This is a genomic window from Curtobacterium sp. MCPF17_021 (assembly GCF_003234605.2).
Lineage (GTDB): Bacteria > Actinomycetota > Actinomycetes > Actinomycetales > Microbacteriaceae > Curtobacterium > Curtobacterium flaccumfaciens.
This window is the reverse complement of record NZ_CP126252.1, coordinates 281,190-337,396: the sequence shown is the minus strand read 5'-3', so window position 1 is coordinate 337,396 and position 56,207 is coordinate 281,190. Positions and strand designations below refer to the sequence as shown.

The window sequence follows — 56,207 nt, the reverse complement described above, 5'->3', positions numbered from 1 at the left end:
GCGCCGCCGCCGAGGACGGCTCCCCGATGGCGTACGTCACCATCGGGGCCGGCGTCGTCACCTCGCTGCTCACCCTGTACGCGCTCATGCGGGTCTGGGACGCCGCCTTCTGGCGGCCGAAGCCGGCGGCCGAGGCCGCCGCCCCGCACGCGACGAGTGCCGAACCGCACGCCCACCTGCGGTCGCCGGAACCGGCGCCGCTCACCGTCTCCGAGGAGACGGGTGAGGCGTACCACCCGGGAGGCTCGGTGACGGTCACCGACGCACCGCACGCGACCCGTGCCTCTCCCATCCGGCACGGCCGGTCCGCCGCTGGCGCGTCGGACAGGAACCGGCGGACGGGGCCCAGTCCGACCACCGGCGCGACCGAGGCGGTCGGCGAGGCTCCCGAGAAGGTGCGCCTGCCGCGCATGCTCGTCGGCGTGACGACCGTCGCGGTGCTCGGGTCCGTCGCGCTGACCGTCGTCGCCGGCCCGCTCTACGGCTACGCGACCCGCGCAGCGGAGTCGCTGGAGTCGCCCGACCGGTACGTGCAGGCCGTGCTCGGAGGTGAGCGATGACCGACGTCCGCCGCATCTCCAACGCCAGGCGGATCGCACTGGCGTGGCGCTACGACGTGCCCCTCGTCGCGGGACTCACCGTGCTCTGGGCGCTGCTCTGGGGGTCGTGGACCCCGCTGACGCTGCTGTGCGGCATCGTCGTGGCGCTCATCGTCACCCAGGCGCTGCCGCTCCCGCCGGTCCCCCTGTCCGCACGGTTCTCGATCGTGCACGTGCTGCGGTTCCTGGCGGTCTGGTCCGGGCTCGTCGTCGTGGCGTCCTTCCGGGTCGCCTGGGTCGCGTTCCGTCCCCGCGGTGTGCGGCGGAGCTCGATCACGCTCGTGCAGCTGCACTCCACGTCAGAGATGACCTTCACCCTGGCCACCCTCGCGATCTCGCTCGTGCCCGGCTCGTACGTCGCCGACGTGGACCTGCGGCGCCGTCGCCTGCTGCTCCACGTGCTCGACACCGAGCGCCTCGAGCAGGTCGAGGACGAACGCCGCGTCGCACTCCGGATCGAGGCCATGGTCATCCGCGCACTGGGATCCAAGCAGGACGTCTCCGAGCTGTCCGAGCCCCTGCCGGAGGTGACCCGATGAGCCCCGTCGTCGTCGTGATGGGCATCGCCGTCGCGCTCGTGCTCGCGCTCCTCGGGGCGACGTTCGCCCTCGCGGTGTTCCGCATCGTGCGCGGTCCGACCATCCTCGACCGCATGATCGGCTCCGACATGGTGCTGACCACCGTGCTCGTGGTGATCGCCGCCGCGATGGTCATCCGCCAGGACCTGACCGGCATCCCCGTGCTCGTGGTGATCTCGGCGACGAGTGTGTTCGCCACGGTCGCCGTCGCCCGGGCCGTCACGCCCTCGGCCGACCCGTCCGACGAGGGACTGACCGTCACCACCCCCGAGCGCGCCGAGGAGGACCAGTCGTGATCGAGATCATCGAGTCGTTCGTCGACGACGCCGGCATCCGGGCCTGGATCGCCATCGGGCTGCTGCTCGTCGGGTCGCTGCTGTCGCTCGGCGCCGGGGTCGGCATCGTCCGGTTCCCGGACCCGCTCGTCCGTCTGCACGCCATGGCGAAGCCGCAGGTGCTCGGGCTCGCACTCGCGCTGGCCGCCATCGTGGTCGCGGTGTGGACGTGGACGGCGTTCTGGGTCGTGCTGCCGATCATGGTGTTCCAGCTGTTCCTGGTGCCGGTGTCGACGCACATGATCGCCCGCGCCGGCCTGCGTGCCGACGACTACCGGCACGAGGACCTGCTCGTCGACGACACGGAGTCCTGACGCACCGACCTGACGGACTGGAGGCCCGTGGCGGCGTCGCCACGGGCCTCCGGTCCGTCAGGTGGTCACGTTCGCGGTCAGGCGGTCACGACCCGGCGCGGGAGCAGCAGGTTGCCGACCGCGGCGACCACGACGATCGCGGCGGAGACCGCCGGCAGCAGCATCGCTGCGGCGGTGCCGTGGTGCTCGGCGACGTCACCGGTGATCGCGGAGGCGATCGACTGGCCGACGATGACGGCGGACCCGAGGATCGTCATGGTGGTGGCGGACCGGCCGACCGGTGAGCGGTCGGAACCGAGGCTGTACTGGGCGACCAGGGTCGGCCCGATCCCGATGCCCATGATCGCGAGGATGACGCCCGCGGCGACGACGGAGCCGGCGCTGGCGAACGCGATCGCACCGGCGAGGAGCACGACGCCGAACACGAGCCAGCGCCAGCCGAGGCCGAAGGCCCGCGGGAACGCTGCCGACCCGAGCGCCAACCCGGCGGAACCGATGCCCATCAGGCCGTAGAGCAGGCCGGCCTGCGAGGCTTCGCCGTGGGTCTCCATGAAGGCCGTCAGCGAGGTGAGCGTCGAGCCGAAGAACAGGCCGATGCCGAGGATGCCGACGACCACGACGACGAGCCGCGGACGCAGGAGCTGCCGCGCGGGTGCCTGCGTCGACTCCGCGTGCTGGCCGACCACGAGCTTGCCGGTCGGGTGCAGCGCGAACGCCGTGACGAACACGAACGTCAGGACCGAGGCGCCGGCGACGGCCACCCACGGGGCGATCGCGCTGGCGAGGATGCCGACCAGGAACGGGCCGATGATGAAGACGGTCTCGTCGGCGGCGGACTCGTAGGCCATGGTGCCGCTGAGGGTCTTCTCGCGCCGCGCCGGGGCCATCCGCTGCCGGATGATCGCGACGAGCCGGGTGCGGGACATCGGGGCGACCTGCGGGGCAGAGGCGCCGATGCAGAACGCGACCGCGAGGACGGCGAGGTCGGGCGCGGTACCGCTGACGACGAATGGGAAGAACCCGAGCAGCGCCGCGTTCACCAGGCCGACGGGGACGAGCACCGCCCGCTGGCCGTAACGGTCCGCCGCGGCACCGACCATCGGGCCGAAGATCGCGGAGCCGATGCCGACGGCGGCGGAGTTGATGCCGCCGAGGGCGACGGAGTCACGGGCGGCGACGACGAGGGTCAGGACGCCGACCACCATCATCGCGAACGGGAGCCGGGCGATGAACGCCACGGGGAAGTACCAGCGGCCGGCGAGGGAGACGAGTGAGCGGTCCGGAGCGGGCGGGGCGTCGGTTGAGCGGGTCTGGAGCATCGGGGTTGTGCCTTCTCGGCCCGCCCGGTTCGGTGGCGGCGGACCCATCGGGTGCCGCCGTTGTCCGCCGGGATGCCGGCGGCCGGTAGATACACACTGCGTGTTGTCGAACGCTGTCGATGGTACCAACCGGCCGCCGCGCCCCGGAGGAGTTCGCTCCGGGCGCCGTCCCGGCGGTCAGCCGCGGCGCGGTCGCAGACCGTCGCCTGCGGCGCCGCCAGTCCACAGTTCGTGACCAGTCGGCGGGCGGCCCGCGTCGGGTCGTGACCGGCCCCCGCGGGCCGGCCACGCGACGCAACGCGACCGGACGACGGACGGGAGGCGCGTGGCGGCGTGCCCCGCGCCTCCCGTCCGCCGCGCCGCGCGCCCAGGGCACCGCAGCGGTCACGACACCCCGTCGGCCGTGCGCCGTGCGGTCGCAGACCGTCGCCTGCGGCGCGGCCAGCCGACAGTTCGTGACCGCTCGGCGGCGACCCGCGACGTGTCGTGACCAGCCGGCGGGATCCGCCGAGCAACGAGATGCGACCGGCCGAGGGACTGGTGCGGCGTGGGGCTCGGGTCAGGAGACCTCGCCCGCGCGGGCTCCCGCCCACAGGTCGACGTCGGTGATGCCGACCGAGTGCTCGTCGATGACGCGGAGCTCCTCGTCGGTGAACGAGGTGTTCGACAGCGCGGCGACGTTGTCCTCGAGCTGCGACACCCGCGAGGCGCCGATCACGAGTGAGGTCACCCGCTCGTCACGGAGCGCCCAGGCGAGGGCGAGCTGCGCGAGGGACTGTCCGCGCGCGGCCGCGACGTCGTTCAGGGCACGGAGGTGCTCGACGACCTCGGGCGTGATGCTCGACGCGTCGAGGGACTTGCCCGCTGCCGCGCGGGAGTCCTCGGGCACACCGTTCAGGTACTTGCCGGTCAGCAGCCCCTGCGCCAGCGCGGTGAAGCCGATGACGCCGAAGCCGAGCTCGCCGGCGGCGTCGAGCAGCCCCTCGGTCTCGATCCAGCGGTTGAGCATCGAGTACGAGGGCTGGTGGATCAGGAGCGGGGTGCCGAGGTCGCGGAGGATCTCGGCTGCCTGCCGACTGCGCTCGGCGTCGTACGACGAGATGCCGACGTACAGCGCCTTGCCCTGCTGGACCGCGGTGTGCAGGGCGCCCATCGTCTCCTCGAGCGGGGTCGAGGCGTCGAGGCGGTGCGAGTAGAAGACGTCGACGTAGTCCAGGCCCGTGCGCTGCAGCGACTGGTCGAGCGACGCGAGCACGTACTTGCGCGAGCCACCGCCCTGCCCGTACGGGCCCGGCCACATGTCCCAGCCGGCCTTCGTCGAGACGACCATCTCGTCGCGGTAGGGCCGGAAGTCCTCACGCATCAGGCGGCCGAAGTTCACCTCGGCGGCACCGTACGGCGGGCCGTAGTTGTTCGCGAGGTCGTGGTGGGTGATCCCGAGGTCGAACGCCCGGCGGCTGATGGCACGCTGGTTCTCGAAGGGCATGTCGTCCCCGAAGTTGTGCCAGTACCCCAGGGAGAGCAGCGGCAGGTCGAGGCCCGAGCGGCCGGTCCGGCGGTACGTCATCGAGTCGTAGCGGTCGTCACTGGCGATGTAGGTCATGGGACGAGCCTGGCACTCGATCGGACCCGGGCCTCGCATGCTTCGCTTCGCGGACCCATGATGGGTGCACGAGACCACGAGGAGACGACGATGGCACGGACGACGAAGACCGAGACCACCTTCACCGACGAGGAGCGTGCGGCGATGCAGGAGCACGCCGCGGAGGTCAAGCGTGCTCGCGGCACGAAGGGCACCAGGGCCGAGAAGGCCGCAGCCGACGCCGCTGCGGTCGAGGCAAAGATCGCCGAGATGCCCCAGCCGGACCGCGGGCTGGCGGAGCGCATCCACCGCATCGCGCTCGAGGTCGCGCCCGAGCTCGCGCCGAAGCTCTGGTACGGCATGCCCGCCTACGCCCGGGACGGCAAGGCGGTGTTCTTCTTCCAGGACGCCGCGAAGTTCAAGGCCCGCTACGCGACGCTCGGGTTCCAGGACTCGGCCGCGCTCGACGACGGCACGTTCTGGCCGACGTCGTGGGCGATCAGCCCCGAGTTCTCCGAGGCCGACGAGGCACGGGTGGCCGACCTGATCCGTCGCGCGGTCGGCTGACGGTGCTCGGGCTGGGCGCCGCTCCCGTCTTCGCCCTGCTGTTCCTGGTGCTGTACGTCCTGGGGCGGCGACGGGACCCGCGGATGCTCCGCAACGGGGTGTTCCTGACCGCGGCCGTGCTGTTCGGGCTCGCGACGGTCGTGGCCGTGCTGACCAGGGTGGTCCCCGGGTTCAGCCTGCTCGTCGCCGTGGTGCTGCTGCTCGTGCCGCTCGCCGTGGTGGTGCTCGGCGTCGCCCTGGTCGCGAACGGTCTGCAGATGCTCCGCGCCGAGGGACGCAGCGTCGGCAACCTGCTGTCGCTCGCCGCCGGGGTGGCGGTGTTCGTGCTGCCGGCCATCGCCATCGCCCTGCTCGTCTCGGGCAGCGGCGAGGGCTTCACACTGTGGGACGGCACGAGGATCGCGGTCGCCGTCCTGATGGTGTTCGTCTGCGGGTACTTCGCGCTGTCGCTGGTCGCGTTCGCCCTGTACTCCGTGGTCTACGGGCGGACGCGGCACGGCATCGTCCCCGACACGATCGTGGTCCTCGGCTCCGGGCTGGTGCACGGCGAGGTCCCGCCCCTGCTGCAGAGCCGGCTCGACCGGGCGCTCGGCGTCTACCGGGCCGAACGAGCCGCCGGACGCCATCCGCTCCTCGTGCCGTCCGGCGGACAGGGCGACGACGAACCCCGCCCCGAGGGCACCGCGATGGCCGAGTACCTGGTGGCGCACGGTGCCGACGCGGGCGACGTCGTCGCGGAGACCGCGTCGCGGAACACCCGCGAGAACCTGCGGTTCTCGCGGGACGTGCAGACGGCCGCCGGCCGGGACGGCCAGATGGTCGTGGTCACGAACAACTACCACGTGCTGCGGGCGGCGACCCTGGCCCGTCGCCTCGATCTGCCCGCCCAGGTCGTCGGCGCCCGCACGGCGGCCTACTACGTGCCGAGTGCGTTCCTGCGGGAGTTCGCCGCGGTGATCGTCGAGCACCGCTGGCTCAACGTGGTCGCCTGCACGCCGTTCGTGCTGTTCACGGGGTTCCTGCTCTGGGAGTCCTTCCAGCAGTAGGATCTCCACCATGGTCGAGATCCAGGCACCCCGGCCGACCGACCTGCTGCCCATCGGCGAGATCGTCCGCCGCACGGGCGTCGCCGCCTCGGCCCTGCACTTCTACGAGCGCAAGGGCCTGATCCGCCCGGAACGCACCGACGGCGGCACGCGGATGTACCCGCGGCACGTCGAACGGCGGATCGCGATCATCCAGGTGGCCAAACGCCTCGGTATCCCGCTCAGCGAGGTCGCCGAGCAGTTCGAGGCCCTGCCCGCCGACCGCATGCCCTCGCTGCGCGACTGGAACCGGTTGAACGAGCGGTGGCGCGCACGACTGCGGGCCCGCCAGCTCGAGCTCGAGCGCCTGCAGCAGGAGATGACGCAGTGCATCGGCTGCGGGTGCGTCTCGCTCGGGGCCTGCTCGGTCGTGAACCCCGGTGATGCCCTGGGCGACGAGGGGCACGGCGCGCGTCGCCTGCTGCCGATCCAGGACGAGGCGGCCGACGATGCCGACACCGCTGCCGACGACGCCGCTGCCGCCGCCGAGGACGCCGTCGCCTAGCCCGCGCGCAGTCCGTCGTCGATCCGCTGCAGCAGCTCCAGCGCCTCGACCGCACCCCGCTCGTCGCCACCGAGGGCCGTGCGGAGCTTGTCCGACCAGTGCCGGTAGAGCCGGTCGACGCTCTCCTGGGCCAGGGCGGTCGAGTGCAGCTGCACGGTCCGGGCGTCCGCCGGGTCCTGGCGCCGCTCGACCATGCCCTTCGCCACGAGCGACCGGAGCGCGACGCTGAGGTTGCTGCGCTGCAGGGCGGTCGCCTCGGCGGTGGCACTGGGCGAGGTGCCGGGGTTGCGGTTGATCCAGCGCATCACGAGCGCCTCGGTGCCGGTCAGCGGCACGATGTCGAGGGTCTCCGAGCCGTGCGGGTCGATGTCACGCGCGATCCGGAGCAGGACGTCCGCGAACTCGGCGAGGACGTGGTCGGACACGGCGGAGTGCATGACCGTACTGTACCGATCTCGGGCAATGAGTTATGCTTTCATAACAATGACCACGGACACCGGAACCATCCGCGCGACGATCGCGACACCCACGACCAAGCAGCAGGGCATCACGACCGCGCTGCTCCTGGTGCTCGGCCTGCTCAGTGCCGTCGCCCCCTTCGCCACCGACCTGTACCTGCCGGCGTTCCCGCAGATGACCACCGAGCTCGGGGCGAGCGCCACCGCCGTCCAGCTCACCCTGACCGCGTTCCTGGTGGGCGTGACCGCGGGCCAGCTCGTGTTCGGCCCGCTGTCCGACCGGTTCGGCCGCGTGCCGCCGCTCATCGCCGGCGCCGCGGTGTGCGTGCTCGCCAGCATCGCCGCGGTGCTCGCGCCGAACATCGGCGTGCTCATCGCTGCCCGCCTGCTGCAGGGCCTCGGCGGTGCGGCCGGCATGGTGATCAGCCGTGCGGTCATCTCCGACCTGGCGACCGGCAAGTCCGCCGCCCGCGCGTTCTCCCTCATGATGATCGTCGGCGGGGTCGCCCCGGTCGTCGCACCGCTGCTCGGCGGCCTGCTCACCGGTCCGATCGGCTGGCGCGGCCTGCTCTCGATCGTGCTCGGCCTGTCGGTCGTCATGCTCATCGCGGTCCTCGCCGTGATCCGCGAGACCCACCTGAAGGAACACCGCGACGCCCTGCGCGAGGAACGCCGTGGCTCGGGCTCGGCCCTGCGTGCCCTACGCTCCCGCACGTTCCTCGGCTACACCGCGGTGTTCGGCTTCGCGTTCGCCGTGATGATGGCCTACATCTCCGCGTCGCCGTTCCTGTACCAGGACATGATCGGCTTCGGCACGGTCGGCTACGGCCTGGCCTTCGGGCTGAACGCCCTGGCGCTGATGGGCGTCAGCATCCTGTCCGCCAAGCTCACCGCGACCCGTTCGGTCACGGGCGTGCTGTCGCTCGGCATCGTGCTGGTGCTCGCGTCGACCGTGGCGTTCGCGCTGCTCGTCGTGTCCGGGGCGCCGGTCATCTGGCTCGCCGTGCCGCTGTTCACCGCGGTGGGCTCGCTCGGCCTGGTGCTCGGCAACGCCACGGCACTCGCCCTCGGTGCCGTGCCCTCGGCCGCCGGCAGCGCCTCGGCCGTGCTCGGTGCCCTGCAGTTCGGGCTCGCGGCGCTCGTGTCCCCGCTCGTCAGCATCGGCGGCTCGGACACCGCGGCGCCGCTGGCGATCGTGATGCTCGCCGCCGCCGTGGTGGCCGTCGTGGCGCTGCTCGCGGCGCGGGGCCGGACCAGCACCCTCCGCTGACCCGGAACGACACTGTCGACGTCGTACGACATCGACAGTGTCGTTCCGCGTCGACCAGACCACCCGCAACCGCCCCAGCCCAAGCCGCCCGGCGTCAGCCCCGCCCCGGCCGCAGGAACGGCACCCGCGGCATGAGCCAGTCGACCCACACCACCCGCACCCCCGGCGCCACGGCGAGCGCCCACAGGATCGAGGCAGCGGCGTCGGTCGGGTAGTGCACCGCATCGATCGACACCGCGAAGAACACGATCACGATGGCCACGACCCCGAGCGTCAGGGCAAGCCGGTGCCACCGGGTCTCGCGGAGCAGCCAGATCAGCGCGATGACGAACGCCGTGATGTAGACCGTGTGCCCGCTCGGGTACCCGGGGTCGGGCTGCACGGGGAACGGGTGCGGCAGCACGGCGACGTCGGGCCGGGCGCGGTGCACGATCTCCTTCACGATCGCGGACGGCACCCACGTGATCGCGATGGTGCCGCCGAACGCCAGGGCCGGTCGCAGGTCGCGCGTGCGCCACCAGATCACGGCGACGACGACGACCGTGATCCCGATCGCCGGTGCCGGACTGATCACGTGGTAGACCGCCGTGCTGAACGCCCCGATGAACCCGGTGTGCAGCGCGTTGAGGGCTTTGGACAGCCCGAGGTCCACGGTGCCGAGGGTGAACCCGACGATGGTGATGACGACGACCGCGATGACGGCGATCGCCACCGAGACGAGCGGGTACGGCGAGCGCTCGAGGATCCCGTACGCGGCGCGCTCCCGTCGGCGGGGACGGAGGAGCGGCGCGTCGTCGGTCATCCCGCCATCGTCGCAGCACGACCCCGGCATCCCAGGGCGAGTGAGCCTCACAAAACTCCGAAAGCGTTCAGCGCAGCGGTCGCGAGTAGACAGGACGCATGCCAACCGTTGCCGAGAACATCGTCGCCACCCTCCGCGCCAACGACATCCACCGGGTCTACGGCCTGCCCGGGGACTCCCTGAACGGCTTCACCGACGCCTTGCGCAAGGACGGCACGATGCGGTGGGAGCACGTCCGTCACGAGGAGGCGGCCGCGTTCGCCGCCTCTGCCGAGGCCGCCCTGACCGGTGACCTGACCGTCTGCGCCGGCAGCTGCGGGCCCGGCAACCTGCACCTGATCAACGGCCTGTACGACGCGAACCGTTCGCGGGTGCCGGTGCTGGCGATCGCCGCGCACATCCCCACGGCGGAGATCGGCTCCGGCTACTTCCAGGAGACGCACCCGCAGGAGCTGTTCCGCGAGTGCTCCGTCTACGTCGAGTACGTCGCCGACCCCGTCCAGATGCCCCGCCTGCTCGAGATCGCGATGCGCGAGGCGATCGAGAAGCGCGGCGTCGCCGTGCTCGTGATCCCGGGCGACGTGCTGCTCGCCGAGGCGAAGGACGACCGCACCACCCGCATCGAGCGGGCCACCCCGCGCATCGTGCCGAGCGAGGCCGAGCTACAGCGCACCGCCGACCTGCTGAACGGTGCCGACCGGATCACGATCCTGGCCGGAGCCGGCGTCGCGGACGCCCACGACGAGGTCGTCGCCCTGGCCGAGCGGCTGCAGGCCCCGATCGTGCACGCGCTGCGTGGCAAGGAGTACATCGAGTACGACAACCCGTACGACGTCGGCATGACGGGGCTGCTCGGCTTCGCGTCCGGGTACCGCGCGATGGAGGACGCCGACGTCGTGCTCATGCTCGGCACGGACTTCCCGTACCAGCAGTTCTTCCCGGCCAAGGCGAAGCACGTGCAGGTCGACATCCGCGGCTCGCAGCTCGGCCGACGGCACCCCGTCGACATCGGGCTGGTCGGCACCGTCAAGGACACCGCCCTCGCCCTCATCCCGCTGCTGACCGGCTCGCACCCGACGAAGCACCTGGAGGACTCGCTGCGGCACTACCGGAAGACCCGCGAGAAGCTCGACGACCTGGCGGTGCCGGCCGGCAGGAAGAAGCCGCTGCACCCGCAGTACGTCGCCCGGGTGCTCGACCGGCTCGCCGCCGAGGACGCCGTCTTCATCCCCGACGTCGGCTCCCCCGTCGTCTGGGCCTCGCGCTACCTCACCATGAACGGGAAGCGCCGGCTGATCGGCTCGTTCGTGCACGGCACGATGGCGAACGCCGTCCCGCAGGCGATCGGTGCGCAGACGGCGTTCCCGGACCGGCAGGTGATCGCCCTGGCCGGTGACGGCGGGCTGACGATGCTCCTCGGTGAGCTCATCACGATCGTGCAGAACAAGCTGCCGGTGAAGATCGTCGTGTTCGACAACTCGTCGCTCAACTTCGTCGAGCTCGAGATGAAGGCCGCCGGCTTCGTGAACTACGGCACCGAGCTGCAGAACCCGGACTTCGCCGCCGTCGCCGAGGCGATCGGCATCAAGGGGTTCCACGTCGACGTGTCCGACGACTTCGAGGACGCCATGGCCGCCGCGCTCGCGCACGACGGCCCGGCGCTCGTGTCGGTCCGCGCGAACCGCCAGGAACTCTCCATGCCCCCGGCGGTCACGCTCGAGCAGGCGAAGGGCTTCACGCTCTACGCCATCCGCACGGTGCTGTCGGGTCGCGGCGACGAGCTGCTGGACCTCGCGTCCACCAACGCGCGCCAGCTGCTGTAGACGCGACCGGACGACGGCCTGGAGGCCCGTGGCGGCGCCGCCACGGGCCTCCAGGCCGTCACGACGTCACCACCCGAGCGTCTGGCCGTCCTCCAGGAACACGCCGGTGGGGCCCTCCGGGCCCGCGCTCGCGGCGGCCGCGATCGTCGCCGCGCTGACCTCGACGGGGCGACCGTGCGGGTTCGGCATGCCACCGAACTCGGTGGCCGTGTAGCCGGGCTCGATCGCGACGAAGTGCACCTCGGGCACGACGCGTGCGTACTGCACCGTCAGCATCGAGACGGCGGCCTTGGACGCGCCGTAGACCACGGCCGGCACGCTGAACGCCGGCTTCGACGGGTCGTGGGTGGCGGTGAAGGAGCCGAGCGCGCTCGAGAGGTTCACGACGATCGGGTTCGCGGAGCGACGCAGGAGCGGCAGCGCGGCCTCGGTCGCGCGGATCGTGCCGACGGCGTTCGTGTCGAAGACGGCGAGCGCCTCGGGCCCGCTCTGCCCCCAGACGGCGATGCCGGCGTTGTTGACCAGCACGTCGAGTCCGCCGTTCGCGTCGACGTGGGCGAAGGCCGCGGCGACCGAGTCGTCGTCGCGGACGTCGAGCTGGACGGAGCGGGCGCCGATCTCGGCGGCGACCGCGGCGCCCTGGTCGGCGTCACGGGCGCCGATCCAGACGGTGTGGCCCGCCTTGACGAGCTGGCGGGCGGTTTCCTTGCCGAGGCCGCGGGTGGCCCCGGTGATGAGTGTCGTTGTCATGGGTCCAGCGTCACGCTCGGCGACGACCGCAGGGAGTCGCCCGGTTGTCGTGGGACCAGCAGGGCCAGGACCCGGGCGCCCCTCGACGCGCAGACTGGGGACATGGCGGACACGGACTTCGGGCACACCCTGCGGCGACTGCGCGACCACGTCTCCCCCGAGGCGGCGGGAGTGGTCGTCGGGCCGCGTCGGCGTGCGACCGGTCTGCGGCGCGAGGAGCTGGCCGGGCTGGCGGGGATCTCCGCCGACTACCTGACCCGGCTCGAGCAGGGGCGGGCGACCTCGCCGTCCGCCCAGGTCGTCGAGGCGCTCGCGCGGGCGCTGCGGGTCGCCGATGCCGACCGCGAGCTGCTCTACCGGCTCGCCGGGCACGCGGTCCCCGGCGCCGACGTGGTGCCGTCGAGGATCCCACCGAGCGTGCAGCGACTGCTCGACCGCCTGGCGGACACCCCGGTCGCGGTGCTCGACGCCGCGGGGAACCTGCTCGTCGCCAACGCCCCGTACGACGCCCTGATGGGGCCGATCGGGGCGCTGCGCGGGAACGACCGGAACACCGCGTGGCGGCACCTGCTGGGGTCCGGCAGCCGCGCCGTGCACACGCCCGAGGAGCAGGCGGCGTTCGAGGCGAACCTGGTGGCGGGGCTCCGGATGACCGCGGCCCGCTACCCGCTCGACCGCCAGCTGCAGCAGCTCGTGCGGGACCTTCGGGCGGCGAGCCCGCGGTTCGTCGAGCTGTGGGACTCCGGCGCGACCGCGCTCGGCGAGACCGCCCGCCGGAAGGTGATCGACCACCCGGACGTCGGGCTGATCACGCTCGACTGCGACACCCTGGTCGTCGGGCCGGAGGACCTGCGGATCCTGGCGTACACGGCCGAGCCCGGATCGGTGGACGCGGAGCGGCTGGCCCTGGCGATCGTGGTGGGGACGCAGTCGTTGGTGGAGTGAGGCGGGGTTCGATTTCGGTGTGCCCCGACTCCGACGCGGCCGGACTAGCGAGCGGGCCGCACAGGTCTCCGCGGTGGGAGCGCAAGGGAACCACGACTGTGGAGGACGAGCAGGACCAGCCCGAGGGCCACCGGGAGTGCCACCAACTCGACGGACCCGCTCCCGACGTCCATCGCGCGGACTTCGTTCACCGCGAGCGCCCCGACGTACGGGACGAGACTCAGGACGATCGTGAACGCTGTCCGCCACCACCGCATGATCGCGAGAACGACGGCGCTGATCTCGAGCACTGCCGTCCCGTACCAGGCGTAGAGGTTCCCATCCCACAGGGACCGGCTGTACTGCCACTGTCCGGGATCGCTGACGCTGCAGTAGCTGAGGGCGCCGAGCAGGAACCATCCGACGGCTGCTGCCGCGGTGTGCTGGGAGCGGTGCGGGCGTCCGAGGACCGCGACGACCGCGCACGCGCTGAGCAGGAGCAAGGTCGCCCGGTCGACACTCCAGACGCCCGGGTAGCGGTTCAGGAGGTACGGCGACACGGTCCCGAGCAGCACGGACACCAGCAGGACGACGCGCCCGACGTTCCACCGGCCGGAGAGCGCAGTGACGAGGGCGATCACCCAGAGCGCCGCGAACACGAAGCCCGTGTCGCGGAAGGGTCCGACCTGCACCATCGATCCCGGAGCCGGGTTGCCGGTGATCCACGGCGCCCAACTCGAGAACAGGAACTCGGCGAGAGCAAGCCCGGTGCCGAGGGTCAGGGCCACCGTGCTCGCGGGGTTCCGCACATCGGCCACCACGAGCCCGTCGAGCCGCAGGCCCACGCCGTGCTCGGCGATGGCCCGACGTTCCTGGCGGGTCGGACGCTCTCGGCCTTCGCCCTCGGCGACGTCGAGGAGTGTCCCGACGAGCGCGTCGGCGTTCGCGGAACGCCACGCAGCCGGGTACCAGGCGAGCAGTCGCCGGTACCGAGCTTCGAGTTCGGCACTCATGCTCCGGCCACCTTGCCGGAGATGCTCGACGTGCGCGGCAGACGGGCACGCACCGCGCGCAGCCTGACCTCGAGTCGCTCGGTCTCCAGCGCGAGCCGCTGTTCGCCCTGGGTGGTGAGGGCGAAGTAGCGCCGGAGACGCCCCCCAACGACTTCGTCTCCGGCGCCGGTCACCAGTCCGTCCTGTTCGAGACGTTCCAGTGTCTTGTACAGCGTCGTCACCGGCAGGCCGACGTCGCCCTCCGTGAGCTCGGTGACGGCCTGGATGATGCCGTACCCGTGGAGCCGTCCCCGGGCGAGGGTGGTCATGACCCAGAACGCCGGCTCTCGCAACTCTGCTGTTCGCACGGTGAGACCATATGCCCGAAATGGGAATATTTCCACCTCTCCAGGTGAGCGCTGCGACGACTGCGGCGCGATGCCGCTCCCCCACTTCGCGGGTGATGCCTGCCCTCGGGCTCAAAGACGCTTCACAGGTTGGCTACGATCCGAGGGCGCCGGCTTCCGGCGATCGCACTCGTCCGGCCGTTGTCGGACGGCACACCCGAGGGGACAACCCGTGCCACACAGCACCGCAACACTCCGACGCGCATGCGCGATCGGCGCGACGATCGCCGTCATCGGCCTGAGCACCGGCTTCGGGGCGCTGTCTGCCTCGGCGGCAGAACTGCCGGAAGCAGCACCGGCGACCGCGTCAGCCGGCTCGGCCGCGGCCCCCACCGAGGACACCGCGCCCGGAACCGGCACGGACTCCGGCACCGGCACCGGCACCGGCACCGATGAGGAGACCGCAGCAGCGTCGCCCGACGCGACGACTCCTGTCGTCCCGGTTCCGGATGCCGCCGAGGACACGGAGGTGCCCGCGGACGAGACCACCGCGCCCAGCAGCGCTCCGGCCGCCCCGGCGACGTCTGCTCCCGCCGTCGCCGACCCCACCGCGACCATCGCCGGGGATGCGACCGTGGGCAGCACCCTCACCGCGACGGGGACGGGCTTCACCGGCACGCTCTCCTACGCGTGGACGGGTGACGGCACCACGCTCCCCGTCACGACCGAGTCCTACCTCGTCCTCCCTTCGGACGCCGGCAAGGTCATCGCCGTCACGATCACGGGCGACGACGACCAGACAGCAACGGCGTCGACCGCTGCGGTGACACAGGCCGCCTCGTTCCCCGAGGCGACCACCGAGGACGAGCCGGTCATGCTGTCCACGACGGCCGGGGAACGGTTCACCCACACGTTCGCCGCGGACGGGTTCCCGAAGCCGACGTACTCGGTGGAGTACTTCTCGCTCGACGACCCGTACGCCGACGAGACCGATCAAGACGAATCTGGTTACCTCCCCTACGGTCTGTCGCTCGACCACTCCACCGGGGTGCTGTCCGGCACCTCTGACTACTCGGGCACGTACGCCTTCCGCATCGTCGCGACCAGCGGCACGACGATCGCATCGCAGTACGTGAACCTCACGACGGACGCCTCGGCACCGCTCGGCGTGCGGGTCACGGCCGAGGACAAGGACACCTTCCTCACCGCGCACTCCACGAGCTGGGTCATCGAGCGCGACGGCACCGTCTGGACCTTCCAGAACGAGACCACCCCCGAGCCCGACGGCGGTTACAGCTCCATGGGCGTGGGCTTCGAGGGTGGGCGGCCGACCATCGACCAGGGCGGCACGCTCCTGGTCGGCGGGAGCCTCGTCGATCGTTTCGGCAACGAGGTCGACGGCGCCGACGGCTACCCGGCACCGTTCACGGTGACGTCCGACCACACCTCCGACGTCATCGTCCCGAACACCGACCCGTGGGCAGGTGCCGAAGTGACGTTCCCGCACGCGTCCACCCATGCCCTGACCGTCGCGTCGAGCCGCTTCGCGACGGCGTTCACGGTGGACGTCCGTCCGACCGCTTCGACGGTGGCGACCCCTGTCGCTCCGACGAGCGCGGTCTCCGCCGCCGTCCCGACCGGCCAGCTGGCCTACACCGGGAGCGACGCGATGCAGCTGCTGCCGTGGGCTGCGGGACTCGCGCTGACCGGCGTCGGCGTGATCGCGCTGCAGGCCCGTCGTCGGAAGCGATCCTGACCCACCACCGATGAACGACCGAGGGGCCCAGCGCGTGCTGGGCCCCTCGGTCGTTCGCTGCGAGCCCGCCTGAACCCTTCGGAGAAGGCCCACAGGTCGGGTCCTTCGCCCTTGTCCGGCTCGGACACCGTCCATAGGCTACCGCTGTCAGACGATCGTCTGACTCCAGAACGGGACGAGGACGGGCATGAACGACGACACGCAGGTCAGCATGAACCGGGTGCACTGGGACGGTGGCGTGCCGCGCAGTGCGGTGGACGCGCTGCTGCACGACGGCGGGCTGGCGGTGGTCCCCACCAAGGTCGGCTACATCCTGATGACCTCGGACCGCGCGGGTCTGGAGCGGAAGTTCGACGCGAAGGAACGCAACCGCAACAAGCCGGGCGTCGTGCTCGTGAGCTCGCTCGAGATGCTCCGGAGCATCGCGCAGCTCACCCCCGAGATCGACGCCCTGTACCAGCGGTGCTGGGACGAGGACATCCTGCTCGGGTGCATCCTGCCCTGGAGTGACGAGGGCCGAGCGGCGTTGCCGGCGGACGGCTCCGACGAACTCATGATGGACACCCGCGGGACGTCCTGCTTCGTCATCAAGTTCGGCGTCCCCGGTGAGCTCGCCGCCCGCGAACTCTGGACCGAGCACGGCAAGTTCGCCTTCGCGAGCTCGGCCAACCCGTCGGGCACCGGCAACCGTGGCGTGGTCGACGGCATCGGCGAGCGCATCGCCGAGCGCGCCGACGTGATCGTCGAGGCGGACGACTACGTCGCGTCCATCCAGCCGGAGCAGAGTGCCGAGACCCGCTACGAGCAGGGCGTCATGGTGTCGATGGTCGACAGCACGGGGACCCTGATCCCGCTGCAGGACGGACGCCGATCGGTCGTCCCCGCACCGACGCTGATCCGCAAGGGGCTCGACGTCGACCGGATCATGGGGCTGCTCGCGGACACGTTCACGAGCTGGGACTACCGGCAGGGTGAGTACTACTGAGCCCGCACGAGAGGACTTCCGTGGGCCGGAGACGCCTGTCGCGTGAGGACGCCTCGAGCCGCATCACCGCGTTCGTGTACGGCAACATCGTGATCCTCGGCACGATCGCACCCATGCTCCCGGACACCGCCGAGAGCGGTCGGGGGCTCTGGTACGTCCTCGCCACCGCGTTCTCGACCTTCCTCGCACACACCTTCGCCGAATCGGTCGGACGACGTGCGCGGAGCGACCACCGCCTCACCGGGGAGACCGTCCGCGCCGAGCTGCGAGATTCGCTGCCCATCCTCACCTCCGGTTTCCTGCCGGCTGCCGTCCTCGCCTACGCCTGGCTGACCGGCACGTCCGGGCTCGCGGCCGAGATCATCGCGATCGCGTACCTCGTGGTCCGGCTCGCCCTCCTCGGGCCCGTCGTGGCCAGGCTCCGCGGGGAGAACCCGTCCCCGCGGACGTTCGTGGCCGGTCTCGTCCTCGCGCTCGTCGGTGTCGGCATCGCGCTGGTCAAAGCGGGTCCGGGCTTCTGAGGCGAGCGTGCGCGGGAGCGCGGGAGCGCGGGAACCTCGACGCCTCGCGCCGTCACGTGGCCTGGCCGTCGGCGACGGCCGCGACGGCTTCGATCTCGACCAGCTGGTCGTCGTAGCCGAGCACCGTGACCCCGAGCAGGGTGCTCGGCACGTCGTGCGCGCCGAAGGCATCGCGCACCACCTGCCATGCGGTGACGAGGTCGGCCTGCCGCGAGGACGCCACGAGCACCCGGGTGCTCACGACGTCCTCGATGGACGCACCTGCGGCACGCAGCGCCTCCTGCATCGTCTCGATGCACCGGGCAGCCTGGCCCGCGTAGTCGCCGACCGCGACGGTCGACCCGTCCGGGGCCAGCGGGCAGGCCCCGGCGAGGAACACGAGCCGCGTCCCGGCCGGCACGGTGGACGCGTACGCGTACTGCGCCGCGTCGCTCAGGACGTCGGACCGGATGAGGCGGACAGTGCTGGCCATGCCCGTCATCCTGCCAGGGAGGCCCGGAGCGTTCGGCGTCAGGCTCCGGCGCCGCCGTCCACGGGGACGATCGCCCCGGTGACCATCGACGCGCGATCACTGAGCAGCCAGGCCGCGACCTCGGCGACCTCCTCGGGCTCGGCCATCCGACCGAGCGGCACCGTGGCGTTGATCTGGTCGACGATGCCCGGTGTCGCCGCCTCCCACGCGTCGATCATCTCGGTCGCGGTGCCGCCGGGGGTGATGCCGTTCACCCGGATGTGCGCCGGAGCCCAGGTGACGGCCGCGGTCTCGGTGATGCTGTTCAGCGCACGCTTCATCGCACCGTAGGCGGGCAGCGCCGGGTTGGCGCGGCGGCTGCCGATGCTCGAGGTGTTGACGATGGCGCCACCCGCGCTGCGACGCATCAGTTCGGCTTCGGCGTTCATCGCCACCCAGTGTCCGCGGAAGTTCACCGCGAACTGGGTGTCGATGTCCTCGTCGGTGGTGGTGTCGAGCGGCCCGGGCTGCTGGATGGTCGCGCCGTTGTTGAAGGCCCCGTCGAGCCGACCGTGCAGCTCGTCGACGCGGGCGACCGCTGCACGGATGCTGGCGGGGTCGGCGAGGTCGAGTGCGACGGCATCGGCCGTGCCCCCGGCCGCTCGGACGTCGGCGACGACGGCGTCGAGTGCGGCGGTGCTGCGGGCGGCGAGGACGACCCGGGCGCCCTCCCGAGCGAAGAGCCGGGCGGCCGCCGCACCGATGCCGCGGCTCGCGCCGGTGATGAGGACGACCTTGTCGGACAGGAGGCCGATGGGACTGGTGGTGGTGGTTTCGTTGTTCACGGGACCAGCGTCACGCCGGACGACTGCCCGGATACAGGTACGAGCGGTACCAGGATCCGGGCGCCGAACCGGTGGAGACTCGTGCCATGGACAAGCCGGAACTCGCCGTGTTCCTCCGCTCTCGACGCGAACGCCTGCGCCCCGAGGACGTCGGGCTGCCGTCGGGGCCACGACGTCGGACGCCCGGGCTCCGTCGTGAGGAAGTAGCGGTCCTCGCCCACATCTCCACCGAGTACTACGTCCGGCTCGAGCGGGGTCGCGCACCCCGACCCTCCGCCGAGGTCCTCGCGGGCATCGCCGGGGCGCTCCTGCTCACCTCGGCGGAGTCCGACCACCTGCACGCACTGGCCGGCACGGCCGCACTGCAGCTGGGCCGGGTACGCCGCGACGTCCGGCCGAGCATCCTCGCGCTGGTGGACCGGCTGCCGCAGACCGCTGCGATCGTCCTGTCCGCCACCTTCGACGTGCTCGCGTGGAACCCCCTCGCTGCAGCGCTCATGGAGGACTTCTCGGTGCTCGACCCGGCCGAGCGGAACCTGGCACGGCGGGCGTTCCCCGCACACCCCGGTCCGGAGACTCCGCCGCCCTACGGGATCTCCGACGGCGCCGAGTTCCGGCGCCACGTCGTCATGCAGCTCCGAGCGGCCCGGACCCGGTACCCGGACGACCCCGCCGTGGGCAACCTGATCGAGGAGCTCGGTGCGGGCGACAGCGAGTTCGGGCGGCTCTGGGACCAGCACGACGTGCAGATGACGTCCGTGCTCACCAAGACCTTCCAGCACCCGTCGGTCGGATCGGTCACGGTCGACTGCGACAGCCTCGCGCTCACCGACCGCGACCAGCACCTGGTGCTCTACACGGCCCCGGTCGGCTCACCCGACGCCGACGCCCTGTCGCTCCTCGGGCTGCTCGCGGCCGAGCAGGTCCGGTCCTAGGCGTCCAGCCCGTCCGCGACGCCGGACCCGGCCGCAGCGGTCAGTCGGCGTCCTCGACGTCGAACACGACGACCCGCGCACTCGCCGCACCGATGAACTCGGCCACCGGCCGGTGCTCCGGGTGCGGCAGGTACCCGGTGAGCGCGGCACGATCGCGGAACCGGACGACGAGCATCCAGTGGAACCCGCCCTCCAACCCCTCGGTGCTCACGCTCGTGCCGGCCTGCACGGACTCGACCCCCTCGACCCTCGGCAGGTGCTCACGCGACAGGGCCGTGGCCTCGGACGACCGGTCCTCCCCGTCCCACTCGACCAGCACGGTGTGCGTCACTCCGGACACATGGTCCCCTTCCTCGAACGCAAGAACGCGAAACCCAGAACCTCAGAACCTCAGAACTCGAACAAGGCAGATCAGAACGCCGGCGTCCCGCCCGCGATCGTGATCGTCGACCCGGACTGGTAGCTCGACTCCGGGCTGACCAGGTGCACGTAGGCAGCACCGAGCTCGGCGGGCTGACCGGGACGGCCGAACGGCGAGCTCTCGCCGAAGTGCGACACCGTCTCGGCGTCGTCGGAGCCGGGCTGCAGCGGTGTCCACACCGGCCCCGGGGCAACGGAGTTCACACGGATGCCCTTCGGCGCGAGCTGCTGCGCGACGGCCTCGGTGAAGAGCTTGATCGCGCCCTTCGACACGGCGTAGTCGATCTTGTCCGGCGAGGGCGTCGACGCCTGGATCGAACCGGTCGTCACGATGGTCGAACCGGGCTCGAGGTGCGGCACGGCGGCCTTGGTCAGCCAGAACAGCGAGTAGATGTTGGTCTTGAAGGTGGAGTCGAACATCGAGGTGTCGAGCGTGAGGATGTCCTCGTTGCTCTCCATGCGCCCCGCGACCATGACCAGGGTGTCGAGACCGCCGAACTCGTCGACGCCCTTCTGCACCAGGTCCGTGCAGTACTGCTCGTCGGAGATGTCGCCGGGGAACAGCACGGCGCGACGCCCCTCGGACTCGAGCAGGTCGCGGACCTGTTCCGCGTCCTCCTGCTCGTCCGGCAGGTACGAGAGCACCAGGTCCGCGCCTTCGCGCGACAGGGCGATGGCGGCGGCACGGCCGATGCCGGAATCAGCACCGGTGACGATGCCGCGGTACCCCTTCAGCCGTCCGAGCCCGACGTAGCTCTCCTCGCCGTGGTCGGGCTTCGGGTCCATCTTCCACGCGGCGCCCGGCAGCGACTGCTCCTGCTTCGGGTACGGCGGTGCCGGGTAGAGGGTGTTCGGATCGCGCTTCTCGTACTGGCTCATGGCCCCACTGTCGTCGCGGCGCCCGCACGGGCGCTCAGCTGGTGGGCGACGGACGCCGAGCAGGCGACCCCGGTTCTGGAGACGGGTGGGGACGGACTGGAGGCGCGGTGCCAGCTGACACCGCGCCTCCAGTCCGTCAGGTGGTTCAGACGCCGGCCGTGGTCCGGATCCAGGACGAGGCCTGCGACAGCAGGGCGTAGTTGGAGCCGGCCTTGGTGTTCGCGCCGGGGTCGGCGCTGTCGCCGGTGGAGCAGACGGCAACGACCTTGCCGTTGACGAGCAGCGGGCCGCCCGAGTCGCCGTGGTTCGAGGCGCCGGTCACGCCGGTGAGGTGCTGGGCACGACCGCTGAAGGCGTCGGTGCTCGCGCCGGTGAGCGAGACCGTGGCCTGGTACAGGCCGTCGGACTGGGTCGCGTTCGCACGCAGGCCGTAGCCCTGGATGGTGCCGGTGCCGCTCGACTTGGCCGTCGCGGTGAGGTCGAGGGGTGCGTAGGTGGACAGCGAGTAGGCGGTCCGCAGGTGCACGAGCGCGATGTCACCCGCCGGCGAGGCGCTGACGCGGTCGACGGCGACGGCCGTACCGCGGTTGACGGTGGAGTTCGAGTGGTACACGTTCATCGCGCCGATGCCGTCGATGCAGTGCCGGGCGGTGAGGATCCACGAGGCGTTGAGCTGCTCGCCGGTGCAGTTGCTGACGTAGCCCGAGGGGATGCTCCCGCCGGAGGCTTCGAGCTGCACCGCCCACGAGGTGGTGGGGGCCTTCTCGCCGCCGACGACCTTCGTGCTGACGGGCAGCGCGGACGCGGGCGAAGCGGCGAACACGCCGGCGGTGATGACGGCGACCGCGGCGAACGCGGCTGCGATGGACTTCTTCATGACGACTCCTCTGTCGGTGAAGCACCTGCCAGTTGCTCTGTGCAACTGATGCGTCATCCTGACCCCCTGTTCAGGGGTCGCACCAGTCCGCACTTCGACGGACGCGACCGACGACCCTGCGGGACAGCGCGCTGACGGTGATCCGGACCGCGAACTGACTGAGCCGTGCGTCATCGAGCCCGTCGTACCTTCGAAGCATGACGAGTGAGGCGGCGGAGTTCCGAGACCGGTTGGCGTGGGCGATGGCTCCGGACCTCGAGGTACTGGACGCCATGGACCGCGTGATCGCTGCTTGTGTCGAGGGGACCTCGGCGACGGAGGCGGGGGTCGTCCTGGCCGACCGGACCGGTGCCCTGCAGGTCATCGCCTCGACCAGCGAGCGCAGCAGTGAGACGGAGGAGGCACAGCTCGGCACCCAGGAGGGGTCGTGCCTCGACTGCTACCGGGCGGGGAAGACCGTCGACGTGCCCGACGTGTCCACGCACGAGTCGGAGTGGCCCGCCTTCTCGGCGGCGATGCGCGAACAGGGGCTGCAGGGCACGTTCGCCGAGCCGATCCGCCTGCGCGGCCGGACCATCGGCTCGTTGTGCGTCTTCGCCGACCACACCCGCGGGCACAGCGACCAGGACGTCGCGCTGCTCCAGCTGTTCGCTGACGTGGCGTCGGCTGCCCTCGTCCGGCAGCGGGACCGTGGCACGTCCGTCACCATCGAGGACCAGGTCGAGGACGCGCTCGAAGCCCGTGTGCTCCTGGAACAGGCCAAGGGCGCGCTCGCCTACCGCCGGGGCATCCGGATGGACGAGGCCTTCCAACTGCTCCGACGTGCTGCTGGCGATGCAGGTCGAGGCATCCGGGCGCTGGCAGAGGACGTCGTGCACCGCGGTGCCGACCTCGGCAGCGCCGGCTAGACCGGTTCCGTCCGGAGGACCAGGCCGTGGTGGTGGGTGGTGAGCGTCACGGCGACCACTTCGCCGAACGCGTCGCCGTCGAGCTGCACCCGCTCCGGGGTGCCGACGGTCAGCCGGAGCGTCCGAGCGCGCGTGTACCGGAGCACGCGTGAGGTCGGCAGGACCCGGGCCAGGAGCCGCCCGAACCCGGTGCGCGAGAAGAACCGGTTGAGCGTCAGGACGTACCCGACCTTGGTCCAGCCGAGCCACCCGGCAGGCCGGAACGCCACGGCGTCGAGGATCCCGTCGTCCGGTCGGGCAGCGGGGAGCAGCAGGATGCCCGCGGTCAGCGTGCCGCAGTTCCCGACGATGATCGTGTGGGCGCTCATGCTGCGGAGCGGACCGTCGTCGATCCCGTAGTGCACCGGGATCTGGCGGTTGCCGATCACCGACCGCGCGATGGGATCCGAGTAGGCCACCCACCCCAACCGCTTCTTGACCCAGGCGTTCGTGTCCGCAGCCATGCTCGCATCGAGCCCGATGCCGGTCATCACCAGGAACGCCCGCGACGTGGTGGTGCCCGCAGGGTCGGTCAGGTCGGCCAGCCCGACGTCGATCGGGCGGTCCGTCCCGCTGAAGCCCGCTCGGACGGACCGCACCAGGTCGCCGAGGGGCAGCCCGAGGTTCCGCGCGAACAGGTTGCCGGTGCCGCTGGGGAGGAGCGCCACCGGGATCCCGGTGCCGCGGAGTTCCGCGGCGACGACCCGGAGCGTGCCGTCACCACCGGCGACGAGGACGACGCTCGGGTGGGCGTCGCGTGCGGCCCGGGCAGCCGCCCGTCCGTCGTCGTCGGCGCTCGTCTCGAACCAGAGCGACTCGGCCCATCCGTGTGTGCGCTCCTCGGTGCGGAGCACGGCCCGGAGCCGGGCCTGGTCGATCTTGGTCGGGTTCACGACCACCGCTGCTCGGAGCTGCTGGGGTTCGTCCGGGAGGTTCGGCACGGGGCTGGTGGTCAGTGGATCCGGAGCTCGGACACCATCGGGCAGACGAAGGGGTCGCGGGCGCCGAGGCCGACGCGGTTGAGGTACCGGACGACGATCCCGTACGAGCGCAGCAGCGTCGTCTCGGTGTACGGCACGTCGAGGGTGTCGCAGTGGTCACGCACCAGCAGGCGGGCCTGCTTCAGCGCCGGACGCGGCATCGACGGGAACAGGTGGTGCTCCACCTGGTAGTTCAGCCCACCCATCAGGAACGACACCCACCAGCCGCCACGGATGTTGCGCGAGGTGCGCACCTGGCGGGAAAAGAAGTCGACCTTCGCGTCGTGGGCGATGGTCGGCATGCCCTTGTGGTTCGGGGCGAACGAAGCGCCCATCATCACGCCGAACACGGCCAGCTGCACCCCGAGGAACGCGCACGCCATCCCGAACGGCAGGAACCAGAACACCACCGTCAGGTAGATCGCGAACCGCGCAACCAGCAGGATGCCCTCGAGGACCCGCCCCCGGACGTCACTGCGCCCACCCGTCCCGCGGAGCACCGACATGACGGCGGCCCGGTGCAGGTTGATGCCCTCGAGCGTGAGCAACGGGAAGAACAACCAGCCCTGGTACTGCACGAACAGCCGGAGCGCCCGGTGGTTCTTCACGGCGGCGGCGTCCTCGGGCAGGAAGCGGATCGCATCGGGGGCGATGTCGGGGTCCTTGCCGACGGTGTTCGGGTTGCCGTGGTGGCGGGTGTGCTTGTTCATCCACCACGAGTAGCTCAGCCCCACGAGGAACGTGCCGAGCCAGCGGCCCGCGCGGTCGTTCCACTTCTGGGACTCGAACACCTGCCGGTGCGCAGCCTCGTGCGAGAGGAACGCGAACTGCGTGAACAGCACGCCCAGCGCACCGGCCACGATCAGCTGGAACCACGAGTCACCCAGGAACGCGAACGCGACCCAGCACGCGGCCGTCGCCACGACGAGCGCGGAGAACAGCGCCCAGTAGAACCCCCGACGGCGCTGGAGCAGGCCGGCTTCCTTCACCTGCGCCAGGAGCGCCGAGTAGGACGAGGTGCCGCCGCTTCGAGGTCCGGCCGGGGAACCGGTCTTCCGGTAGCCGCTGGGGAGGGGGTTCGAGCTGGTCTCCCGCTGCGGGCTGGTACCGGCGTGCTGCATCGTCATGGATTCCCTGGTGGTCATCGGAAGGGAGGAACGTTCCGGCTGCCGGGGTCTGGGGCTGCTGCTCCAACGCTAGGGCCGCCGTGCTCCCGGGTGCAAGCCACAGGTCCGCGTGTCCGCCGCTCGGCTACGGTTGTCCCGCCAGCTCGACGGAAGGACCGTTCCCCACATGACCGAGGTACGCGAAGCACGACTGGTCGAGACGTTCGTGGCCCTCACCGACAGCCTGGTGGCGGACTACGACGTCGTCGAGGTCCTGCAGACACTCGTCGACCGGGCGGTCGAACTGTTCGACGCCGCCGCGGGTGCGATCCACCTGCTCGACGAGCAGGACCAGCTGCGGGTCGTCGCGTCGACGAGCGAGCGCAGCAGCTTCATCGGCCTGCTCCAGCTCAACGCCGGCGAGGGGCCCTGCATCACGGCCGTGACCACCGGTCGACTGGTGACCTCGGAGAACGCCGACGACCTGCGGCAGCGCTGGCCCCGGTTCGCCGAGGCCTCGCGGGCACGCGGCTACGCGGGCGTCCACGCCATCCCGCTCCGGCTGCGGGACACCACCGTCGGGTCGTTGAACCTGTTCCGCGAGACGGAGGGGGCGCTGAACGGCGCCGACGCCCGGGCGGCACAGGCCCTCGCCGACGTCGCGACCATCAGCCTGTTGCAGCAACGGACCCTCGAGCACGCCACCCTCACTGCGGCGCAACTCCAGCGCGCACTCGACAGCCGCGTCACCATCGAGCAGGCCAAGGGGTACCTGGCACGTGCGGCCGGGGTCGAGGTCGAGGAGGCCTTCGGCATGATCCGTCGCTACGCGCGTGCGCACCAGCGCTCGCTGAGCCAGGTCGCCGCCGCCGTGGCGCGCGACGACGTCCCGCTCGCCGACCTCGTCGCCGCCGGGGCGTCCTGAGCGGTCACCCCGGACGTCTCCGAACCCGGCGGGTCGGACCGTGCCCGACCGCTACTTCGTCGTCGTGAAGGTGCCCCTGGCCCGCTGGTCCGAGCCGTAGCCACGCGCGTGCACCACGTGCGCGCCCGGCGCCAGCGCGGCCACGGTCTTCGTGATCTTCAGGCGGACCTTGCCGTCGGCGTTCGCCGTCGTCCGTGTGGCCCGACCACCGTCGATGCTGACGGTGACCGACTCGCCGGCGCGGAAGCCCGTCGCCGAGATCGCGACCTTGGCACCCTTCCGGCTGCTCGTCGGCGTGACGGCGATGGCCGTGCTGGACGCCTGCGCCTCGGCGCACGCGTCACCCGGGGTCCCGACCGCCGGAGCGGACGCGGTCGCCCGTCCGTTCACGCTGCGCACGCCGTCGTCCTCGCGGATGCGCATCGTGCCGACCGAGTCACCGATCACCGAACCACCCTGGGTGTTGCTGAGGGTCATCGCGTAGTCCGACGTCCGCGAGAACGACGGGGTGCGGTCACCGTTCACCGAGACCGCGACGGCGCGGCAGACCTCGCCGGGTTGGAACGTGACGGGCTGCACCGCCGGGCGGATGCGCCCGTCGTACGCCTGGTCGAGGTCGAAGGACACCGTGGTGGCCTGTTCGGCCGGCCGGGAGAGCACGACCGCCGCCCGGACCACCGTCCGGGTGCGGCCCTCGTCGACGAAGCGGTCGGCGATGCGGGCGGTGGGACGGTTCGTGACGACCGGGGTGCCGAGGGTCGCCGCGGGCACGAGCGACAGGTCGCTCAGCAGGACCCCGCTGTTCTTCTGCGGGACGTCGATCGTCACCTCGCGCACCGACGCCAGGTCGATGCCGGTGAACGCGTCCAGCGGGATGCGCGCCTGCTGCAGGATCGTCTTGCGCGGAGCCATCCGAGTTCCGGGGAGCAACTGGCCGGCACGGCTGGTGTCCGACACGCGTCGGGTCGCCACGGCGCCGGTCCCGTCGCGGAGGGTGATCGAGACGTCGGCGTTCGTCGTCGCCGTGTCGTCCGGGGTGAGGCGGAGCGAGAGCGCCTGGAACCCGGTGAAGTCACCGGCCGCCGGGGCCACCGGGACGTGCACCTGCCCACCGGTCGCCGCCTTGGTGGGCGAGACGTGCAGGGCCGGGGTCGCCGGCACCGAGGACGCCAGGTACGCCGGGGTGTAGTCGGGGGCGTTCGACGAGATCGAGACGCACGCCGGCAGGGTCTGCTTCGCGGGTAGGTTGTCGGTGCTCGCGCAGGTCGTCGCCGTCATGGCGCCGGTGGTGGTGATCGCCGGGTTCGCCGTGTCGAACAGGGCGAGGTCCCGCCGGCTCGCGCCGGGCTGGGAGGCGCTCACCCGGATGTCGGCCGTGTCCAGGGCGGCGGGCTGGCGGTTGGTGCCGTCGAACATCGGCAGGAACTGCTGCTCACCGTCGAGCGTCAGGCGGAAGAAGCCGCTGATCAGGCTCGTGCCGACGGCGTACTGCTGGTCGGACGAGAGCCGGGTGGTGCGCTTCGCCTTCGCCCCGCAGACCGCGTCGGACTCGTCGTACCAGTCGTCCGACGACGCCTTCGCGTACTTGCCCGGGGTCCACGTCGTGTTGAAGAAGTTGTGGTTCGCGCCCATCACCAGGACCGAGGAGCGCAGCACGTCGTCCCCGAAGGCGGTGCGGGAGTCGTCGTAGAAGTGCTGGCCCTGCAGGTCGGACACGTCACCGTCGCAGTACGGCAGGACGACCGCGGTGTTCGTGTCCGGCAGGGTCATCCTCCCGAAGTCGGTCGGTGCCAGGGGCAGGACGGCACGGATGCCGAAGGGACTGCTGCGCTGCATGTTGAGCAGGGCCGCTCGGACCACGCCGTCACCGCCGCGCGAGTGCCCCATGAGCCCGACGTGCTGCAGGTCGAGCTTGCCGGTGAGCAGCGGCGACAGACGGGGTTCCTGCCCGGCGTCGGCGCGCTGCAGCAGGCTGAGGTGGTCGAGGACGAGCTGGCCGCGCGCGACCGCTCCGCCGTCGTCCGAGTAGCTGCCGTCGAGGGCGTTGATCGCGTTCGCGGAGATCGACACGACGACGTTGCCGTGGCTGGCGAGCGCGGTCGCCGCAGCGTTGTAGCCGAGGTAGCTCGGGATGTCGGTCTGCCCCGGTCCGCACGGCCAGGCCCTGGGGTTCTCGGTGCCGCCGACGCAGGCCTCGTGCCGGCCGTGCAGGAACACCACGACGGGGCGCTTGCCCGGGGCGTCCTTCGGCACGAAGACCGCGGCGCGCATCTCGCCCTTGCGGCCGAAGCCCTTGATCGTCTCGGTCTCGTTGCCCAGGTCGTAGTCGGCCCGGGTGACCGCGTACTGGCCCGCAGCCGCCGGATCGTCGGTCAGGGGAGCCGGAGCGTCGCGGGGCGCCACGGACTGCGGTGCGGTCGCCGCCTGCCGGTTGCCCTGCGGGTCGGTCGCACCCGTCCATCCGAGTTCGACACTGTGGGCGTCCGCGACCGTGGGGTCGGTCGTGGTGACCGTCAGTTGCCGCTGGTCGAGGCTCGTCTGCGCGACGCCGATCTCGGTGCCGTCGACGAGCAGGACCGGGGCTGCCGCACGGAGCGGCAGGGGCTCGGCGAGGGTCAGGACGACGGTGTACCCGCCGTCGGTCGGCGTGACCGTCCAGTCGTCACCCTGCGCGACGGGCGTGCCCGGGGTCGTGATCGTGGTCGTCCCCGTCGCGGCGGTTGACCCGTCGCCCGGCGCGGCCGTGGCCGGCACCGCCGCGATCGTGCCGGAGACGGCGAGCGCCCCGGCGATGAGTGTCGAACACGCGATCTGCAGCGCGATGGTGGAACGGCGTCTCGGCGAATGGTTCACGTCGGATCTCCCCTGGTGCGACGGGCATGCGCCACCGCACGCTCCGTCGCCAACAGTAGGGAGCGCGCTGCTCGCCGCGGATCGTCCTGGAGGATGAGGTGGCGGCTCAGTACCTGAGGGTCCTCACGGGTGCGACGGCCGGGTGCCGGGCGAGTAGTACCCCCGGCCCGGCACCGTGTGCCGGATGCCGCCGGCCGGGTCCGGCACGTCGCCGCCGTACCGCGGGATCACGTGCAGGTGGGCGTGGAACACCGTCTGCCCGGCTGCCGAGCCGTCGTTGAACCCGACGTTGTACCCGTCCGGTCGGTACCGGTCGTCGAGCACCAACTTGAGTGCGCGGACGAGCCGCGTCATCGCGGCCACTTCGTCCGCGGTGGCCTCGAACCACGACACCACGTGACGCTTCGGGACGACCAGGCTGTGCCCGGGCGAGACCGGGTTCACGTCCAACAGCGCGACGACCAGGTCGTCCTCGACGAGCCGGGAGGCCCGTGGCACGTCGTCGAAGACACAATCGGTCGGCATGCCCCCCATGCAATCGGGCACGTGGACCGATCGCAAGGCCGGTGACGGCATGCAGACGGCCCCGCGACCAGGGTCGCGGGGCCATCGGTGGTGCGGGTGGATCAGATGCGGCCGACGGTGCGGCGACGACGACGCAGCAGGACCATGAGCGTGGCACCCGCGGCGAGCAGTGCCGCGGCGATGCTCAGCGGGACGGTCGGGTCCGAGCCGGTGAACGCGAGCTCACCGGTGGGCTGGTCGGTTCCACCGCCACCGCCACCGCCGGCGCCTGCGGGGCCGCTCGGGGTGTCGGTGGGCACCACGGCCGGAGCGGTCGGGGTGGGTGTCGCGGTGGGCGCCGGTGCCGGAGCACGGACCGTGATGGTGACCGTCTGGGTGTCGTCCGGGCTGGTGCCGTTCGACGCGGTGATGGTCACGGTCGAGGTGCCCGGGGTGGTCGGGGTGCCGGAGATGACGCCGGTGGTGCTGTCGATCGTCAGGCCGTCGGGCAGGCCCGCGGCGGTGAAGGTCGGGTTCGGGGTGCCGGTCGCGGTGACGGTGGACGAGTAGGGCACGTCCACGGTGCCGTCGGACGGGGTGCCCGAGGTGATGGTCGGCGACTCGGACGGCGTGCCCGGTGCGGGGCAGCCGTTGGAGGCCGTGATCGTGTTCGTGTCGAGGGTCACGGCGCCGGTGCGGGCCAGCAGTCGGCCCTGCACGGTCGCGCCGGTGGTGGCGGTCACGGACTGCTGCGCCAGGACGGTGCCCTGGAACTGGGCGCCGGTGCCGACGGTGGCGGAGCTGCCGACCTGCCAGAACACGTTGCACGAGCTGGCGCCGCCGGTGATCACGATCTGGCTGGCGGACCCGATGGTCAGGGTCGACGCGGCCTGGAACACCCACACGGAGTTCGCGCTGCCGGCGAGGGTCAGCGCACCGTTGTTGGCCAGGGCGAGGGCGCCGCCGGAGTACACGCCGGGCGAGAGCGAGAGGCCGTTCAGCTCGGTCAGACCGGTCTGGGTCGGGGAGAGCGACGCGGCGACGTTGTACGCGGTGGTGGTGTCGCGCTGGGCCTGAGCGGCCGCGGCGTCGGTCTGGTGCGTGGTGCCGTTGACGACGCCGTTCGGTGCGCCGCCGAAGCCGGTGATGGACGTGCCCGGTGACAACCCGAGGTCGCCGTTGATCACGGAGGGGCCGGTGTTCGTGACCGCGCTCGCGCCGAGGACGCCGTAGGTCGATGCGGTGCCGAGGTTGACCGGACCGTCGATGACCGTCGCGGCGGATGCTCCGCCCCCGGTCCCGAGGGTGACCAGCGCGGCGACGGCAGCCGCCGACACGACCAGGAGGGAACTGCGTCTGAGATGGCGAGCCTGCACGGTCCGACCGCTTCCTGCAAGGAGAGGCGGGGTGACGTCGGCGACGAGCGCGCATTCTCGGTGGCTCGAAGTATGCGCTTCTCCACAGCGATTACCTAGGAATGTCTGAACATTCGCTCAAAGCCTGGCAGTTGACCTGGCTGCCTAGGCGATCCCGGTACGTGAGCGCATGCTCACCACAGGTTGACCGGCCGCTCTCACCAGCGGACGGGTAGGGAGTTCGGGTCTCCCGTCAGCCGGTGCGGCGCCGGTCCCGGGTAGGACCGGTCGCCCACCCCCGAACCACACGGCGAAGGGCCCCGCGATCGAGATCGCGGGGCCCTTGCTGGTGCCGGGTGCTACTTGATGACGACCTTGATGGTCGGGCTGGTGCTCGTGGTGAGCTCCGAGGTCCCCGCGAAGACGGCGTGCAGGTTGTGCGTGCCCTTCTTCAGCGGGAGCTTCGAGGTGACCACGCCGTCCTCCACCGTGACGGTGGCGAGGCGCTTCGACCCCTGGTAGATCCGGGCGCTGCCGTCGACGCTGAAGCCGGTGGCCTTCACCTGGACGGTCGCCTTGCCGCCGCTGTACTTGATGGCGGTGCGCGACGGGGCCTTCTCGACGGTGACCGTCATGGCCTTCGCCGTCTTCGAGTTCGTTCCCGAGTACACCGGGTCCGCGTTGACGAACGAGGCCGTGACCGCGTGCTTGCCGATGGTGAGCGTCTTCGGCAGCGTCATGCTGGCCGCGCCGTCCTTGACCGGGGCGGTGCCGAGGACCTTGCTGCCGTCCTTGAACGTCACGGTGCCCTGCTGGGTGCCGATGCCACCGGCGATGGTCGCGGTGACCGTGGCCGGCTTGGCGGTGCCGTAGGTCTGCTCGGCGGCCGACGCGGTGAGCGTGGTGGTCGTCGTCGGCAGCGTGGCGTGCAGGTTGAACTTGTCGACCGTCGAACCGATCGCAGCCGGGTCGGCCGTCGCCGTCGGCTGGAGGGTCACACCGCAGCTGTCCACCTTGCCGTGCTGCACCGCCGAGTTGAGCGTGGTGCAGTCGCTGGCCCGGATGTCCTCAACGGTGAGCTTGGCGTCGGTGACCGAGACCTTCACGAACGTGCGGACGTGCTCCTGGTTCTCGACCGAGTTGGCCCAGTGACGCTCACCCTTGGGGTCGAGCGGGTCCGCTCCGTAGCCGCTCTGCGTGGCGTCCGGGGTGGTGAGGTCGTAGTACTTCGAGCCGGAGGCCGAGTTCGCCGTCATGTAGATGACGCCGCCGGGGCCGGAGAAGACGTCGGGAGCAGCGGGCTGCTCGTTGACGTTGGCCTTCTTGCCGTTCTTGATCGCGTAGCTGCGCGAGTAGGAGTGGTCGTGGCCCTGCAGGACCAGGTCGACACCCATGTCCGAGAACGAACGCGTGAAGTCGAACCGGCGCTGCTGGTTGTCCTTGTCGTTCGCGTGGTCGGCCGGCGAGTAGATCGAGTGGTGGTAGACCAGCGTCGTCCACTTCGCGTCGTCGCCGTAGCGGTTGATGACGTCGCGCACGTAGTTCACGTGGGCAGCGTCCGAACCGGCAGCGTAGGCGTTCGAGTTGATGTCGATGAACAGGACGCCCTTGTACATGTACCAGTAGTCGCCACCCGAGTTCGCGGTGGTGTTGCCGCCCGGGTAGAAGTCCGGCACCTTGAGGGAGTTCGGCACCTGGTTGTGCTGCTCGTAGGCCTTGCCACCCACGTCGTGGTTGCCGATGGTCGAGGCCCACGGGTAACGCTTCAGCACGTCGCTGCTGTCCGCGAACGCGCCCCACTCGTACTCGTTGTTGGCGTGCTCGACCTGGTCACCACCAGAGACCAGGAGCTCGGCGTCCGGCTCGGTCGACGTGGCGTACTTGAGCGTGTCCGCCCAGCCGGCGCCGTCGTCGTCGGTGAAGCCGGACGAACCGATCTGCGGGTCACCGAAGAACAGGAAGTCGAAGTCGCCGGAGAAGCTCTTCGTGGTGAAGGTGTACGACGCGGACCAGGCCGAGCCGTCCGCCGCACCGACGTGGTACGTGTACGAGGTGTTCGGCTCGAGGGCCGAGATCGTCGCGTGGGCGTTGATGTAGCCCGACTCGGCAGCGATGCCCGGGATGCTCTTGGTGTTCGAGTCGGTCGCGCTCGAGTCGGCTGCGGTGTTCGCGGCCTCCGAGGCGGCGACCGTCTGCTTGGCGTCCGTGAAGACGCCGTCCGTCATGGACGCGGTCTTCTGGATCTCGAGCGACTGCGCGACGTTCGTGGGGAAGTACCACGAGGCGATGCGCTGGCTCTCGGTCGCGCCGACGCCGAGCAGGATGTGGATCGGGCCACCGGTCGAGATGTTGGTGGTGGGGGTGTTCGTCGCAGCGGTGGCGGCGTTCGTGCCGACCATCGAGGCACCGGCGATGAGCGCGGCCCCGAGGACGGCTCCGCAGACGCGGAGGGTGGTGGTTCTGCGCCGGGTAGTGGCGCCGGACAGGAGACTCATGTTGGTCCGTTTCTCAGACGTGGGATGGTGCAGCACGGAAGACTCTGCATGCACTGCAAAACGTCTTGGTAAACGCTGAGTGACAGTTCGTCGCTGTTCAGGAACGAACGCGACGTGCCAGCTGTTCGGTGGCGAGCGTCAGCCCGCCGCGAGCCGCTCGACGAACCAGATCATCCCCATCACGAACACGCCGGCGGTCACGGCGCCCGTCACCCAGAGCGACACCCGGTGCGCCTTCCGCCGCAGCAGCGAGAGCGGCGGGAAGACGATGACGATGATCGCGAGCTGCACGGCCTCGATGCCGACGTTGAAGATGAGGAGCGAGACGAGCAGCTGCCACGAGAACGCCTCGTGGATCCCGAGGGCCCCGGCGAACCCGAGCCCGTGGATGAGCCCGAAGGCGAAGACGACGGCCAGGCGGGTCCACCCGGCGCGGTCGAGCGAGAAGTGTCCGTGCTCACCGACCACCAGTTCGTCGGCCCGCGATCGACGACGCCAGAGCCGCCACAGGTACCAGCCGGCGACCGCGGCGATCGACAGGGCGATGAGCGGCTCGACGACGATCGCAGGCGGGCTGACCACACCGAGGGCGGCGAGGATGAACGTGATCGAGTGGGCGATCGTGAACGCGGACGCCGTGTAGACGACCTCGCGCAGACGACGCGAACCGGCGATGAGCGCCACGAGGAACAGGATGTGGTCGATCCCGGTCAGCAGGTGCTCGGCGCCGAGCCGGAAGAACTCCCAGAAGCGCTCACCCGCGGACTGCTCGGTCGAGAACGTGCGCTGCGAGGCGTCGAGGGTGGCCGAACCCGTCCGGTCGTCGACGTCGTAGGTGACGATCGTCTTGGTGTCGCGCACGAAGGTCTCGTCGTCGGGGAAGAGCTCCGACGACACCACGTGCCCGGACTGCGTCTCCGACGGTTCCGGACAGGTGAAGTCCGCGGTCACGTGGGCGTACGGCACCTCGTCCTGCAGGTCGACGGTGACGGTGTCGTCGAGCGTGCCCGTGCAGGCCTGCCCGCCGGCTCCGGTCACCCGGAACCGGTCGAACACGTACTTCCCGATCGCGTCGGTGTGCGCCTCGGCAGCTGTCACCATCCCCGGGAAGTCCCCGTCGTCCCAGGCCTGCTGCCCCTGCTCGTGCAGCGCGTCGTCGTGCTCGCTCGTGGCCACCGAGACGAGCATCAGGTCGTACTCGAGCCCGAGCTTCGCCTGCACGACGGTCGGCTTCGTGGACGTGACGTCGGCGTAGACCACCGAGCTGAAGCCGTGCGCCGACGCCGGTGCGGCTCCCCCGAGCACGCCGATCACGACCACCCCGAGCAGCACGAGCGCGGCGACGACCCGTCCGACGAGCGCGAACAGGGGGAGGGAGCGGGCAGGGCGGGCGCGCAGGAGCGCGGCGGTGGTTCCGGAGGGCACGCGCAGACGATCCGGCCCGCAGACGACCGGCAGGTGAACAACCGGTGACCAGCAACGGGACGGCGGTCGGACAGGTCCCCGTACCAGCCCGGAGCGGCCGTCGGGCGTGCTTGCATGGTGCCGTGATCCGCCCCGCCACCCGGACGACCTCCCTGTTGACCGCCGTCGCCCTCGCCGCGGCCGGCACCGCTCTGCTGGCCGGCTGCTCCGGGGCGTCGAACGGCACCACCGGCGGCACCGGCCCGACGGCGACCGCGTCGGCGCACGCCTCGGCCGGGGTCCTGGGCACCGGGTTCTCCGACCCCGACCAGCCGCCGGCGCCCGAGGCAACCATCCACCCCGAGCCCGGTTCGTGGTCCGGGGTGCACGCCCCCGCCGGCTACGACGTCGTGCTGCTCTCCGACGCGGGTGACGCCGCCGACGCTCCGACCCGGACCCTGCTCGACGCCGTCGAGTCGTGGGCCGCGGACGAGGACGTCACCGTCACCCCGGTCTCGGCGAAGGGCCCCGACGACCGGATCGCCGCGGTCCTGCGCGCCGTCGACGCCGAGCCCGACCTGGTCATCACCGTCGGCAACCACATGGTCGACCCGCTCGCGGCCGTCTCGCCGACCGCGCTCCACCAGCAGTTCCTGGTCGTCGGTGCCGAGATCGCGGAGCCGACGTCGAACGTCACGGCGGCGGACTGGACGGGCGGCGGGTTCCGCGGCGAGGGCCTCGGGCCGTCGAGCCACTACGACCCGGAGACCTTCACCGAGGACCGCGCGGCCCGTGGCCTGCGCGCCGGCCTCGCCGCCGTGCTCCACGACCTGCGCGGCATCGTCGTCTGGGTGCCCTGACCGGGCGCTCCCCCGCTACGCGGTCTCCGGCTCCAGCACGCGCGCTCGCACCTGCGCCGCTGCGCCGAGTGCCACGGCGTCGGACCCGAGCGTCGACTGCGCGAGCCGGATCGTCGCCCCGCTGACGGGTGGTTCCGCGGCGATCGCCGCCGTGATGGCCGGTTCGAGCAGGTCCCAGGACCGTGCGATCCCGCCGCCGATCAGGACGGTGGTGACGTCGAGGATCCCCGCGGTCAGCAGTGCGGCCCGCGCCAGGCCCCACCCCGCCGTGGCGAAGACGGCGGCCGCGTCGGCGTCCCCACCGCGTGCGGCGACGGCGACGTCCCGTGCCGAGAGCATCCGCCCGGAGCGTTCGGCGTAGCGGTCGGCGATACCGCGCGCGCCCGCGATGGTCTCCAGGTGCCCGGTCTGCCCGCAGGTGCACCGGGCGTCGCCGAAGCCGGGGACGTGGCCGATCTCACCCGCGGCACCGCGCGGGCCGGCGAAGAGCTGTCCGTCGAGCACGAGCGCGCCGCCGACACCGGTGCCGAGGGTCATGCCGAGCACGTCGGACTCCCCCACGACCGCACCGGTGGCGATCTCGCCGAGCAGGAACGCGTTCACGTCGTTGTCCAGGGTTGCGGGGACGCCGAGGGCGTCCGTCACCGCGCGGGTCACGCCGTACCCGGCCCAACCGGTGAACGAGTTGCCGGTGACCAGGACGGTCCCCGTGGTCCGGTCGACGACGCCGGCCGCGCCCACCCCGACACCCGCCAAGGAGGCCCGGTGCGTCTCGAGCAGACCCGTCACGGCCCCGAGTGCGGCCGTCACGATCGCCGCCCCGCCCGCGTGGGCGGGCGTCGGCAGGTCGAGGCGGTCGATGACCTCGAGGTCGGGCGTCGTCAGGACGACCTTCGTGTTGGTGCCGCCGACGTCCACCCCGGCCAGGACCCGGGTCACGCGGTCACCGCCGCGAGTGAGGCGAGGCGCTCCGTCCGACGCTGCCGTTGCAGCACGGGGTCGGGCACCGGTACCGCGGCGAGCAGGCGACGGGTGTAGTCGGTGGTGGGGTGCAGCAGCGTCGTGCCGGTCGTGCCCTGCTCCTCGACGACGCCCTGGCGCATCACGACGACGCGCTCGGCGAAGTGCTGCACGACGGCCAGGTCGTGCGAGACGAACAGGCACGCGAAACCGAGGTCGTCCTGCAGCTCGCCGAGGACCTCGAGCACGGTCTCCTGCACGCTGACGTCGAGCGCCGAGGTGGGTTCGTCGGCGACGAGCAACCGCGGTTCGAGCACCAGCGCCCGGGCGAGCGAGACCCGCTGGCGCTGCCCTCCGGACAGCTCGCGGGGGGCACGGGACGCCAGGGTCCGCGGCAGCCGGACGGCGTCGAGCACCTCGTCGATGCGACGACGACGATCGGCCGAGGACATCCCGCGACGGTGCACGGCGAGGGGCTCCGCGATGCACTCGGCCACCGACATCCGGGCGTCGAGGGACGCCACCGGGTCCTGCAACACGACGCCGATGCCGGAGCGGAGTGCACGGCGGTCACGGCCCTTCGCGGTCCGCAGGTCCTGCCCGAACAGCGACACCGTGCCGGAGGTCGGCTTGATGAGCCCGAGCGCCACCCGGGCCGCGGTCGACTTGCCGGAGCCGGACTCGCCGACCAGGCCGACGGTCTCACCGGCGTGCACCGCGATGTCGATGCCCGCGAGCGCGCGGACGGCGCGCGCCCCGCGCCCGAACGTCACCGAGACGTCCCGCAGGTCGACCACCGGGGCCGCACCGGGCCTCCCGGCCGGCTCGGTCTCCGCGTCGGTGACGGGAGCCGGCGGACGACCGCCCGCCACGTCGAGCCGCGGCACCGCGGCGAGCAACCGCTTGGTGTACTCGTGCTCGGGGCGGAGCAGGACGTCCTCGACCCCGCCGGTCTCGACGATCTCGCCCTGGAGCATGACCGCGACCCGGTCGGCGAAGTCTGCGACGACCCCCATGTTGTGCGTGACGAGCAGCACGCCGGTGCCGGTCTCGACGGCGAGCGCGCGCAGGAGCTCGAGGATCTCGGCCTGCACGGTCACGTCGAGGGCCGTGGTCGGCTCGTCCGCGATGAGCAGCTTCGGCGCGTTCGCGATCGCCATCGCGATGACCACGCGCTGACGCTGCCCACCCGACAGCTGGAACGGGAACGACCGGGTACGGGACTCGGGGTCGGGGATGCCGACGCGACGGAGCAGGTCGACGGCCTCGGCCGCGGCGGCGGACGCGGAGACGTCACGGTGGTTCCGGATCACCTCGGCGATCTGGGCACCGACGCGGGTGAGCGGGTCGAGGGCGGTCGCGGGCTCCTGGAAGACCATCGAGACGGTCGAGCCGCGCAGGGCCCGGAGCGCGGGTTCGGGGGCGCCGACGACCTCGTGGCCGGCGACGACGGCACTGCCCGAGGCCGTCGCGTTGCCGGAGAGCAGGCCCATCGCGGCGAGGGCGACGGTTGACTTGCCGGAGCCGGACTCGCCGACCAGGGCGAGGGTCTCGCCGGGGGCGACCGACAGGGACACCCCCCGCACGGCGTCGACGGTGCCCGACTCGGTGCTGAAGGAGACGCCGAGGTCGGTCGTCCGCAGGATCGGTTCGTTGGTCATCAGCGGCCCCGCACGTCGAAGGCGTCCCGCAGTCCGTCGCCCACCGCGTTGAACGCGCAGACGACCAGGATCACGGCCAGACCCGGCGGCACGATGAGCCACCAGCGTCCGGAGTAGGCGGCGGTGAGACCCGCCGAGAGCATGCCGCCCCAGTCCGTCGCGGGCGGCTGCACACCGAGCCCGAGGTACGAGACGTAGGCGACCAGCAGGATCGCGTCGGCGACCTGGAACGTCGCCGCGACGACGATCGTCGACACCGAGTTCGGCAGCAGGTGCTTGCCGATGGCGCGGGCGTGCGAGCCGCCGATCGCGCGCAGGGTCAGGACGTAGTCGCGGTTCTTGAGCGTCAGGGTCTCGGCGCGGATCAGACGGGACGGCACGAGCCACGACACCAGGCCGAGGATGACGATGAGGCCGCCGACGCCCGGGTTCGTGATCGCCGAGATGACGAGCAGGATGAACAGGGCCGGGATCGCGATGCCGGCGTCGACGACGCGCATCATCAGCGCGTCGACCCAGCCGCCGACGTACCCGGCGACGGATCCCCACAGGGTGCCGACGACGGTGGCCAGGACCCCCGCGGCGATGCCGACCATCAACGAGACCTTGCCGCCGTACATCAGACGGCCGAGGACGTCGTGGCCGACGGCGTCGGTGCCGAGCCAGTGCGCGGCGCTCGGACCCTGGTTGGCCTGCTCGAGCAGCGTGTGGGTCTGGTCGGTCGGGTACACGAACGGGCCGACGAAGCAGAACAGCACGATGACGACGATCAGGGCGAGGCCGATCACGGCCAGGGTGTTGCTCCGGAACCGGCGTGCGGCGAGCCGGAACCCGGTGGCCGCGACGGTGACGGGGGCGCCCGGGGCTTCGGGGGCCATCTGGACGGCGGTCATGCGCGGCTCGCCTTCACGTCATGGGTGGACGCAGCATCGATGGCTGACGTGGCGGTCATGCGCGGCTCGCCTTCACTCTGGGATCGATGAGGGACTGTGCGACGTCGGCGAGCAGGGTGCCGATGACGGTCGCGATGGAGATGACGAGCACGCAGCCGAGCAGCGTCGGGTAGTCGGAGGACTGCGCGGCGTTCCAGAACAGCAGCCCCATGCCGGGGTAGTTGAACAGCTGCTCGGTCACCAGGGCCCCGCCGAACAGCACCGGCAGGTAGTACCCGAGCATCGCGACGACCGGGGTCAGCGAGTTCCGGAACACGTGCCGCCGCAGGATCGTCGCGGTCGAGGCGCCGCCGGCGCGGGCCGTGCGGACGTAGTCCTCCTGCAGGTTCTCGAGCGTCGAGGCGCGCATGTACCGACTGAACACCGCGATCATCGCGAGGGCTCCGGTCACCACGGGCAGCACGAGTCCGGCCGGGTCCTGGAACACCTCGGCCAGTGTCGTGCCGCTCGGCGCCTGGGACGGCAGCCACGGCAGCTGCTGGCTGAAGACGATGATCAGGACGAGGCCGAGGAAGAAGGCCGGCGTCGAGTAGAAGACGAACGCCAGGGCGGTGGCCGCGTAGTCGACCGCACCGTTGCGGCGGGCAGCCTGGAGCATCCCGACCGGGATCGCGACGACGAGTCCGAGCACCGCGGAGATGCCGGTGAGCACGAGGGTCTTCGGCAGGCGCTCGGCGATGAGCTGCGAGACCGGCTCGTTGAGCGTGTACGAGGTGCCGAGGTCGCCGGTCAGCAGACGACCGAGGAACCGCAGGTACTGCACGGGCAGCGGCTGGTCGAGCCCCTGCGCCTGGTTGAACTGGGCGATCTGCGTCGGGGTCGCGGAGACGCCGAGCACGCCGCGGGCGGGGCCGCCGGGCAGCGCGTGCAGCAGGCAGAACACCACGACGGTGACGATGAGGATCACCGCGAGCGCCTGCAGGACGCGCCTGGTGAGGTAGAGAGCTGTGGTCATGCGGCTTCCGATGGTCGGATTGGAGACGTGCGAGGGACGGGAGGCGCGGTGCGCGTCGGACGCGCACCGCGCCTCCCGTCCGTGGTCACGGTCTTACTTGGTCCACTTCCACTGGGCCGGGTGGAAGTTGGCGAGCGAGTCCTGGTCGAAGCCGGACAGGCCCTTCTTGACGACCGAGATCTGGTAGTCGGGGCTCGGCAGCCAGATCACCGGCAGGTCCTTCGCGACCGCTGCGCTGTAGTCCTGCACGGCGGTGGCGTCGGTCGAGGTGGTGGTCGCGTCGATCAGGGAGTCGACCTCCTTGTTGGAGTAGCTGCCGAAGTTCGCCGAACCGCCGGTCTGGAACAGCGACTCACCGGTCGGGTAGGCCGGGAAGTACCAGCTGCCCGCGGTGCCGAAGAACGACAGGTCCCAGTCGCAGCTGGCCTCGTCCGAGGTGCAGGTCGGGGTCTGCGACAGCACGCTCGACACCGGCGCGGTCTTGATGGTGAAGTCGATGCCGGTCTTCGCGAGCGACGACTGGATCGCGCTCATCATGTTGTCGGTCACGGTCGAACCGGACTGCGACAGCACCTGCATCGAGAACTTCGTGCCCTCCTTGACGCCCTCGCCGCACTGGCTGGCGGACGTGCCCGGGTCGGTGCAGACCATCGTGCCGCCCTGCTCCTCCCAACCGTGGCTGGTCAGCAGGTCCTTGGCCTTCGAGGTGCTGAACGGGTACGGGTTCGACTTCTGCACGTCGGAGACGTAGTCGGACTCCTGTGCCTGCGGGATCGGACCGTAGGTCGAGGTGGCGGTTCCGTTGAAGACGACCTTCGACAGCGACGTCTGGTCGATCGACATCTGGACGGCCTGACGGGCGTACAGCTGCTTGAAGACAGCGCCCATGTCGGGGTTGTTGAAGTTGTACGGCATGTACGTGATGGCCCAGCCGGTCCAGGGCTCGACCTCGTAGCCCTTCGCCGTGAACGCGGACTTCTGGTCCATGTCGGTGGCGTTGATGTAGCCGTAGTCGACCTCGCCCGAGCGGACGGCGTTCACCTCGGCGTCGGCCGTGGTGAAGGGCAGCAGGTTCACCGTCGTGATCGACGGCTTCTCACCGCCGTCGTACTTCTTGTTGGCCGTCAGGGTGACCTTGCCGGCCGTGGTGAAGGTCTTGACGCCGTAGGGACCGGAGATGGTCTTCCACAGGTCGTCGGTGGCGTAGTCGGAGATCTTGCCGGCGGCGGTGTTGAGGTACTTCCACACCTGCTTCGCGCCGGCGGTGGTCTCGTCGGCGTCGGTCACCTTCGCGGTCGCGCTGGTCTTGTCCCAGGCGTGCTGGGGCAGCGGGATGATGTGGCTCAGCTGGTTGGCGAGCATCCAGTCCGAGTTGTAGGCCTTGTCGAACGTGATGGTGAAGTGCGTGTCGTCGACGGCCTTGAACGACGTCCAGTTGTCCGGCGCCTTGCCCTTGGAGTACGAGCCCCACTGGTCCTTGTTCGCCTTGATCAGGTTGAACCAGAACCCGACGTCGCGGCTCGTGATCGCCTCGCCGTCCGACCAGTGCCGGTCGCCGAGCGTCATGGTCACGCTCTTGCCGTCGTCGGCGAACTTCGCGTCGGTGGCGACGGAGCCGGCCTTGTTCCACGCGATCTTGCCGGTGGAGCCGTCGTACGCGACGAGCGGCTCGTACAGCGACTGGGCGATGGAGCCGTTGTTCGTGTTGAGGTGCGCGGCGGTGCCGATCGGCAGGATCCAGTTCGGCGTGAAGTTGGCGGGGAGCGCGTAGTCGATCTCGTCGGTCGATCCCTGCGAGGCGTTGCCGCCTCCGGAACAGCCGGCGAGCAGCGCGCTCACGGCGATCGCAGCTCCGGTGAGGAGCGCCCAGCGACGGGGCTTGGACATGCGGTGTCTCCTTGTGCGAGGGACTTCGGGGAGGTGGAGCACGGGTGCCGAGCGGCACGAGGACAGTCAAGGACCAAAGCGATTGGAAAAACAAACATCTCGATGTAAAAACTGCGTTACTGCGGAACGGACGAAAGGGTGGACCGCTCGATCCGCCCCGTAGGCTCGCGGCAGAACGGACCATCGACCGGTGTTCCGCTCCCGTTCCGCCCGGATTGGAGAAAGTCGTGGCCGATCTCAGCGCCCGCGTCCTCGAGCTCGTCGCATCGGGGCAGGCCGCCAGCCGGACCGAGATCGCGAAGGTGCTCGGAGCCGCCCCGTCGACCGTCTCGCACGTCGTCGGCCAGCTCCTGGAGCACGGGATCCTCGCCGAGGAAGGCACGGACGTCTCGACCGGCGGTCGCCCCCGCAAGGTGCTCCGCATCGGCGGTGTCGACGAGTACGCGGTCGCCGCGGACGTCGGTGGCGGGCACGCGCGCATCGGCGTGGTCCTGCCTGGAGGCGCGCTCGAGTCGGTCGCGAACGTCCCGTTCGCGCTCTCCGACGGTCCGACCGCCGGGCTCCAGCGCCTGGCCGCGCTGCTCGAGCGGCTCGCCGACGACCGTGGTCGCGAAGGGCTGCGGGGCGTCGGACTCAGCCTGCCCGGGCCGGTCGACGTCGTCGCCGGGGTCGTGGACCTGCCGAGCCGGATGCCGGGGTGGAACGGGTTCCCCGTGGCCGCGTGGCTGAGCGACCGGTTCGGCCTGCCGGCGATCGTCGACAACGACGCGAACTGCATGGCGGCGGGTGAGCAGACCGTCCAGGATCCCGCTCGACGCCAGACCATCACGATCAAGGCCGGCTCGGCGATCGGCGCGGGCATCGTCATCGACGGTCGGCTCTACCGGGGGTCGACCGGTGCGGCCGGGGACATCACGCACGTGCGGATCGACGCCGCCGGGGACACCCCGTGCTCGTGCGGCAACACCGGCTGCCTGGAGACGGTGGCGTCCGGTGCCGCCCTGGTCCGGATCCTGTCGAACGCGGGGGTCGACGTCGCCTCGACCGCCGACGTCGTCCGGCTCGCCTCGGACGCGCACCCCGAGGCCACCCGTGCCGTGCGGATGGCGGGCAAGTACCTGGGCGAGGTGCTCGCCGCCAACGTGAACTTCTTCAACCCGGACGCCGTCTACCTGGGCGGCATCCTGTCGACCCTCGACCCGTTCATCGCCGCCGTGCGGAGCCAGCTCTACGAGAGCTGCCACCCGCTGATGACCCAGCACCTGGCCATCGAGCCGGTGTCGCTCGGTGCCGATGCCGGGCTCGTCGGCGCCGGGCAGTTCGCGCTGCAGCGGGGCCTCGCCGCCTCGCTCGAGGAGCTCTCCGCGCCCATCCCCCAGTCCACCACCAGGAACAGGAGCGTCCGTGTCTGAGACCGGTCCCGTCACCCCCGCCGCCCCCGCCAGCACCGCTGGTGCCCGTCGCCCGGTCATCGCCATCGCCGGGCTCGCCATCGAGACCTCGACGTTCACGCCGACCCGGACCCACGCCCCCGCGTTCCACCCGGACCGCGGCGACGAGGCCGTCGCCCGGTACCCGTTCCTGGCGACCATGGCGGACCGGGCGGACTTCCGCGGGGCGCTCATCGGGCACGCGCTGCCCGGCGGGATCGTCGACCGGGCGTCGTACGAAGCCCTGGCCGACGAGATCGTCGAGCGGTTGGGTGCGATGGGTCCGGTCGACGGGCTCTGGTACGACATCCACGGCGCGATGGTGGTCGAGGGGCTCGACGACGCGGAGACGGACCTGCTCGGTCGCATCCGCGCGGTCGTCGGCCCCGACGTCATCGTGTCCGCGTCGATGGACCTGCACGGCAACGTCACGCGCGAGCTCGCCCACCAGGTCGACCTCGTCACGTGCTACCGGATGGCCCCGCACGAGGACACCCTCGAGACGAAGGAGCGTGCCGTCCGGAACCTCGTCGACGTGCTCACCGAACGACCCGTCGGTGCGCAGCGACCCGTGAAGGCCTGGATCCCGATCCCCGTCCTGCTGCCGGGCGAGCAGACCTCGACCCGTCTCGAGCCGGCGAAGTCCCTGTACGCGCAGGTCCCGCTCGTCGAGCAGACCGAGGGCGTGCTCGACGCCGCGATCTGGGTCGGGTACGCCTGGGCCGACCAGCCCCGCGACCAGGCCGTCACCGTCGTCACCGGGTGGGACGAGGCCGCCGTCGCCGCCGGTGCCGAGCGGCTCGCGGCGGCGTTCTGGGACGTCCGCGAGGACTTCGTGTTCGTCGCCCCAACCGGCACGTTCGAGGAGTGCCTCGACGCCGCGCTCGCCCCGGGCGCAGCGAAGCCGTACTTCGTCTCGGACTCCGGCGACAACCCGACGGCCGGCGGCTCCGGCGACATGACCTGGGGCCTGACGCAGGTGCTCGCCCGCCCGGAGTTCCAGGACCCGTCCGGCCCGACCGTCATCTACGCGAGCGTGCCCGGACCGGCCGCGGTCGCCGCGGCGGTGGACGCCGGCGTCGGTGCGACGATCACCGTGACCGCCGGTGCGTCGGTGGACCACGTGCATGCCGGCCCGATCACGATGACCGGGCGGGTGCACGCGATCAAGCACGGCGACCGTGACGCCGAGACCGAGGTCGTGCTGCAGGTCGGTAGCGTCTTCGCGATCCTGACGAAGCTGCGGAAGCCGTACCACCACGAGCACGACTTCACCGACCTCGACCTGGCGCCGCGGCAGGCGGACGTCGTCATCGTGAAGATCGGGTACCTCGAACCGGAGCTGTTCGACATGTCCGCCGACTGGATGCTCGCGCTCACCCCGGGCGGTGTCGACCAGGACCTGCTGCGCCTCGGGCACCACAGGATCGAGCGCCCGATGTTCCCCTACGATCGAGTGTTCCCGACGGCACCGGACCTCCGCGCCCGCATCGTCCCCGCCTCCAACGAACCGCTCGGAGCCCCTGCATGAGCACCACCGCCGCACTCGAGATCGCCGTCACCTCACCCGCCGGTGCGATCACCGCGCGGGACGGTGGCGCCGACCGCGTCGAACTCTGCGTCGGTCTCGAGCTCGGCGGGCTCACGCCCTCACAGGCCCTGGTCGAGACGACCCACGAGACGGGGATCCCCGCGCACGCGCTGGTCCGCTGCCGCCCGGGCGGGTTCGTGCACTCCCCCGACGAGGTCGACCTCATGGTGCGTGAGGTCCGCACGGTCCTGCGCTCCGGTGCCGCCGGCGTCGTGGTCGGAGCCCTGCGCCCGGACCGGACCCTCGACGAGGACACCCTCCGCCGCTTCGTCGAGGCCGCCCGCTCCGTCAGCGCCACCGCCGAGGTCACCCTGCACCGCGCGATCGACCACGCCACCGATCCCGTCGCCGCCGCCGGGTCGCTCGCGGCGCTCGGGTTCACCCGCGTCCTGACCTCGGGCGCCGCCCCCACCGCGGTCGCCGGTGCGGCGACGATCGCGCGCATGGTCGAGGCCGCCGGGCCCGTGCAGGTGATGGCCGGCGCCGGGGTCACCCCCGCCGACGTCCGCGCACTGCTCGCCACCGGTGCCGCCGCCGTGCACCTGTCGGCCAAGCGTCCGGCCGCGGACAGCACGCACGCCGGGGTGCCGATGGGCGCCGGGGACGACGGCTCGGCGCACTTCGTCACCGACGCCGAGGTCGTCGCGGCCGCGCGGCGCGCGCTCGACGCCTGAGTCGTTCCAGACCCGCACCGAGGCCCCGGACCCACACTGGGCTCCGGACCCGCACCGGGTTCGAGGTGCGGCGCGTGGCGGACGCACACCGCGCCTCCAGGCCATTCCGTGACCACCCAGAGGGACCCGCTCCTACGGTCGGCACCACCTGACCCGAACGGAGACCCGTGTCCACTCCCCTGACCGACAGCACCGAGCCCGACACCCGCCGCGCCGAGGTGGCGCGGTTCCTCGAGGAGCGCCGCGAGCACCTGGTCCGGCAGCTCAGCGAGTGGGTCCGCATCCCGTCCGTCGCATCGCAACCCGAACGGGCGATCGAGGTCGACCGGTCCGCGCACTGGCTGGCCGGAGCGATGCGCGAAGCGGGGCTCGAGACCGAGATCCTGCAGGCCGGTCCCGCCCCCGCCGTGTACGGCGAACTCCTGGTCGACCCCGCACTGCCGACGGTCCTCGTCTACAGCCACCACGACGTCCGGCACGCGAAGCCCGAGGAGTGGCACGAGACCTCACCGTGGGAACCGGTGTTCCGCGACGGCCGCCTGTACGGACGCGGGGCCTCGGACGCGAAGGGGCAGGTGCTCGCTCACCTGTGGGGGCTGCGCGCGCACCTCGCCACCCGACCGGACGGCACCCCGGCCGTCAACCTCAAGTTCGTCGTCGAAGGAGAAGAGGAGCTCGGCTCCAGCCACTTCGCCGACCTGCTCGACGCCGAGCACGAGCGTCTGGCGTGCGACGTGGTCGTGTTCTCGGACACCCTGCAGTGGAAGGCCGGCAACCCCGCCGTCGTCACGTCGATGCGCGGCATGACGGGTGCGACCCTCACCGTCACCGGTCCCGCGCGCGACGTCCACAGCGGCGCGGTCTCCGGACCGGCCCCGAACCCGGTGCACGCCCTCGTCACCGTGCTCGCGGCACTGCACGACGACGAGGGGCGGATCACCATCCCCGGGTTCCTGGACGACGTGGACGAACTCAGTGACGAACGCCGTGCCGAGCTGCAGGCACTCGATTTCGACCCCGACGTCTGGGTGGAGCGGACCGAGACCGGCGCGATCACCGGCGAAGCGGGGTTCTCGGTCGAGGAGCGGCTCTGGGCGCGGCCGTCGATCGAGGTGCTGACGCTGCTCGCCGGGGACCCCACCGGGTTCCCGCGAGCCGTCGTCCCGCGCGAGGCCACCGCCGAGATCAGCATCCGGACCGTGCCGGGACAGCGGGTGCAGGCCGTCGCCGAGCAGCTGCGTCGGTTCGTCCGGGACACGATGCCCGACGGCGTGACCTACGAGCTCACGATCCCCGAGGAGAGCGGACAGGACCCGTACGTCACCCCGACGGGGCCGGCCCTCGACGCTCTGGTGCGGGCGATGGAACTGGGGCACGGCACGGAGACCGCCGGGCGGATGGGGAACGCCGGGGGCGGTCCGGCGGAACTGCTCGGCCGGGTGTTCGACGCACCCGTCCTGTTCGTCGGGACCGGCTTGCCGGAGGACCACTGGCACTCCAGTGACGAGAGCATCGACCTGCGGACCCTGCTCGACGGCGCGGCGACGATCGCGCACCTGTGGAACGAGCTCGGGGCCGAGGGGAATGGATCGCAGCACTCCGGGGCTTGATGCCCCCATGACATCGTCAGCAGAACGCCGCGGGTGGCTCAGCGTCACGTCCGTCGCACTCGGGTCGTTCGTGCTCGTCCTGTCCGAGTTCCTGCCCATCGGGCTGCTCCCCGCCATCGCCGACGACCTGGACGTCGGCATCGGGACCGCCGGCCTGATGGTCGTCGCCACCGGACTCGTCGGAGCCGTCGCCGCACCGGTCGTCACCGTCCTGACCTCGCGACTCGACCGCCGCGTGGTGCTCGTGTCCCTGACCGTGCTGCTCGTGGTCGCCGACGGCCTCGCCGCGATCGCGCCGTCGTTCTGGGTGCTGCTCCTCGCACGGATGCTGCTCGGTGTCGGCATCGGGGGCTTCTGGGCCATCGGGGCCGGGATCGCCGGGCGACTCGTCCGGCCGGAGCTGACGATCCGCGCGACCTCGCTCATCACGGCCGGCGTCTCCGTCGCGACCGTCGTGAGCCTGCCGCTCGGCGCCCTGGTGTCGTCGCTCGCCAGCTGGCGTCTCGGCTTCGTGATCGGCGGGGCGCTCGGCCTCGTCGCCTTCGTCCTGCAGCTGGCGATGCTGCCGCGGATCCCCGCGCAGCAGCGGGTGCGGTTCGCCACGCTCGGGTCACTGCTCCGCGTGCCCCGTGCCCGGGTCGGGCTGATCGCGGCGGCGTTCGTCTTCGCCGCCCAGTTCGCCGCGTACACCTACATCGCGCCGTACCTGCAGCAGCTCGTCGGCGTCGGCCCGGACACCGTGACGATCGCGCTGCTGGTGTTCGGCGTCGCGGGCATCGTGGGGAACTTCGCCGCCGGCTTCACGCTCGACCGCAGTGTCCTCGGCACCATCGGCGCGTCGAAGTTCGTGCTCGCGGTGGCCGTCGTGCTGCTGCCGCTGCTCGCCCACTCCGTCGTGGGGGTCTTCGTCCTGCTCGTCGTCTGGGGTCTGGTGTGGGGTGCGCTGCCGCTCGGGATGCAGACGTGGATGTCGACGGCGTCGCCGGCCGGGTCCGAGACCGGGCTCGCGCTGTTCGTCACGACGATCCAGCTCGCGATCGCCGCCGGTTCGGTGGTCGGTGGGGCCGCGGTGTCGTCGTTCGGCCTGGCTGCCGACTTCTGGCTGGCCGGTGGGGTCGCGATCGTCGGTGCCGTGGTGCTCGTCGCGATGGGGCTGCGGAAGTCGAGCGCCGTGCCGGCGGTCGAGCCGGTCGCGGCCGACCCGACGCCGACCGGCCCGGTGGCCGTCGCCTGCCCCTGACGCCGGTCGGGGCTGGTCGTGACCGGTAGGGATCGGTAGGGATCGGTCAGGTCAGTGTGACGATGCGGTCGGCCGCGGCGATCGCCGCAGGGTCGTGGGCCGCGTGCACGACCACGACGCCGGTTGCGGCCTCGTCGGCGAGCGCCGCCACCACGAGCGCCGCCGAGTCGGCGTCGACCCCCGCGGTCGGTTCGTCCACCAGCAGCACCCCGGCACGCTGCGCCAGCCCGAGCGCGACGAGCGTCCGCTGACGTTGTCCGCCCGACAGCTCCTCGACGGGCCGGTCGGCGAGGTCCGTGATCGCCATCCGCTCGAGCTGCGCCTCGACGATCGCCCGGTCGGCGCGTCCGAGCGGCCGCCACCACGCGCGGTGCCGCCACCGCCCCATCGTGACGGCCGCTCGGACGGTGAGCGGGAGCGTGGTCGGCGGCACGGACTGGGTCACGTAGGCGACACCGTCGGACGGGAGGCCCGTCACCCGCCCGGCGGTCGGCCGCACGACGTCCGCGACCACGTCGAGCAGCGTCGACTTGCCGGATCCGTTCGGTCCGGTGACCGCGGTGACGACCCCGGCGGGGAACGTCACGTCGAGCGCGTCGAGGACGGTCCGGCCGCCGAGGACGACCGTCACCCGGTCCAGGTGGGCGGCGGATCGGGGCTCGGCGGGGTCGGTCGGCTCGGTCGCAGGCACCTGAGCACGCTATCAGTATCGATACTCGTTTTCATGTAGCCTCTCCGACCGTGACCTGGCTGACCGATCCGTTCTCCGTCGACTTCATGGTGCGCGCCCTGGTCGGCGGCTCCCTGGCGGCGGTCCTCTGCGCCGTGGTCGGCACCTGGGTGCTGGTCCGGGGCATGGCGTTCCTGGGCGAGGCGCTCTCGCACGGCATGCTGCCCGGCGTCGCGATCGCCACCCTGACCGGGATCCCGCCGGTGCTCGGTGCCGCGGTGAGCGCGGGCGTGATGGTGCTCGGCGTCGGGGCACTGCGTCGTCGTGCACGACTGTCGTACGACACCTCGATCGGCCTGCTCTTCGTCGGGATGCTCGCACTCGGCGTGATCATCGTGTCGTCCTCGCGGTCGTTCGCCACCGACGTCACCGCGATCCTGTTCGGCGACGTCCTCGCCGTCACCCGGGAGGACGTCGGTGGCCTCGCGATCGCCGCGGCCGTCGCCCTGGCCGTCGCCGTGGCGTTCCACCGACCCTTCACCGCACTGGCGTTCGACACCCGCAAGGCCACGACGCTCGGACTGCACCCACGACTGGCCGAGGTCGTGCTCATCGGGCTCGTCACCCTGGCGGTCGTCGCCTCGTACCGGGCCGTCGGCACCCTGCTCGTCGTGGGCCTGCTGCTCGCGCCGGCGGCCGCCGCCCACGCTTGGACCCGGCACGTGGCCTCGACGATGCTCCTCGGCGCCGGCATCGGTGCCGCCGCCGTCCTCGTCGGGCTGCTCGTCTCCTGGCACGCCGGCACCGCCGCCGGCGCGAGCATCGCCGCGGTCGCCGTCGCCAGCGTCCTGGTCTCACGCGCCCTGGCCGTCGTCGTCCTGCGGCGCACCCCGATCCCGACACCGGCACGCGCGGCCGCGCCGGCAGCACCACGATCCGCCGCACCGTCTCGAGAGGGAGCATGAAGCACTCGACCACCAGCCGCGCCCCCGCGCGCCTCCTGTCCACGATCGGCCTCGCCACCGGCCTGGCCCTCACCGTCACCGCCTGTTCCACGGGCACCCCGTCGGCCGACGGCTCGACCGGCACCGCCCGTCCCCACGGTTACGTGGCGGGCGCGAGCGAGTCCCAGGAACCCCAGGTGCGCCTCCTGGCCGTGTCGGCGACCGGCGCGACCGCACTGCACGACCTGCTCACCGAGGAGACCACCGAACTCGACGACGTGGACGCACCGGAGCACTCGGCGACCGACGGCCGGTTCCTCGTGACGAGCGACGCCGACCGCACGACGATCGTCGACGGCGGGTCCTGGACCGTCGACCACGGCGACCACACGCACTACTACGCCGCCGAGCCGCGGGTGGTGGGCACGATCGACGGCGGTGGCCGGGTCGAGGTGCACTCGTCCGAGACCATGACGACGATCGCCTGGCCGGACCGCACCGAGGCCGTCGTGCTCGACCGCGAGGCGCTGGGTCAGGGCGAGGTCGACGAGACCGCACGGATCGACGCGAGCGTCCTGCTGCCGATGGGCGAGCATCTCGTTGCGGCCGACGGCGACACGGTCCGCGTGCTCGACGCGGACGGCGAGGCGACCGACCCCGCCGGCACCGCACTGACCTGCACCGACCCCGCCGGCGGGATCGTCACCCGCGCCGGTGCCGTCGTGGGCTGCGCCGACGGAGCGGTCGTGGTGGACGACGCCGGCGAGCCCTCGTTCGTCGACCTGCCCGACGGCGCCGAGCGTCCGACCGCCTTCGCCGCACGCGCCGGCCGGCCCACCGTCGCCGGACTGGCCGGCACCACCGGGTTCTGGTTGCTCGACGTGCGCGAGGGCTCCTGGCGGCTCGTGCCGACCGAACGGCCCCTGCGCGCCGTGGTCGCGGTGGACGACGAGGACGAGCACGTGGTCGGGGTCGACGACTCCGGGCGGGTGGTCGTCGTGACCGCCTCGACGGGGAAGGTGGCCACGACGAAGGCGCTCATCGACACCGGCGCAGACGGCCCCGCACCGCTGCTGCAGCTCGACGCCCAGCGCGCCTACCTGGCCGACCCCACGGACGGCACCGTGCACGAGATCGACTTCGCCGACGGCGCCCGGGTCGCCCGCACGATCGAGCTCCCCGTCGCCCCCGTCGCCTTCGCCGAGGTCGGACTGTGACGGGCACCAGGGCCCTGATCGCGGGCCTGGTCGCCGCAGCCGTCGCCCTCGTCGCCACGGGGTGCACCACCGCCGGCTCCGACCGACCCCTCGTCGCGGTGACGACGAACATCCTCGGCGGCGTCGTCAGCGAAGTCGTCGGGGACCAGGCCGACGTCATGGTCCTCATGCCCCCGGGCGCCGACCCCCACTCGTTCGAGGTCTCCGCGCAGGAAGCCGCACGACTGCGGAGCGCCGACCTGGTGGTCGAGAACGGGCTCGGGCTCGAAGAAGGGGTCGCCCGTCACGTCGCGGCGGCGGCCGAGGACGGCGTGCCGGTCTCCACCGCCGGGGACGCGTTCGCCCCGCTGGAGTGGACCACCGAGGACGACAGCGGCCCCGACCCGCACTTCTGGACCGACCCGGCCCGGATGGTCGACGTGGTCGAGGCCCTCGACCAGGATCTGCGCGACAACGGCATCGAGCCGACCGGCACCGATGCCTACCTGGACGAGCTCCGCGACCTGGACGACACGATGACGACCGCGTTCCGGACCGTGCCCGAGGAACGCCGGGCGCTCGTCACGAACCACCACGTGTTCGGCTACCTGGCCGACCACTACGGGTTCCGGGTCGTCGGGGCGGTGATCCCGAGCGGGACCACCCTGGCCTCCCCGAGCGCCGCCGACCTGCGCGATCTGGCCGACGCCATCGACGAGGCGGGGGTCCGGACGATCTTCGCCGACGCCTCGCAGCCCGCGCGACTGGCCGAGGTGCTCGCGGAAGAGGTCGACCTGCACGTCGAGATCCGACCGCTGGCGACGGAGTCCCTCACCGAGGACGGCGACGCCTCCACCTACCTCGGCATGATGCGCTCGAACACCGAGGCCATCGTCGACGGCCTGTCGACTGGTAATTGAGAATGAGAATCAATACAGTGAGCGACATGACGAACACGAAGACGCTCCGGGCCGTGTGGCCCGCCGCCCTGCTCGGCGCGGCCGCCCTGGCCCTGACCGGGTGCGCCACGAACACCGACGCCGGGTCCGACACCACTGCGACCCCGAAGGCCGACGGGACCCGCATCACCCTGACCTACGACGGCGGCCTGCTCGTCCTCGACCAGGACCTGCAGGTGGTGGCCGACGACGCGATCGACGGCTTCACCCGGGTCAACCCCGCCGGCGACGGACGCCACGTGCTCGTCACCGTGCCCGAGGGCTTCCGGGTCCTCGACACCCAGGCCGAGCCGGCCCTGACCGACGCGGTGTTCCCCGCCGACACCGGCGGCCACGCGGTCGTCCACGGTGACCGCACCGCCCTGTTCGCCGACGGCACCGGGGACGTGACGACGTTCGACCACACCGAGCTCGACGGCGCCGACCTGCCCGAGGTCGAGACGACGAAGTCCGAGGCCGCCCACCACGGCGTCGCGATCGAGCTCGAGGACGGCACGCTCCTGACGACCATCGGCACCGAGGAGAGCCGCTCCGGCGTGCGCGCCCTGGACGCCGACGGCGAGGAGATCACCCGGTCCGAGGAGTGCCCCGACGTGCACGGCGAGGGTGCGGTCAAGGGTGAGGTCGCGGTGTTCGGCTGCACCGACGGCGCCCTGGTCTACCAGGACGGCGCGTTCGAGAAGATCGACGCCCCGACCGAGTACGGCCGCACCGGCAACCTGTTCACCACCGAGGACTCGTCCGTCGCCGTCGGCGACTACAACGACGACCCCGACAGCGAGGGGTACCTGCTCGACCAGATCGCCCTGATCGACGCGGCCTCGGGGAAGTACACCGTCGCGGACATGCCCGACGGCGTCGGCTTCACGTTCCGCGACCTCGCCCGCGGCCCCGGTGACGAGGCCGTCGTGCTCGGCGACGACGGTGCCCTGCACACCTTCGACGAGACCACCGGCGAGCAGCTGGAGTCGTACGCGGTGATCGACGCGTGGGACGGGCCGGCCGAGTGGCAGGACGCCCACCCGGCCCTGAAGGTCGAGGGTGACGTCGCCTACGTCACCGACCCCGCCGAGCGGAAGGTCCACGCCGTCGACCTGACCACCGGCAAGGTCATCGCCTCGAGCGACGAACTGCCGGGCGTGCCCAACGAGATCGCGGTCGCGTAGCGACGAGCAAGACGAGCGCGCTGCGAGCGCGCGGCGCGGTCCGGAACACGACCCGAGACGGACAGGAGGCCCGTGGCGATCCCGCCACGGGCCTCCTGTCCGCTGTCAGCGCGTGGACCGCGCGACGTCAGCCGCCGTCCGTCAGCCCTTGACCGGGATCGACTGCGCCTTGAGCGCCGCGATGGTCTTGGACTGCCCGGACTCGAGCGCCTCGGCCAACGTGCCCGAGCCGGACGCCGCCTGCCCGAAGCCGTCGGAGACGTCCGAGTAGGTCTGCGTCATCGTCGGGCCCCAGGTGAAGGGCTGGATGTCCTTCGCCGCGGTGGCGAACTCCTCGTAGATCTTCTGGCCGCCGTAGAAGTCGAGGCCCTCGGTCAGGGCCGGCAGGTCGGCGCCGGTGGTCGAGGCCGGGTACAGGTTGGCCTCCTTGTTCAGTGCGGAGAGCGCCTCGGTCGAGGTGTTCAGCCAGACCAGGAACTTCGACGCCTCGGCCGGGTGCTTGCTACCCGCGAAGACGACGTTCGACGAACCGCCCCAGGCGGCCGACTTGGTCTCACCGGACTTCCACTGCGGCATCGGCGCGACGGCCCACTTGCCCGAGGTCGACGGCGCACCGCTCGAGATGGTGTTCGCACCCCAGACCGCGGAGACCCAGGTCCAGTCCTTGCCGCTGTCGTAGGCGTTGTTCCACTGGTCGGTGAAGCTCGGCAGGGTGTTGACGAGCTTCTTGTCGATCAGGTCCTGCCAGTAGTCGGCGACCTTCTTCGACGCGGCGTCGTCGAGGTTGACCTTCCAGTCCTGGCCCGAGTTCTCGAACCACTGGCCACCGGCCTGCGAGACGAGCCCGGCGAACTGGTTGACGTCACCCTTGGCGAAGTTGGTGATGTTGCCGCCGAGCGCCTTGATCTTCACGGCGTCCTCGGCGTACTCCTCCCACGTCTTCGGAGCGTCGAGACCGGCCTTCTCGAACAGGTCCTTGCGGTAGTACAGCGCCATCGGACCGGAGTCCTGCGGCACGGCGTAGACCGACTTCGACTCACCGAAGGTCACCTGGTTCCACAGGCCGTCGGAGAAGTCCTGCTTCGCGTCGCTGATGCCGGCGCACGCGCCGATGTCCTCGAGGCCACCCTGCACGCGGAACGCCGGCAGGGTGTCGTACTCGACCTGGCCGATGTCCGGCGCCTGCTTGGCCTTCAGCTGGTTGAAGAAGTTCTGGTAGGTGCCGCTGTTGCCGTTCGCGACGATCGAGACCTTGACCTGGATGTCCGGGGTGGCCTTGTTCCAGATCGCGACGACCTTGTCCATGTTCGGCACCCAGGTCGTGAAGTCGAGGGTGACCTTGCCGTCCGAGGGCTTGCAGCTGGCGGCCGCGGTGTCGGATCCACCGCCGCTGCTGCCGCCGGTGCTGCAGCCGGCGAGGGCCACGGTGGCGGCCACGGCGATCGCGGCGACGCTGAGGAACTTCGTTGTCTTCATGCTGTTTCCGTTCGGATGTGGTGTGGGGAGAGCTGGTGCGGGAAGGGGTGCGGGTCGAGGGGCTACTTCAGGCCGCCGGAGCCGAGGCCGGAGCGCCAGAAGCGCTGCAGGCTCAGGAAGGCGATGAGCAGCGGGATGATCGAGACGAACGACCCGATGAGCACGAGGGTGCGCAGGTCCGGGTACTGGTTCACGCTCGAGTTCCACGTGTAGAGGCCGAGGGTGACGGGGAACAGCGACGAGTCGCGGAGCATCACGAGCGGCAGGAAGAAGTTGTTCCACACGGCGACGAACTGGAACAGGAAGATCGTCACGAGCGCGGGCGACATGAGCCGGACCGCGACGGTGAAGAACGTCCGGACCTCGCCGGAGCCGTCGATGCGGGCGGCTTCGATGATCTCGTCCGGCACGCTCGACGCCGCGAACAACCGCGACAGGTAGACGCCGAACGGGCTGACGATGCTCGGCAGGAACACCGACCAGAACGTGTCGGTCAGGTCGACCTGGCTGAAGATGAGGAACAGCGGCAGGGCCAGGGCGGTCGCCGGCACGAGCACGCCGCCGAGGAACACGTTGAACAGGACCTCGCGGCCGCGGAACCGGTACTTGGCCAGGGCGTACCCGCACATCGCGGAGAGCACGGTGCCGAGCAGGCCGGCGACCCCGGCGTAGGCGATGCTGTTCAGCAGCCAGCGCAGGTAGATGCCGTCCTGCCGCGTGAACAGCTCGACGAGGTTGCCGAAGAAGTCCTGCACCGAAGTGGCGCTGAACCACAGCGAGAACGTCGAGTTGAAGTTCGCGGCGGTCTTGGTGGACGAGACCAGCAGCCAGAAGATCGGCAGCAGGAAGTAGAGGGTGAAGACCCCCATCACGATCATCGCGGCGCTGCGCGAGATGACGCTCTCACGGGGACCGCGCGCTCCGCGCTGGTGCGGACGGGAGGCCCGGTTCGGCTCGAGCGGTCGGCCGACGTCGCGGACGAGGTCGCCTTGGGACGGGGCGTTGACGGTCATTCGGCGGCCTTCCGCTGGGTCAGTCGGAGGAACCCGATCGACAGGACGAACGTGGCGACGGCGAGGACGACCGAGAACGCCGCGGCGAGGTTGAAGTTCGGCACCGACGACGTCGAGTAGACGAGCATGTTCGGCGTGAACGTCGACGAGATGGTCGAGGTGAACTGGCGGAACACGGTCGGCTCGGTCAGCAGCTGCAGCGTGCCGATGACGGAGAACACCGCGGTGAGGACGATGGCCGGCACCACGAGCGGGATCTTGATCGACAGGGCGATCCGGAGCTGGGACGCGCCGTCGAGCTTCGCCGCCTCGTACACCTCGGCGGGGATCGCGAGGAGCGACGAGTAGATGATGAGCATGTTGTAGCCGACGTAGACCCAGGTCACGACGTTGGCGACGGCCCACAGCACGGTGCTGCCACCGAGCAGGTCCACCCGCGAGGTCACCGCGGAGAACGGCGACAGATCGGGTGCG

General features: G+C 71.4%; 54 protein-coding genes (2 of these 54 cut by a window edge). 26 read left to right on the top strand and 28 right to left on the bottom strand.

Translation table 11 applies throughout. From position 1 onward, the window contains the following. The 4 genes in view from DEJ29_RS01660 to mnhG are tightly spaced (each overlapping or abutting the next) and all read left to right on the top strand, a layout consistent with a single transcriptional unit that may run on beyond the window. On the top strand, positions 1-560 hold the 3' end of the coding sequence (locus DEJ29_RS01660) for a Na+/H+ antiporter subunit D (protein WP_111094364.1). 1,192 nt of this gene lie to the left of the window's left edge; the window shows 560 of its 1,752 coding nt (coding positions 1,193-1,752); the start codon falls outside the window, past its left edge; it ends in the stop codon at positions 558-560. Then, positions 557-1,138: a Na+/H+ antiporter subunit E gene (locus DEJ29_RS01655; RefSeq protein ID WP_111028654.1), complete on the top strand. Its 582-nt coding sequence runs from the start codon at positions 557-559 to the stop codon at positions 1,136-1,138. Before DEJ29_RS01660 ends, DEJ29_RS01655 begins: the two co-directional genes overlap by 4 nt. Next, positions 1,135-1,473, top strand: a complete 339-nt coding sequence (locus DEJ29_RS01650; protein ID WP_111094365.1) for an MrpF/PhaF family protein — start codon at positions 1,135-1,137, stop codon at positions 1,471-1,473. Before DEJ29_RS01655 ends, DEJ29_RS01650 begins: the two co-directional genes overlap by 4 nt. Further along, complete coding sequence (mnhG, locus tag DEJ29_RS01645) at positions 1,470-1,826, top strand: monovalent cation/H(+) antiporter subunit G (protein ID WP_071245814.1); 357 nt, start codon at positions 1,470-1,472, stop codon at positions 1,824-1,826. Before DEJ29_RS01650 ends, mnhG begins: the two co-directional genes overlap by 4 nt. A gap of 77 nt (positions 1,827-1,903) precedes the next feature. Here mnhG and DEJ29_RS01640 read toward each other — a convergent pair whose 3' ends face one another. Beyond that, on the bottom strand, positions 1,904-3,145 hold the full coding sequence (locus DEJ29_RS01640; RefSeq protein WP_111094366.1) for an MFS transporter: 1,242 nt from the start codon (positions 3,143-3,145) through the stop codon (positions 1,904-1,906). 559 nt (positions 3,146-3,704) lie between these two features. Continuing rightward, positions 3,705-4,748: an L-glyceraldehyde 3-phosphate reductase gene (gene mgrA, locus DEJ29_RS01635; protein WP_111047715.1), complete on the bottom strand. Its 1,044-nt coding sequence runs from the start codon at positions 4,746-4,748 to the stop codon at positions 3,705-3,707. A gap of 90 nt (positions 4,749-4,838) precedes the next feature. Between mgrA and DEJ29_RS01630 the strand changes: the two genes are divergently transcribed. Genes DEJ29_RS01630 through soxR form a run of 3 tightly spaced genes read left to right on the top strand, consistent with a single transcriptional unit; the run spans position 4,839 to position 6,884 of the window. Beyond that, entirely contained in the window at positions 4,839-5,294 is a 456-nt protein-coding gene (locus DEJ29_RS01630) for an iron chaperone (RefSeq protein WP_220037086.1), read from the top strand. Between the two features lie 2 nt (positions 5,295-5,296). Beyond that, the gene (locus DEJ29_RS01625; RefSeq protein WP_258375895.1) at positions 5,297-6,340 is read left to right on the top strand and encodes a YdcF family protein; all 1,044 of its coding nucleotides are present in this window, start codon (positions 5,297-5,299) and stop codon (positions 6,338-6,340) included. A 10-nt stretch (positions 6,341-6,350) separates the two neighbouring features. Then, positions 6,351-6,884, top strand: coding sequence for a redox-sensitive transcriptional activator SoxR (gene soxR, locus DEJ29_RS01620; RefSeq protein ID WP_111094367.1), 534 nt, complete (start codon positions 6,351-6,353; stop codon positions 6,882-6,884). Here the strand turns inward: soxR and DEJ29_RS01615 are convergent. Further along, positions 6,881-7,321: a MarR family winged helix-turn-helix transcriptional regulator gene (locus DEJ29_RS01615; protein WP_258375896.1), complete on the bottom strand. Its 441-nt coding sequence runs from the start codon at positions 7,319-7,321 to the stop codon at positions 6,881-6,883. The two genes, soxR and DEJ29_RS01615, sit on opposite strands and share 4 nt — an antisense overlap. A gap of 46 nt (positions 7,322-7,367) precedes the next feature. On the opposite strand from DEJ29_RS01615, the gene DEJ29_RS01610 reads away from it, so the two are divergent. After that, positions 7,368-8,612: a multidrug effflux MFS transporter gene (locus tag DEJ29_RS01610; protein ID WP_111094368.1), complete on the top strand. Its 1,245-nt coding sequence runs from the start codon at positions 7,368-7,370 to the stop codon at positions 8,610-8,612. Positions 8,613-8,706: 94 nt separating this feature from the next. Here the strand turns inward: DEJ29_RS01610 and DEJ29_RS01605 are convergent, their stop codons facing one another. Next, positions 8,707-9,414: a phosphatase PAP2 family protein gene (locus tag DEJ29_RS01605; protein ID WP_181438130.1), complete on the bottom strand. Its 708-nt coding sequence runs from the start codon at positions 9,412-9,414 to the stop codon at positions 8,707-8,709. A gap of 98 nt (positions 9,415-9,512) precedes the next feature. Between DEJ29_RS01605 and poxB the strand changes: the two genes are divergently transcribed. Next, entirely contained in the window at positions 9,513-11,237 is a 1,725-nt protein-coding gene (gene poxB / locus DEJ29_RS01600; RefSeq protein WP_111094370.1) for a ubiquinone-dependent pyruvate dehydrogenase, read from the top strand. 66 nt (positions 11,238-11,303) lie between these two features. Here the strand turns inward: poxB and DEJ29_RS01595 are convergent, their stop codons facing one another. Further along, positions 11,304-11,987, bottom strand: coding sequence for an SDR family NAD(P)-dependent oxidoreductase (locus DEJ29_RS01595; RefSeq protein WP_111094371.1), 684 nt, complete (start codon positions 11,985-11,987; stop codon positions 11,304-11,306). Between the two features lie 102 nt (positions 11,988-12,089). Here DEJ29_RS01595 and DEJ29_RS01590 point away from each other — a divergent pair, with 102 nt between their 5' ends. After that, positions 12,090-12,932, top strand: a complete 843-nt coding sequence (locus DEJ29_RS01590; RefSeq protein WP_111094372.1) for a helix-turn-helix transcriptional regulator — start codon at positions 12,090-12,092, stop codon at positions 12,930-12,932. 44 nt (positions 12,933-12,976) lie between these two features. Here DEJ29_RS01590 and DEJ29_RS01585 read toward each other — a convergent pair whose 3' ends face one another. Both DEJ29_RS01585 and DEJ29_RS01580 read right to left on the bottom strand, forming a co-directional pair. Further along, entirely contained in the window at positions 12,977-13,924 is a 948-nt protein-coding gene (locus tag DEJ29_RS01585; protein WP_111094373.1) for a hypothetical protein, read from the bottom strand. After that, positions 13,921-14,232, bottom strand: coding sequence for a PadR family transcriptional regulator (locus DEJ29_RS01580; RefSeq protein WP_111094374.1), 312 nt, complete (start codon positions 14,230-14,232; stop codon positions 13,921-13,923). The genes DEJ29_RS01585 and DEJ29_RS01580 overlap by 4 nt, the downstream gene beginning before the upstream one ends. 250 nt (positions 14,233-14,482) lie before the next feature. On the opposite strand from DEJ29_RS01580, the gene DEJ29_RS01575 reads away from it, so the two are divergent. The 3 genes from DEJ29_RS01575 (at position 14,483) to DEJ29_RS01565 (ending at position 17,512) form a co-directional block, all read left to right on the top strand. Next, positions 14,483-16,006 (top strand): putative Ig domain-containing protein, encoded by a 1,524-nt coding sequence (locus DEJ29_RS01575; RefSeq protein ID WP_181438131.1) that lies wholly within the window; start codon positions 14,483-14,485, stop codon positions 16,004-16,006. Between the two features lie 187 nt (positions 16,007-16,193). Beyond that, the gene (locus DEJ29_RS01570) at positions 16,194-16,991 is read left to right on the top strand and encodes an L-threonylcarbamoyladenylate synthase (protein WP_111054793.1); all 798 of its coding nucleotides are present in this window, start codon (positions 16,194-16,196) and stop codon (positions 16,989-16,991) included. A 20-nt stretch (positions 16,992-17,011) separates the two neighbouring features. Then, positions 17,012-17,512, top strand: coding sequence for a hypothetical protein (locus DEJ29_RS01565; protein ID WP_258320882.1), 501 nt, complete (start codon positions 17,012-17,014; stop codon positions 17,510-17,512). A 52-nt stretch (positions 17,513-17,564) separates the two neighbouring features. Here DEJ29_RS01565 and DEJ29_RS01560 read toward each other — a convergent pair whose 3' ends face one another. Beyond that, a complete protein-coding gene (locus DEJ29_RS01560) occupies positions 17,565-17,984 on the bottom strand; it encodes a Rid family hydrolase (protein WP_111094376.1) in 420 nt (139 codons plus the stop codon). Positions 17,985-18,022: 38 nt separating this feature from the next. Continuing rightward, on the bottom strand, positions 18,023-18,808 hold the full coding sequence (locus tag DEJ29_RS01555; protein WP_111094377.1) for an SDR family NAD(P)-dependent oxidoreductase: 786 nt from the start codon (positions 18,806-18,808) through the stop codon (positions 18,023-18,025). An 86-nt stretch (positions 18,809-18,894) separates the two neighbouring features. Here DEJ29_RS01555 and DEJ29_RS01550 point away from each other — a divergent pair, with 86 nt between their 5' ends. Further along, on the top strand, positions 18,895-19,743 hold the full coding sequence (locus DEJ29_RS01550) for a helix-turn-helix transcriptional regulator (protein WP_111094378.1): 849 nt from the start codon (positions 18,895-18,897) through the stop codon (positions 19,741-19,743). 40 nt (positions 19,744-19,783) lie between these two features. Here DEJ29_RS01550 and DEJ29_RS01545 read toward each other — a convergent pair whose 3' ends face one another. The 3 genes from DEJ29_RS01545 to DEJ29_RS01535 all read right to left on the bottom strand — a co-directional run bounded on the left by DEJ29_RS01545 (position 19,784) and on the right by DEJ29_RS01535 (position 21,919). After that, positions 19,784-20,074: a Dabb family protein gene (locus tag DEJ29_RS01545; RefSeq protein ID WP_181438132.1), complete on the bottom strand. Its 291-nt coding sequence runs from the start codon at positions 20,072-20,074 to the stop codon at positions 19,784-19,786. Positions 20,075-20,154: 80 nt separating this feature from the next. After that, on the bottom strand, positions 20,155-21,042 hold the full coding sequence (locus tag DEJ29_RS01540; protein ID WP_110858568.1) for an SDR family oxidoreductase: 888 nt from the start codon (positions 21,040-21,042) through the stop codon (positions 20,155-20,157). Positions 21,043-21,187: 145 nt separating this feature from the next. Further along, complete coding sequence (locus DEJ29_RS01535; RefSeq protein ID WP_084740785.1) at positions 21,188-21,919, bottom strand: S1 family peptidase; 732 nt, start codon at positions 21,917-21,919, stop codon at positions 21,188-21,190. Positions 21,920-22,116: 197 nt separating this feature from the next. Between DEJ29_RS01535 and DEJ29_RS01530 the strand changes: the two genes are divergently transcribed. Next, positions 22,117-22,827 carry a GAF and ANTAR domain-containing protein gene (locus tag DEJ29_RS01530; RefSeq protein WP_111094380.1) on the top strand — a complete coding sequence of 237 codons (711 nt, stop codon included), beginning with the start codon at positions 22,117-22,119 and terminating at the stop codon, positions 22,825-22,827. Here DEJ29_RS01530 and DEJ29_RS01525 read toward each other — a convergent pair. Then, positions 22,824-23,807, bottom strand: a complete 984-nt coding sequence (locus tag DEJ29_RS01525) for a diacylglycerol/lipid kinase family protein (protein WP_111094381.1) — start codon at positions 23,805-23,807, stop codon at positions 22,824-22,826. The two genes, DEJ29_RS01530 and DEJ29_RS01525, sit on opposite strands and share 4 nt — an antisense overlap. 11 nt (positions 23,808-23,818) lie before the next feature. Next, positions 23,819-24,973: a fatty acid desaturase family protein gene (locus DEJ29_RS01520; protein WP_111094382.1), complete on the bottom strand. Its 1,155-nt coding sequence runs from the start codon at positions 24,971-24,973 to the stop codon at positions 23,819-23,821. A 166-nt stretch (positions 24,974-25,139) separates the two neighbouring features. Between DEJ29_RS01520 and DEJ29_RS01515 the strand changes: the two genes are divergently transcribed. Beyond that, positions 25,140-25,877: a GAF and ANTAR domain-containing protein gene (locus DEJ29_RS01515; protein ID WP_111094383.1), complete on the top strand. Its 738-nt coding sequence runs from the start codon at positions 25,140-25,142 to the stop codon at positions 25,875-25,877. A 51-nt stretch (positions 25,878-25,928) separates the two neighbouring features. On the opposite strand, the gene DEJ29_RS01510 is transcribed toward DEJ29_RS01515, so the two are convergent. The 5 genes from DEJ29_RS01510 to DEJ29_RS01490 all read right to left on the bottom strand — a co-directional run bounded on the left by DEJ29_RS01510 (position 25,929) and on the right by DEJ29_RS01490 (position 34,509). Beyond that, entirely contained in the window at positions 25,929-28,730 is a 2,802-nt protein-coding gene (locus DEJ29_RS01510; protein WP_111094384.1) for an alpha/beta hydrolase, read from the bottom strand. A 123-nt stretch (positions 28,731-28,853) separates the two neighbouring features. Then, positions 28,854-29,255, bottom strand: a complete 402-nt coding sequence (locus tag DEJ29_RS01505; RefSeq protein ID WP_111094439.1) for an HIT family protein — start codon at positions 29,253-29,255, stop codon at positions 28,854-28,856. 101 nt (positions 29,256-29,356) lie between these two features. Further along, on the bottom strand, positions 29,357-30,571 hold the full coding sequence (locus DEJ29_RS01500; protein WP_181438133.1) for an ice-binding family protein: 1,215 nt from the start codon (positions 30,569-30,571) through the stop codon (positions 29,357-29,359). 377 nt (positions 30,572-30,948) lie between these two features. Further along, complete coding sequence (locus tag DEJ29_RS01495) at positions 30,949-33,084, bottom strand: Ig-like domain repeat protein (RefSeq protein WP_111094386.1); 2,136 nt, start codon at positions 33,082-33,084, stop codon at positions 30,949-30,951. A gap of 138 nt (positions 33,085-33,222) precedes the next feature. Beyond that, positions 33,223-34,509, bottom strand: a complete 1,287-nt coding sequence (locus tag DEJ29_RS01490; protein ID WP_181436822.1) for a HupE/UreJ family protein — start codon at positions 34,507-34,509, stop codon at positions 33,223-33,225. Positions 34,510-34,631: 122 nt separating this feature from the next. Between DEJ29_RS01490 and DEJ29_RS01485 the strand changes: the two genes are divergently transcribed. After that, entirely contained in the window at positions 34,632-35,348 is a 717-nt protein-coding gene (locus DEJ29_RS01485) for a type 1 periplasmic-binding domain-containing protein (protein WP_111094387.1), read from the top strand. Positions 35,349-35,363: 15 nt separating this feature from the next. Here the strand turns inward: DEJ29_RS01485 and DEJ29_RS01480 are convergent, their stop codons facing one another. The 5 genes from DEJ29_RS01480 to DEJ29_RS01460 form a co-directional block, all read right to left on the bottom strand. Further along, positions 35,364-36,287 (bottom strand): ROK family protein, encoded by a 924-nt coding sequence (locus DEJ29_RS01480; RefSeq protein ID WP_111094388.1) that lies wholly within the window; start codon positions 36,285-36,287, stop codon positions 35,364-35,366. Beyond that, entirely contained in the window at positions 36,284-37,969 is a 1,686-nt protein-coding gene (locus tag DEJ29_RS01475; RefSeq protein ID WP_111094389.1) for a dipeptide ABC transporter ATP-binding protein, read from the bottom strand. Before DEJ29_RS01475 ends, DEJ29_RS01480 begins: the two co-directional genes overlap by 4 nt. Next, positions 37,969-38,862: an ABC transporter permease gene (locus DEJ29_RS01470; RefSeq protein ID WP_111024068.1), complete on the bottom strand. Its 894-nt coding sequence runs from the start codon at positions 38,860-38,862 to the stop codon at positions 37,969-37,971. The genes DEJ29_RS01475 and DEJ29_RS01470 overlap by 1 nt, the downstream gene beginning before the upstream one ends. Positions 38,863-38,917: 55 nt before the next feature. After that, positions 38,918-39,877: an ABC transporter permease gene (locus DEJ29_RS01465; RefSeq protein WP_027467218.1), complete on the bottom strand. Its 960-nt coding sequence runs from the start codon at positions 39,875-39,877 to the stop codon at positions 38,918-38,920. A 93-nt stretch (positions 39,878-39,970) separates the two neighbouring features. Beyond that, a complete protein-coding gene (locus tag DEJ29_RS01460; protein ID WP_111094390.1) occupies positions 39,971-41,764 on the bottom strand; it encodes a peptide ABC transporter substrate-binding protein in 1,794 nt (597 codons plus the stop codon). A 227-nt stretch (positions 41,765-41,991) separates the two neighbouring features. Between DEJ29_RS01460 and DEJ29_RS01455 the strand changes: the two genes are divergently transcribed. From DEJ29_RS01455 to DEJ29_RS01435, 5 genes are all read left to right on the top strand, one after another. Further along, positions 41,992-43,176, top strand: a complete 1,185-nt coding sequence (locus DEJ29_RS01455) for an ROK family protein (RefSeq protein ID WP_083404204.1) — start codon at positions 41,992-41,994, stop codon at positions 43,174-43,176. After that, positions 43,169-44,725, top strand: a complete 1,557-nt coding sequence (locus DEJ29_RS01450) for a M81 family metallopeptidase (RefSeq protein ID WP_111094391.1) — start codon at positions 43,169-43,171, stop codon at positions 44,723-44,725. Before DEJ29_RS01455 ends, DEJ29_RS01450 begins: the two co-directional genes overlap by 8 nt. Then, positions 44,722-45,459: a copper homeostasis protein CutC gene (locus tag DEJ29_RS01445; RefSeq protein WP_111094392.1), complete on the top strand. Its 738-nt coding sequence runs from the start codon at positions 44,722-44,724 to the stop codon at positions 45,457-45,459. Before DEJ29_RS01450 ends, DEJ29_RS01445 begins: the two co-directional genes overlap by 4 nt. A gap of 167 nt (positions 45,460-45,626) precedes the next feature. Continuing rightward, the gene (locus DEJ29_RS01440; protein WP_220037315.1) at positions 45,627-47,069 is read left to right on the top strand and encodes a M20/M25/M40 family metallo-hydrolase; all 1,443 of its coding nucleotides are present in this window, start codon (positions 45,627-45,629) and stop codon (positions 47,067-47,069) included. Between the two features lie 7 nt (positions 47,070-47,076). Then, entirely contained in the window at positions 47,077-48,309 is a 1,233-nt protein-coding gene (locus tag DEJ29_RS01435; protein WP_111094393.1) for an MFS transporter, read from the top strand. Positions 48,310-48,355: 46 nt separating this feature from the next. Here the strand turns inward: DEJ29_RS01435 and aztA are convergent, their stop codons facing one another. Next, on the bottom strand, positions 48,356-49,000 hold the full coding sequence (gene aztA / locus DEJ29_RS01430) for a zinc ABC transporter ATP-binding protein AztA (protein ID WP_258375897.1): 645 nt from the start codon (positions 48,998-49,000) through the stop codon (positions 48,356-48,358). A 50-nt stretch (positions 49,001-49,050) separates the two neighbouring features. Here aztA and aztB point away from each other — a divergent pair, with 50 nt between their 5' ends. The 4 genes from aztB to DEJ29_RS01410 are packed head-to-tail and all read left to right on the top strand — an operon-like array spanning position 49,051 to position 53,244. Further along, positions 49,051-49,944 carry a zinc ABC transporter permease AztB gene (gene aztB / locus DEJ29_RS01425; protein ID WP_111094394.1) on the top strand — a complete coding sequence of 298 codons (894 nt, stop codon included), beginning with the start codon at positions 49,051-49,053 and terminating at the stop codon, positions 49,942-49,944. Next, the gene (locus DEJ29_RS01420) at positions 49,941-51,140 is read left to right on the top strand and encodes a YncE family protein (RefSeq protein WP_111094395.1); all 1,200 of its coding nucleotides are present in this window, start codon (positions 49,941-49,943) and stop codon (positions 51,138-51,140) included. The genes aztB and DEJ29_RS01420 overlap by 4 nt, the downstream gene beginning before the upstream one ends. Next, positions 51,137-52,039 (top strand): metal ABC transporter substrate-binding protein, encoded by a 903-nt coding sequence (locus tag DEJ29_RS01415; RefSeq protein ID WP_258375898.1) that lies wholly within the window; start codon positions 51,137-51,139, stop codon positions 52,037-52,039. The genes DEJ29_RS01420 and DEJ29_RS01415 overlap by 4 nt, the downstream gene beginning before the upstream one ends. Positions 52,040-52,065: 26 nt before the next feature. Continuing rightward, positions 52,066-53,244 carry a hypothetical protein gene (locus DEJ29_RS01410; RefSeq protein ID WP_111094396.1) on the top strand — a complete coding sequence of 393 codons (1,179 nt, stop codon included), beginning with the start codon at positions 52,066-52,068 and terminating at the stop codon, positions 53,242-53,244. Positions 53,245-53,385: 141 nt separating this feature from the next. On the opposite strand, the gene DEJ29_RS01405 is transcribed toward DEJ29_RS01410, so the two are convergent. From DEJ29_RS01405 to DEJ29_RS01395, 3 genes are all read right to left on the bottom strand, one after another. Beyond that, entirely contained in the window at positions 53,386-54,720 is a 1,335-nt protein-coding gene (locus DEJ29_RS01405) for an ABC transporter substrate-binding protein (RefSeq protein WP_111094397.1), read from the bottom strand. Between the two features lie 62 nt (positions 54,721-54,782). Then, positions 54,783-55,733 (bottom strand): carbohydrate ABC transporter permease, encoded by a 951-nt coding sequence (locus DEJ29_RS01400; protein ID WP_228516621.1) that lies wholly within the window; start codon positions 55,731-55,733, stop codon positions 54,783-54,785. Continuing rightward, positions 55,730-56,207 carry the 3' portion of a carbohydrate ABC transporter permease gene (locus tag DEJ29_RS01395; protein WP_027467229.1) on the bottom strand. The gene runs 437 nt beyond the window's last position, so only the last 478 of its 915 coding nucleotides appear in the window; the start codon falls outside the window, past its right edge; the stop codon is at positions 55,730-55,732. The genes DEJ29_RS01400 and DEJ29_RS01395 overlap by 4 nt, the downstream gene beginning before the upstream one ends.

Bases quoted from the DNA above. Each gene is read 5' to 3' on its own strand.
- DEJ29_RS01655 (WP_111028654.1), top strand. From the start codon at position 557: ATGACCGACGTCCGCCGCATCTCCAACGCCAGGCGGATCGCACTGGCG.
- DEJ29_RS01650 (WP_111094365.1), top strand. From the start codon at position 1,135: ATGAGCCCCGTCGTCGTCGTGATGGGCATCGCCGTCGCGCTCGTGCTC.
- DEJ29_RS01640 (WP_111094366.1), bottom strand. From the start codon at position 3,145: ATGCTCCAGACCCGCTCAACCGACGCCCCGCCCGCTCCGGACCGCTCA.
- mgrA (WP_111047715.1), bottom strand. From the start codon at position 4,748: ATGACCTACATCGCCAGTGACGACCGCTACGACTCGATGACGTACCGC.
- DEJ29_RS01630 (WP_220037086.1), top strand. From the start codon at position 4,839: ATGGCACGGACGACGAAGACCGAGACCACCTTCACCGACGAGGAGCGT.
- soxR (WP_111094367.1), top strand. From the start codon at position 6,351: ATGGTCGAGATCCAGGCACCCCGGCCGACCGACCTGCTGCCCATCGGC.
- DEJ29_RS01615 (WP_258375896.1), bottom strand. From the start codon at position 7,321: ATGCACTCCGCCGTGTCCGACCACGTCCTCGCCGAGTTCGCGGACGTC.
- DEJ29_RS01610 (WP_111094368.1), top strand. From the start codon at position 7,368: ATGACCACGGACACCGGAACCATCCGCGCGACGATCGCGACACCCACG.
- DEJ29_RS01605 (WP_181438130.1), bottom strand. From the start codon at position 9,414: ATGACCGACGACGCGCCGCTCCTCCGTCCCCGCCGACGGGAGCGCGCC.
- poxB (WP_111094370.1), top strand. From the start codon at position 9,513: ATGCCAACCGTTGCCGAGAACATCGTCGCCACCCTCCGCGCCAACGAC.
- DEJ29_RS01595 (WP_111094371.1), bottom strand. From the start codon at position 11,987: ATGACAACGACACTCATCACCGGGGCCACCCGCGGCCTCGGCAAGGAA.
- DEJ29_RS01590 (WP_111094372.1), top strand. From the start codon at position 12,090: ATGGCGGACACGGACTTCGGGCACACCCTGCGGCGACTGCGCGACCAC.
- DEJ29_RS01585 (WP_111094373.1), bottom strand. From the start codon at position 13,924: ATGAGTGCCGAACTCGAAGCTCGGTACCGGCGACTGCTCGCCTGGTAC.
- DEJ29_RS01580 (WP_111094374.1), bottom strand. From the start codon at position 14,232: ATGACCACCCTCGCCCGGGGACGGCTCCACGGGTACGGCATCATCCAG.
- DEJ29_RS01570 (WP_111054793.1), top strand. From the start codon at position 16,194: ATGAACGACGACACGCAGGTCAGCATGAACCGGGTGCACTGGGACGGT.
- DEJ29_RS01560 (WP_111094376.1), bottom strand. From the start codon at position 17,984: ATGGCCAGCACTGTCCGCCTCATCCGGTCCGACGTCCTGAGCGACGCG.
- DEJ29_RS01550 (WP_111094378.1), top strand. From the start codon at position 18,895: ATGGACAAGCCGGAACTCGCCGTGTTCCTCCGCTCTCGACGCGAACGC.
- DEJ29_RS01540 (WP_110858568.1), bottom strand. From the start codon at position 21,042: ATGAGCCAGTACGAGAAGCGCGATCCGAACACCCTCTACCCGGCACCG.
- DEJ29_RS01535 (WP_084740785.1), bottom strand. From the start codon at position 21,919: ATGAAGAAGTCCATCGCAGCCGCGTTCGCCGCGGTCGCCGTCATCACC.
- DEJ29_RS01530 (WP_111094380.1), top strand. From the start codon at position 22,117: ATGACGAGTGAGGCGGCGGAGTTCCGAGACCGGTTGGCGTGGGCGATG.
- DEJ29_RS01520 (WP_111094382.1), bottom strand. From the start codon at position 24,973: ATGACGATGCAGCACGCCGGTACCAGCCCGCAGCGGGAGACCAGCTCG.
- DEJ29_RS01515 (WP_111094383.1), top strand. From the start codon at position 25,140: ATGACCGAGGTACGCGAAGCACGACTGGTCGAGACGTTCGTGGCCCTC.
- DEJ29_RS01505 (WP_111094439.1), bottom strand. From the start codon at position 29,255: ATGCCGACCGATTGTGTCTTCGACGACGTGCCACGGGCCTCCCGGCTC.
- DEJ29_RS01495 (WP_111094386.1), bottom strand. From the start codon at position 33,084: ATGAGTCTCCTGTCCGGCGCCACTACCCGGCGCAGAACCACCACCCTC.
- DEJ29_RS01475 (WP_111094389.1), bottom strand. From the start codon at position 37,969: ATGACCAACGAACCGATCCTGCGGACGACCGACCTCGGCGTCTCCTTC.
- DEJ29_RS01470 (WP_111024068.1), bottom strand. From the start codon at position 38,862: ATGACCGCCGTCCAGATGGCCCCCGAAGCCCCGGGCGCCCCCGTCACC.
- DEJ29_RS01465 (WP_027467218.1), bottom strand. From the start codon at position 39,877: ATGACCACAGCTCTCTACCTCACCAGGCGCGTCCTGCAGGCGCTCGCG.
- DEJ29_RS01460 (WP_111094390.1), bottom strand. From the start codon at position 41,764: ATGTCCAAGCCCCGTCGCTGGGCGCTCCTCACCGGAGCTGCGATCGCC.
- DEJ29_RS01445 (WP_111094392.1), top strand. From the start codon at position 44,722: ATGAGCACCACCGCCGCACTCGAGATCGCCGTCACCTCACCCGCCGGT.
- DEJ29_RS01435 (WP_111094393.1), top strand. From the start codon at position 47,077: ATGACATCGTCAGCAGAACGCCGCGGGTGGCTCAGCGTCACGTCCGTC.
- DEJ29_RS01420 (WP_111094395.1), top strand. From the start codon at position 49,941: ATGAAGCACTCGACCACCAGCCGCGCCCCCGCGCGCCTCCTGTCCACG.
- DEJ29_RS01410 (WP_111094396.1), top strand. From the start codon at position 52,066: ATGACGAACACGAAGACGCTCCGGGCCGTGTGGCCCGCCGCCCTGCTC.
- DEJ29_RS01405 (WP_111094397.1), bottom strand. From the start codon at position 54,720: ATGAAGACAACGAAGTTCCTCAGCGTCGCCGCGATCGCCGTGGCCGCC.
- DEJ29_RS01400 (WP_228516621.1), bottom strand. From the start codon at position 55,733: ATGACCGTCAACGCCCCGTCCCAAGGCGACCTCGTCCGCGACGTCGGC.